Source organism: Mangrovibacter sp. MFB070 (genome assembly GCF_000705335.1).
In the GTDB taxonomy this organism is placed as follows: domain Bacteria; phylum Pseudomonadota; class Gammaproteobacteria; order Enterobacterales; family Enterobacteriaceae; genus Mangrovibacter; species Mangrovibacter plantisponsor.
On record NZ_JJMI01000025.1, the window covers coordinates 113533 to 171203 of the forward strand.

The window sequence follows — 57671 nt, forward strand, 5'->3', positions numbered from 1 at the left end:
ACCGATAGCCCATGGCTGGCGACCATATTCAGCAACGAACCAGCCAGCTTCTACAGCAATCCAGGGTAATGGGAGACCATAGAACGCGGCACGCAGCAGCCATTTTTTCTGACCGATACGATTACGAATCACTGACCAGAACGACAGGCCGATAATCAGAAGCAGCAAGACACCACACGCTACCATGATGCGGAAAGCAAAATAGAGTGGCGCCACTTCCGGTATAGAGTCTTTGGTGGCTTTCTGAATTTGTGCTTCAGTTGCATCCGTGACATTTGGTGTATAACGTTTTAACAACAGGCCATAGCCAAGGTCTTTCTTCACATTGTTAAACTCGTTACGCACTGCCTGGTCGGTTGAACCCGCACGCAATTCTTCCAGCAACTTATAAGCCTTCATCCCATTACGGATGCGCTCTTCATGCTGGGCCATCAGATCTTTAAGACCAAGCACTGGCGTATCAACAGAACGTGTGGCAATAAGCCCCAGCAGATACGGGATCTGAACCGAGTAGTGGTTCTTCTGTTCAGCCTGGTCAGGAATACCAAACAAGGTGAATGATGCAGGAGCGGGTTGCGTTTCCCATTCAGCTTCAATGGCAGCCAGTTTGGTTTTCTGTACGTCACCCATTTCGTAACCAGATTCATCACCCAGCACAATAACGGAAAGCACAGCAGCCATACCGAAGCTGGCAGCAACCGCAAAGGAGCGTTTTGCAAATGCGAGGTCACGGCCTTTGAGCATGTACCATGCGCTGATGCTGAGAATGAACATCGCGCCGGTTACATAGCCTGCAGCAACCGTGTGAACGAATTTAACCTGTGCGACCGGGTTCAGGACCAGCTCGGAGAAGCTGACCATTTCCATACGCATGGTTTCATAGTTGAACTCAGAAGCGATTGGGTTTTGCATCCAGCCGTTTGCGACCAGAATCCACAACGCAGAAAGGTTTGAGCCCAGAGCAACTAACCAGGTAACAGCCATATGCTGTACTTTGGTCAACCGGTCCCAACCGAAGAAGAAGAGCCCAACGAAAGTCGACTCAAGGAAGAAGGCCATTAAACCTTCAATAGCGAGCGGCGCACCAAAAATATCGCCCACATAATGCGAATAATATGACCAGTTAGTACCGAACTGGAATTCCATGGTTAAACCAGTGGCAACCCCAAGAGCAAAGTTGATACCAAACAACTTTCCCCAAAACTTAGTCATATCTTTATAGATTTGTTTACCAGACAACACATATATCGTATTCATGATGGCCAGCAAGAACGCCATACCCAGCGTCAGTGGCACAAACAGAAAGTGGTACAGTGCGGTCAAGGCAAACTGCAATCGTGACAGTTCGACTATATCAAACATCTTGACTCCTTGCTCCTCGCATGAAGACGCCGAATAGAAGAATACCTGGCTACGGCATTCCCCTACACTTGCCCCAATACAAAAAACATTTGCGACCTCTTTCTTTTCCGGCACCACTGAATGTAAAACAAGAAAAGCAAAAAGGTTACAAATACGTTAATTAATACCAAATGAATCCCGCGAATATATTACGCTTCAATAGACTTACAATAAATAGGTTTTTACTGAACGTTTTTTGCGTTTCTCGACGGTGATCAATTTATAGCGAAAAACATCCTCAAGTGCTAGTTTGATCTTCGACAAATTTGGAATTTTTCATTTGGTGACAAGAGGTTATTTTATTGATTTAAATCAATAACGAATATTTTGTGTTAACGAGGTTATTCGGGTGTGCGTCAAGTTAATATAATGTTAATTAAATTAACTTTAATTACATGTATGCTGGATGTTATAAATAATTAAAGCGTAATGTCATTGTCATTTTCACAATGAAACTGTCACTCTGTGCAATATCAATAAGCGTAGTTCCTTCACAATATTAATCAAGTTTTTAACTTTTTATTTTCATTTTCCCTGTTTTTGTGTAGTGCTCGTCACTATACGGGTAAAAAAAAGGCCACCCTGGAGGTGGCCAACCATGTCGAAAAGGGGTTCACGCCTTACCGGCGATCACCATTTTTTTATTGAGGAAGAATAGATTTGAGCGCTTCACCGATATCTGCCAGGCTACGCACAGTTTTCACCCCGGCAGCTTCAAGTGCTGCGAATTTTTCGTCTGCAGTACCTTTACCCCCGGCAATGATGGCGCCAGCATGGCCCATACGTTTACCCTTAGGCGCGGTAACACCCGCAATGTAACCCACCATTGGCTTAGTGACATGTTCCTTAATATAGGCAGCAGCTTCTTCTTCTGCGCTACCACCGATTTCACCAATCATCACGATGGCTTCGGTTTGCGGGTCTTCCTGGAACAGTTTCAGGATGTCGATAAAGTTGGAACCTGGAATTGGGTCACCACCGATACCAACACAAGTCGACTGGCCAAAGCCGTAATCAGTTGTTTGTTTCACCGCTTCATAGGTCAGCGTACCCGAGCGTGAAACAATACCGACTTTACCCGGCTGGTGAATGTGCCCTGGCATGATACCGATTTTGCAAGCACCCGGAGTGATAACGCCCGGGCAGTTAGGCCCAATCATGCGCACACCGGCTTCGTCCAGTTTCACTTTCACAGTCAGCATATCCAGAGTGGGAATACCTTCAGTAATAGTGATAATCAGTTTGATACCAGCATCGATTGCTTCAAGAATCGAGTCTTTACAGAACGGGGCCGGTACATAAATAACTGATGCAGTCGCTCCTGTGGCCTCTACCGCTTCACGAACGGTATTAAACACGGGTAAACCCAGGTGCGTTGTACCGCCCTTACCCGGTGTAACGCCACCGACCATTTGGGTACCGTAAGCAATGGCCTGCTCGGAATGGAATGTCCCCTGGCTACCAGTAAAACCCTGGCAGATAACTTTGGTGTTTTTATCGATTAAAATGGACATTATTTCCCCTCCACTGCAGCAACAACCTGCTGCGCGGCGTCGGTCAGACTGGTCGCCGCAATAATATTCAGGCCACTTTCAGCAAGCTTCTTCGCACCCAGTTCTGCATTGTTACCTTCAAGGCGCACAACAACTGGCACATTTACACCGACTTCGGAAACGGCACCAATGATGCCATCGGCAATCAAGTCGCAACGTACAATCCCGCCGAAGATGTTAACCAGTACCGCTTTAACCGCATCGTCAGACAGAATAATTTTAAACGCTTCAGTAACACGTTCTTTCGTTGCACCACCGCCCACATCAAGGAAGTTAGCCGGCGCACCACCGTGCAGTTTCACAATATCCATGGTGCCCATAGCCAGACCTGCGCCATTTACCATGCAACCGATATTGCCTTCCAGAGCCACATAGTTCAGTTCCCATTGCGCAGCATGGGCTTCGCGCGGGTCTTCCTGGCTCTTGTCATGCATTTCACGCAGTTCTGGTTGGCGGAACAGCGCATTACCATCAACACCCAGTTTGCCATCAAGGCAAATCAGGTCGTCCTGAGTAGTAATGACTAAGGGGTTGATTTCCACCAGCGCCAGGTCACGCTCCAGGAACATAGTGGCCAGCCCCATGAAAATCTTGCTGAACTGCTGAATTTGTTTGCCCTGCAGACCCAGTTTGAATGCCAGTTCACGCCCCTGATACGGCATCGGGCCAGTCAGTGGATCAATGGCTGTTTTGTGAATAAGATGCGGCGTTTCTGCAGCAACTTTTTCTATTTCCACGCCACCTTCAGTGGATGCCATGAACACTACGCGACGACTGCTACGGTCTACAACTGCGCCAAGATACAGTTCTTTAGCGATATCAGTCGCATTTTCAACCAGGATCTGGTTTACCGGCTGACCGTTGGCATCTGTTTGGTAGGTTACCAGGCGTTTGCCTAACCATTGTTCAGCAAAAGCACGGATATCTTCTTTATTTTTTACGACTTTCACACCGCCAGCTTTACCGCGGCCGCCTGCGTGTACCTGGCATTTTACTACCCAAGGACCGGCACCAATTTTAGACGCCGCTTCTTCCGCTTCGCGCGGTGTGGTACAGGCATAACCCACCGGTGCCGGCAAGCCATACCGGGCAAACAATTGTTTCGCCTGATATTCGTGTAAGTTCATGAGTTCTATCCATTCAAATCAGATGAAGAGCATCTAGGCTCGGGGTACTCTGCGCCACAGCGTTTGCTGTGGCCGGGTAATCGGTGTGTGGGGCACAAGCCCCACACAACTACACATCCAGCAGCAGGCGAGTCGGGTCTTCCAGCATCTCTTTAATTGCGACCAGGAAACCAACGGACTCACGCCCGTCTATCAGACGGTGATCGTAAGAAAGTGCCAAATACATCATTGGCAGAATTTCTACTTTACCGTCTACCGCCATGGGGCGGTCTTTGATGGCATGCATGCCCAGAATGGCGCTTTGCGGTGGATTGATAATCGGAGTGGACATCAAGGAACCAAATACGCCGCCGTTAGTGATAGTGAAATTACCACCGGTCAAATCTTCAACGGTGAGCTTACCGTCACGGCCTTTCACAGCCAGCTCTTTGATACGTTTTTCGACATCGGCCATGCCCAGTGTATCCACGTCACGCAATACCGGCGTAACCAGACCACGCGGTGTGGACACTGCCATGCTGACATCGAAATAGTTGTGGTAAACCACGTCATCACCATCAATGGAAGCGTTCACTTCCGGGTAACGTTTCAGTGCTTCAACCACAGCTTTAACATAGAAAGACATAAAGCCCAGACGGATACCATGACGTTTTTCAAACGCCTCACCGTACTGTTTACGCAAATCCATAATCGGCTTCATGTTAACTTCGTTGAACGTAGTCAGCATTGCTGTTGAGTTTTTTGCTTCCAGCAAACGTTCCGCAACACGTTTACGTAAACGCGTCATCGGGACACGTTTTTCACTGCGGTTACCCGCAACAGGCTCTACCGCCGGAGCTGCCGCCGCCGCAGGGGCTTTAGCCAGATGTTTTTCAACATCTTCGCGAGTGATGCGGCCACCAACACCGGTGCCTTTAATTGCACTGGCGTCAAGATCATGCTCACTCAACAGGCGGCGAATTGCCGGGCTTAAAGCGTCATTGGTTTGCTCTTCAAGATCAGCAGTGTGGCGTTGTGCTGGTGTTGATTCCTTTTCATCTGCCTTGGCAGAGGTTTCTTTACCAGAACTGTTACCTTCACGCAGCCGCCCAAGGATCTGGCGAGAAGTCACTGTTGTGCCTTCAGCTTCCAGCACAGCATCCAGTACACCATCAGCGGCTGCCGGTACTTCCAGTACCACTTTGTCAGTCTCGATTTCAACCAGAACTTCGTCGCGGGTTACCGCGTCACCCGGTTTTTTATGCCAGGTTGCCACGGTGGCGTCGGCAACGGATTCAGGCAGGTCGGGAACAAGAATATCTACGCTACTCATTATTTATCCTTTAACTATTCGACATTCAGCGCGTCATTAACCAGATCTTGCTGCTGTTTAAGGTGAACGGACATATACCCGACGGCAGGTGATGCCGACGCCGGACGCCCTGCGTAACGCAGTGCGGAGCCAAAAGGTATCACTTCGCGCAAGTGGTGCTGGCTGCAATACCATGCGCCCTGGTTCAGAGGCTCTTCCTGACACCAGACAAAGTCATGAACATGGGAGAACCGTTTAAGCACTTCCTGCACGCTTTGTACCGGGAAAGGATACAACTGCTCAATACGGATAATCGCCACATTGTGTTGATCGTTTTTACGGCGTTGTTCCAACAAATCGTAGTACACCTTGCCAGAACACATCACCACACGTTTCACAGCTTGCGGATCGATATCATCAATTTCACCGATGGCAGGCTGGAAAGTGCCATTCGCCAGTTCATCCAGGCTGGAAATAGCCAGAGGATGGCGCAGCAGGGATTTGGGTGACATCACCACCAGCGGGCGGCGCATACCACGCAATGCCTGACGGCGTAGCATATGGTAAACCTGTGCCGGTGTTGATGGTACGCACACTTGCATGTTTTGCTCAGCACACAGTTGCAGGTAGCGTTCCAGGCGTGCGGAAGAGTGCTCTGGCCCCTGCCCTTCATAACCATGAGGCAGTAACATCACCAGCCCACACATCCGGCCCCATTTTTGTTCACCAGAACTGATGAACTGGTCGATAACCACCTGAGCACCATTTGCGAAGTCACCAAATTGTGCTTCCCAAATAGTAAGAGTGCGTGGCTCTGCTGTCGCGTAACCATACTCGAAGGCCAGCACGGCTTCTTCAGACAGAACAGAATCCCAGACACGGAAAGTACCCTGTGCATTGTGTACATGGCACAGCGGCGTGTAAGTCGAGCCGTTGGTCTGGTTATGAATGACAGCATGGCGGTGGAAGAATGTCCCACGGCCTGCATCTTCACCAGAAATGCGTACCGGAATACCTTCGTCAACCATGGTGGCGTAAGCCAGGTTTTCTGCAGCACCCCAGTCGAGCGGTTTATTACCGGCGGCCATTTCCTGGCGGTCGCCGTAAATTTTCGCTACACGAGACTGCATTTCGACAGCGTCCGGAACCGTACTGATGCGTTTTGCCAGTTCCTGCAAACGCTTCATGTCAACTTTGTTCGGGTAGCTTTCATCCCAGTCATGGTTCAGGTAAGGCGACCAGGTGAATGAGTGCATATTCATTGGGCGCCACTCTTTTACCACGCAGTCACCGGCATCCAGCGCATCGCGGTACAGATTCACCAGTTCAGTGGCATCTTCCAGCGTGGCAATCTGGTTCTGTTCCAGTTTGTCTGCATAGAGTTTGCGAGGCGTGGGGTGTTTTTTAATTTTCTGGTACATCAGCGGCTGGGTTGCACTGGGTTCATCGGCCTCGTTATGGCCATGACGGCGGTAACACACCAGGTCAACAAACACATCACGCTGGAAGGTGTTGCGGTAATCCAGTGCCAGACGGGTAACAAACGCCACTGCTTCCGGGTCATCTGCATTGACGTGGAAAATCGGGGCCTGCACCATTTTCCCAATATCAGTACAATAAGGTGTGGAGCGGGCATCCAGTGGGTTCGACGTAGTAAAACCAATCTGGTTATTAATAACGATACGAACAGTACCACCCACATCATAACCACGAGCCTTGGACATGTTCAGGGTTTCCTGAACTACACCCTGGCCTGCAACAGCAGCATCGCCATGAATAGTGATAGGCAGAACCTTGTTGCTGCCAGGTTCATCCAGCCGGTCAAGGCGCGCACGCACAGAACCAATAACAACCGGGCTGACAATTTCCAGATGCGAAGGGTTAAACGCCAGCGCCAGGTGGACCAGACCACCTTCAGTTTCGATGTCTGACGAGAAGCCCATGTGATATTTCACATCACCGGTTCCCAGATGCTCTTTATGCTTCCCGGAGAATTCGTCAAACAAATCCTGCGGTTTTTTACCCAGAACGTTGAGCAGCACGTTAAGACGACCACGGTGCGCCATGCCCAGTACCACTTCACGGGTACCGCTTTTGCCTGCATGGCGAATCAGTTCTTTGAGCATGGGGATAAGCGCGTCACCACCTTCCAGAGAGAAGCGTTTTGCACCCGGGAATTTGGCACCGAGATAGCGCTCCATACCTTCAGCCGCTGTTAACTCACTGAGAAAGCGCTTTTTCTCTTCTGTTGAGAAGGAAGGCTGACCAACCACAGATTCAATACGGTGCTGAATCCAGCGCTTTTCTTCTGTGTTGGTGATATGCATATATTCCGCACCGATAGAACCACAATAGGTTTGCTTCAGTGCAGTGATTAAGTCGCCCAGCTTCATGGTGTCTTTGCCAATTGCAAAAGACCCCACGTTAAAGCTCTCCTGGAAATCAGCTTCCGTCAGGTGATGAAATGCAGGAGAGAGATCAGGTACCGACTCTTGTTGCCACAACCCGAGTGGGTCGAGATTAGCCTGCTGGTGACCGCGGAAGCGGTATGCGTTGATGAGCTGCAGGACTTTTACCTGCTTGGCATCGGTGTCAGGGTCGGTAATTGAGGAAGTGTAACGTGAGGCATCCTTCGCCAGACGACGAAAATAATCACGTGTTTTGGAATGGAATTGATCCGGTCTTACCCCTGTTCCTGGCAACTGCTGGAACATGGAGCGCCAGTGTGCGTCCACTGAGTCAGGATCGGTTAAGAAGTCTTCATAGAGCTGTTCTATCCATGTCTGGTTAGAACCAGACAGGTAAGAAGAGTCCAGCCAGGCTTTCATTGCGCCGTTCTGCATCGTGATCCCTTAAGCCTTACAGGCTTACTTTCGCCGTAAAAACTACATCGTACACCCTTATGGGGCACGTACCAGGGTTCACTTTCAGCGAGCTTTTATAATGGAATCGCCCGCGAAGGAACCTTTAAAAACTGTCTTCACGCAATTGCACCTTTTGAGTATGACACCCGGTGCAAGGTGCTACCGGCAGTTTTTAAAGATTTCCTGAAAAGCCGGGAAATGACTTCCCGGCCCTTCATATTATGCACTACGTTTCAACAACATCGACTTAATATGGCCAATTGCGCGAGTTGGGTTCAAACCTTTTGGGCAAACACTGACACAGTTCATAATACTGTGGCAGCGGAACACACTGAAAGCATCACTCAACCCTTCAAGGCGTTCGTCGGTTTCTGTATCACGGCTGTCTATCAGGAAACGGTAAGCCGCTAACAAACCAGCCGGTCCAATAAATTTATCCGGGTTCCACCAGAAGGACGGGCAAGATGTTGAACAGCACGCACATAAAATACATTCGTACAGCCCATCGAGTTTTTCCCGTTGTTCCGGGAACTGCAAATGTTCTCTGGCCGGTGGATTTCGCCCGTTATTCAACAGGTAAGGCTTAATCTTCTCATATTGAGTATAGAACTGCCCCATGTCCACAACCAGATCACGCACAACAGGAAGTCCTGGTAATGGGCGAATCACAATTTTTTGATTACCGTTACGCAGGGCTGAAACAGGCGTGATACAGGCCAGGCCATTTTTGCCATTCATATTCATGCCATCAGAGCCACACACCCCTTCACGGCAGGAACGACGAAAAGCAAGTGTCGGATCTTTTTCTTTCAACTGGATTAACGCATCCAGCAGCATCATGTCTCGCCCTTCGTCAGCTTCCAGCGTGTAATCCTGCATACGCGGAGCATCGTCTACATCCGGGTTATAACGATAAACTGAAAATTCGAGTTTCATCACCTTGTCTCCGCAATCAGTAAGTACGTACCTTCGGCGGGAACGCCGGGCGCAATTTAGGCTCCATATTCACCTTACGGCGTACCATGGATTCACTTTCTGGCAAGTACAAGGAGTGGCACAACCAGTTCTCATCATCACGTTCAGGGAAGTCGAAGCGGCTGTGCGCGCCACGGCTTTCAGTACGGAAGTTTGCCGACATCGCGGTGGCATACGCCGTTTCCATGAGGTTATCCAGTTCAAGGCATTCCACTCGCTGGGTATTAAACTCACTCGACGTATCATCAAGACGCGCGTTTTGCAGGCGCTCGCGAATTCCTTTGAGGTCTTCAAGGCCTTTGGCCATTGCATCGCCTTCGCGGAATACGGAGAAATTGTGCTGCATGCATTCCTGCAATGCTTTGCGGATAACCACCGGGTCTTCACCTGTGCGGTTATTGTTCCAGCGGTTCATGCGCTCAAGGGAGGCTTCCACATCAGATTCACTTGCATCACGCAGCGCACCCTGTTCATTAATGGACTCTTGCAGATGCATACCTGCCGCACGCCCAAATACCACCAGGTCCAGCAACGAGTTACCACCCAGACGGTTGGCACCATGAACAGACACACAGGCAATCTCACCAACAGCAAACAGGCCCGGAATCACAACATCCTCGCCTTTTTCGTTCACGGTCAGCGCCTGGCCTGTTACTTTGGTGGGGATCCCACCCATCATGTAGTGGCAGGTAGGAATAACAGGAATAGGTTCTTTTACCGGGTCGACGTGTGCAAAGGTGCGTGACAGTTCAAGAATACCTGGCAGGCGGGATTCCAGAACATCTTTACCCAGGTGATCAAGCTTCAGTTTGGCATGGGGGCCCCATGGGCCATCGCAACCGCGGCCTTCACGGATTTCAATCATGATTGAGCGGGCAACGACATCACGACCGGCAAGGTCTTTGGCATTTGGCGCATAACGCTCCATGAAGCGTTCGCCATGTTTATTCAGCAAATAACCGCCTTCACCACGGCAGCCTTCCGTGACCAGAACACCAGCCCCGGCAATACCCGTTGGGTGGAACTGCCACATTTCCATATCCTGAACAGGCACACCCGCACGCATTGCCATGCCAACGCCATCGCCAGTATTAATGTGCGCATTGGTGGTTGACTGGTAAATGCGCCCTGCACCGCCGGTCGCCAGCACTGTAGCGCGGGCTTTAAAATACACGACTTCACCGGTTTCGATGCACAGTGCAGTACAACCCACCACTGAGCCGTCCTGGTTTTTTACCAGATCCAGTGCATACCACTCGGAAAAAATGGTGGTGTGGTTTTTCAAATTTTGTTGATACAGCGTATGCAGCAAAGCATGCCCGGTACGGTCTGCCGCCGCCGCAGTACGCGCAGCCTGCTCACCGCCAAAATTCTTCGACTGCCCGCCAAACGGGCGCTGATAAATACGCCCGTCATCCAGACGTGAGAATGGCAGCCCCATATGTTCCAGCTCAAGAATCGCTTCCGGGCCGGTTTTACACATATATTCAATTGCGTCCTGATCACCAATGTAATCAGAACCTTTCACGGTATCGTACATATGCCATTCCCAGTTATCTTCATGGGAATTGCCTAATGCGACAGTAATGCCCCCTTGCGCAGATACCGTGTGGGAGCGAGTAGGAAATACTTTGGACAGCAGAGCACAAGTTTGCCCTGACTGGGAAATTTGCAGTGCGGCACGCATACCTGCGCCACCTGCACCGATAACCACTGCATCAAACTCTCTGACTGGCAATTTCATTACACACCCCACACCACAACGAACCCATAAATGACGTAAACCAGCAGCGCTGCAACAATGGCAAGTTGCAGGACAAGGCGTATAGCCAGTGGTTTAACGTAGTCGGTTAACACCTGCCACATGCCAATCCAGGCATGAACCAGCACAGAAAACAGCGCCAGCAAGGTGAATACTTTTGTGAAAGCGGAGGCGAAGAAACCCGTCCAGATTTGCCAGGTCAGTTCACCGCTGGTTGCAAAGAAGCCAACCATATAAACGATATACAGCGCGATGATAATCGCAGTAGCACGCACCAGAATATAGTCGTGCACACCATTACGACCAAGCGCAGAGGCGTTGCTTACCATACGAGAACTCCTGCAAGAATAGAAAGCACGACAGTAATACCGAAACCAATGTTGGCAGTACGCTTCCCTGCCTCTAAGGTTTCTTCCAGATAACCAAAGTCCATCAGCATATGACGGATTCCACCGACAACATGGTAAGCCAGTGCGGTAAGAATGCCCCACAGGATGAATTTAACGATAAAGCTGTCCATAATTGATGAAGCAACCAGGAAGCCTTCGGGTGAGGAAAGGGATAGCCCCAGCAACCAGAGCAGAATGCCGACCGCCACGAAGGTGATCACGCCGGAAACGCGGTGGAGGATGGAAGCAATTGCGGTGACGGGAAATCGGATCGTAGCAAGATCCAGATTAACAGGTCTTTGTTTTTTCACATTTTTCATTATGAATAGCGCCCACATGCTGTTTTTATTATTCCTTCCTCCGGTCTGCAGGCGGTCAGACAGCGTGGTTTTCTATAACTCTGCGTCATGTAAAACAACTGCTTCCAGGTGTTAAAATGACGAGTACTACGCTGGGTGGCTCGCGGGAGCAGTATGTTCCGGAGACCTGGCGGCAGTATAGGATGTTCACAATATCATTACAATTAACCTACAAATAGTTTGTGTGTTTTTGGCTGGAACAGTGAACACGATCACGATAACAACAATTTTTTAATTTTTAATTATCTGATTTGACAAAAATTAAACATTATTGTTACATCCATCACCGAAAACGCCGTATAATTCGCAAAAGTTATAGGGTCACTCTTTCACCTGAGAATAAGTTATGTAACAGTGTGTCGGTATTGACCGCAGTAGTCAGGACAGTTATTAGTGATATAAAGATTTTATGATACTGACTGCTAACACCCTGATTTGCTGTTGTTTCACCACGGTCTGAATGGTTACCTGCAAGCGCCCATCGCTCTGTACCCTGGTCATATCCTCTAAAAACAGAGACGAGAGCTGATATAACAAACTGGTAAACTTCAACCTGGCCATGAAAGCAAACTGGTAAAGCCGCAGTCTTACGCAATAAGGCGCTAAGGAGACCGTAAATGGCTGATAAAAAAGCAAACCTAACCCTCGAAGGGGGCTCTGTCGCTGAGCTGGACGTGCTACAAGGCACCCTGGGCCAGGATGTTATCGATATCCGTAGCCTTGGTTCAAAAGGGGTTTTTACTTTTGACCCTGGATTCACCTCAACCGCATCCTGTGAATCTAAAATAACCTTTATTGATGGTGATGAAGGTATTTTGCTCCACCGCGGTTTCCCCATCGACCAGTTGGCAACTAACTCCAACTATCTCGAAGTCTGTTATATCCTGCTGTATGGTGAAAAACCCACCCAGGAACAATATGATGAGTTCAAAACGATTGTAACGCGTCATACCATGATCCATGAGCAGATTACTCGCCTGTTCCATGGTTTCCGCCGTGACTCCCACCCGATGGCCGTCATGTGCGGGGTAACAGGTGCGCTGGCTGCGTTTTACCATGACTCACTGGATGTGAATATTCCTCGTCACCGTGAAATCGCTGCGTTCCGCCTGTTGTCCAAAATGCCAACCGTGGCGGCGATGTGTTACAAGTACTCCATTGGGCAGCCTTTCGTTTACCCACGAAATGACCTCTCCTATGCCGGTAACTTCCTGCATATGATGTTCGCAACACCGTGTGAAACTTATGAAGTTAACCCGGTGCTGGAACGCGCAATGGACCGTATTCTGATTCTGCATGCGGACCATGAGCAGAACGCCTCGACGTCAACCGTACGTACTGCAGGCTCTTCTGGTGCCAACCCCTTCGCCTGTATTGCAGCGGGTATCGCCTCACTTTGGGGGCCTGCTCACGGTGGTGCGAACGAAGCCTGCCTGAAGATGCTTGAAGAAATTAGCGCGAAAGAACACATTCCGGAATTTGTGCGCCGTGCGAAAGATAAGAATGACTCTTTCCGCCTGATGGGCTTTGGGCATCGTGTTTATAAAAACTACGATCCGCGCGCCACTGTAATGCGTGAAACCTGCCATGAAGTGCTTAAAGAGCTGGGTATGAAAGATGACCTGCTGGAAGTGGCAATGGAACTGGAACACATCGCGTTGAACGACCCGTACTTCATTGAACGTAAGCTGTACCCGAACGTTGACTTCTATTCGGGCATTATCCTCAAAGCAATGGGGATTCCGTCTTCAATGTTTACGGTAATTTTCGCAATGGCACGTACCGTTGGCTGGATTGCTCACTGGAGTGAAATGCACGCAGAAGGGTTAAAAATTGCCCGTCCGCGCCAGCTGTATACCGGCTACACCAAGCGTGATTTTACGTCAGATTTGTCATCCCACTAAGTTGTTGGCAACAAAAACAAAGCCCCGGTACAGGGGCTTTGTTTTTTGTATAACCGGTTGTTAAGGTTATTGCCTGTCACTACAACCTCACTCCGTTATTGTTTCCCACTTGTTCCGGTAACCGGGCTTCCCAGGTGCATGTTTATCAGGCTATAGCGGTAAAGCAGTTGCCTGATATGCAGTTCGGTCTGTAACTGCAAAGCACCATGCTGGGTGACGGGACTTAAGGCCCCTGAGCATCAGGCAGGCGGTGTCATCATCAGGCTCATCAACTTTCACCATTTGGAAACGGCGCTCCAGCGCAGCGTCACGTTCGAAATAGCATTTATATTCGCTCCAGGTCGTAGCAGCGATAGTACGCAACTCTCCTCTTGCCAGAGCAGGCTTAAGCAGATTAGCGGCATCTGCACCACCAGCCTGGTTCCCTGCGCCAATAATTGTGTGAGCTTCATCGATAAACAGCAGTACGGGTTCTGATGATTGTTGTACCGCATCAATAATATTTTTCAGCCGTTGTTCAAATTCCCCTTTCACCCCGGCACCGGCCTGTAACAGGCCAAGATCCAGAGTGCGCAGGGTGACAGGCTTAAGGGATTCAGGGACATTCCCCTGTGCAATGCGCAGGGCCAACCCTTCAACTAACGCTGTTTTCCCGACACCAGGCTCACCGACCAGGATAGGGTTGTTTTTACGCCGCCTCGAAAGAATATCTATCATTTGGCGAATTTCAGTATCGCGCCCAAATACCGGGTCGATATCCCCTTTGCGGGCTTTGGCAGTCACATCAACGGTAAATTTTTCCAGTGTATTTTGTAATGTGTTGCTCAGTGTTGCCGTATTGTCTTGCTGGCTTTCCGAACGGCCCACCAGGGTGACATTATCAAGCAGTGAATGGGACAGTTCGTCATTCTGCTGGGCATCAAGCCGTTCGTCAGATTGTGTGTCCAGGAGTGAACGCAGGCGGTCTAACTGAATTTGTCTCAAGGTCATCAACGGCCACAAACCATCACATGACACCAGACGAGGTTTGCTAACCAGAGCCATCAGCAAGTGAACGCTGCGAATTTGCTCTTCCCCAGCCAGTGAGGCTCGCAACCAGGCTTCCTGCAACAACGCCAGAAGCTCATCTGATAACCCTGGCCGGATATGGACCTTACGGGGTAACGCATCCAGCCAGTTCATTAAGTCCTGCCACAGCGCGTCCATATCCCACTCGTAACGGCGCCCCAGTACCGTCAGATCCCCCTCGCCTTGTTCAAATAGCTTTAATAGCCAGTGTTCAGGATGAATTTTTGCGTGAGCCCGGGTTTGGCACAGAGAGGCGGCACTTTCCAGTGCACGAGCACAGTAAGGGTTAAGACGACGTAACAGGTTCGCTGAATTTTCCATATTCTTTCACTCGCTGTCAGAGACCTTCAGGCACGCTACCGCCCATCGCTTTTCCTTGCTATCAGGAACCTAAGCGCATCAGGTCTGGTTTGGGGTTTTTGGTATTTTTTGCTGAACACCCGCTTAACGGACGCTCAGCGAAAAGAAAAGCGGGCAGCCGAAACTGCCCGCCCAGGTAACTTATGCTGTGGCGCGCTCATTCCATGAGTCGGAATGAATGATGTTGCCGTCTTTGTAAGTCCAGGTGATCTTTTCGTAACGCAGTTCAATGCGTTCCAGGTGGTTGTGTTTCTCGAAAGATGGGTCTTTGATGTCATGCATGACCGGGTTTACCTTCACCACTTTCACGTTCTCAAGTTTGGTGTTGAAGTACTCCACTTCCTGGCCCGCATCGTTGATTTTGTACCACTTGAATTCAGCTGACTGCAGCGTCTGGCCAGTGGTCACCGCTTTGTATAAATACGGGCTGGCGGAATCAATTTCTTTGGTGAACAAAAAAGGCGTGTGGATACGGGTGCCAGTCAGCTTCCCGGTGTTGTTATCGGTCGGGATATACAGGTTGTGCTCCTGCGCCACCACTTCAATGCTACCCTCGCGGTCCTGAACATCTACCGAACCTTTGATATCAGCACCGCCATCGTCTTTCAGCCAAAGATAAACAGGAATTGCCATTTGTTACTCCATTTCGTTTCGTGATACGCCACCATCCTGTGATGGCGCAGAGGATAAACCTGCTACCAGACAGGCATTCGCCTGTGGAACCAGGTTGATTTCGACACGGCGGTTAAGCGCACGGCCTTCCGCTGTATCGTTAGTTGCGACAGGGCGGCTTGCACCATGCCCCAGAACCGCAAAACAGTTTTCCGGTATTTCGCCGGTATCGCGCATCCAGTCACGAACCGACTCAGCCCGTTTCAGTGACAATGCCTGGTTGAGTGGCGTGCTCCCGGTGTTATCGGTGTGCCCGGTTATGCGAATCAGCCACCCCGGACGGGCTTTAACCCCCACCAGCGCATTCACCAGAACTTTTGTGGAGCCTGGTTTCAGTTCAGATTTCCCGGCATCAAACAAGGACATGCTATCGAGGTGAATAATATTGGGTTGGCGTGTTTCCGGCGTTGTGGAAACAACAGGTTGCACCGGTGCAACATAAGACTGGATAGCGGCCATAACCGGAGCACGCAAATGCTCCCCCCGGTACAACCCCAGGCTCAGGTGCAGTGGGCTACCGTTACGGGCCCAACTATTCAGTTGGGTTGCGTGCAGGCGCAGCACATTGACCGCTTGCGCCTTCTGCCCGCTATCTGCCGGGCCAATATGGTGGTAATGCTGTAAATCGAAACTGATGCGTTGCAGTAATTGCTGGTTGTTCCAGGCACTGCTGGCTAAAGCCACGCCGATGCTCAACGTGAACAGCACAAAACCGTTGCGCAACATACGCTGTGCAGGCGTTACGCCTTCCCCCTCAGGCAACAGCGGTAAAATAAAATCGGGCAACAGTGGCATAACTGTGTTGTCAGCCGCGACAGGATGCCAACCAGCGACGCTATTTAATGCGGTATGCCGGTGTAACCATTCCCTCCAGACTGAATGGGATAAACTTCCCGCCAGAACCGGGCTTATTCCCCAAGCCACTGCTGTGGGTTTAATGGGCGGCATATCTGGTTTTGTATCTATAAACACGGCCTGGACATAGTGGCTGAACCAGTTTGCCAGGCTGCTCATCAACACCGTGGGCTCAACCGACGCGGGTTCCTGCGTATTAAGCCTGAGCCAGTCGGTCACTGTTTCCGGTACAGATGGACTATTCCATACACGGATAAGCCCCTCCGGTGTTGCAGATTGCCAGTGCATATCCTTCACCATTGCACTGCCCACCAGGCTACTGAGCAATAACGGCACCGCCTGCCCGGTAATACGGTGTAACTGGCTTATTTGCCAACGCAAGGCGAGCAACCGGCTGGTGAGCGTTTCCTGGTCCCCATGCTGTTGTGGGCAAACGCAGACCATTACCGAAAGCTGCCGGCCCCAGCCGGGGCGTTGAGACAACAGTTCGCGGGTAACTACTGCCAGGTCATGAGGGTTGTCGACTCTTATCCAACAGCCCTGGCTCACAGTGAGAACGGGTGATGTATCTGGCCAGTTGCCTGGCAAATCACCACAAACCAACACGACAGGCTGGCGGTATGCCACGCCGGGCAAGTCAGAAAACCAGGCAAAAGCGCCTGTGTTTTCCCGGCGGCTTAGCACCCCCACCCATACCGCGGCACTTCCCCAAATAACAACCACCGCCAATACAGCAGTAAAACGCGAGACAGGCAGTAACCCGAGGCAGAGCACACTGATTAATAGTGCGGCCCATAACACCAGCAGTCGCTGTTGTGTGGGTGTCATTGAGCCACCTCAGGCAGCCGGGTTGCCAGAACCAGGTCCAGCCACAGGTCCAGCCCCAGCCACAACACAACCAGCATGAAAACAGCCAGGCCGATGCGAGCAGGCCATGAGGAAAAACAACGCATTACCCCCACGTCATTGAACCTTTCGTCCAAAACGGGTTGCGCGGTTGAGCAGGTGATACCGCCAACTCTGTCATTAAGCGCATTGACCAGTTTGTTACGCTCCGGGTCATCCAGTGAACGATAACTGCCCAAAAAACCTAACATCAAAACCCGGTGGAAGCAGACCAAAACCACCGGGTCCGGCGCAGGCTCACGCAACACTGCGCGCATGCGGTCGCAAAGGGTATCCCCCGCATTCATCGTGCCCAAAAAATGCCCTTCAAGAGGAATGCTGTACCACTGCACGCAGGCATCATCCTGAACACCACGGCTTTTAACCGTTTCATCCAGTAACGCGCATTGTGCAGTGAGAATGTGCTGGCAGCTCAGTTCATCCAGTTGTGTTGCTTTCAGCGCCTGTTGCGCCCCGGCAATATTCTCGACACAGCGCTCCCACAATATCGCCCCTTCGCCGGACTTAAATTCAGGGCTGTGGCGTAAGCTGATAACCTGCAGCCAGGTACTATGCAAAAGTGCATCTATATCAACAGGTTTGGTAACTTCGAATATTTGTTCACTCATGTTCTCAGTACCGCGTAAAGTTCAAGTTCAGGTTCGCCCAGCATGCCCGGGGTGTAGAACATGCAACTGCCGCTTTCCAGAATTTCTTTTGCTGCCGGATGAGACAAATCAAGGGAGAAGTACTGGTTTTCCAGGCGCAAGGGGATAGCCGCCGGGACATGGTGCAACGGCTTGAGTGGAATACCCTGACGAGACGCATTCACCAGGCTGGTGACAAAGTCCGGGCTACCAACGCGGCATTGCAGAGGAAATTGCTCCTGCAACCGCGCTGCAGGTATAGGCGAGCGTACCGAAAGGTAGTAGTCGGCCCCGTCGCGCAACCGGGGGTCGTGCAGCCGCGCCGACCACAGGCGCAGGCGTGTGTCACACGTCAGTTCAATAGACACGACCCGTGATGGCAGGCTGGCCTCTAATAGATCACTCACCAAATTAAATAATGGTGGGAAGACGTCGTTCAGTGCGTCATGGCGGTAGTGAGGAATGGCAGTAACCTGGTGCTCCAGAGAAAATGTCAGCAAACTACCGGCAAGCCGGGCAAGCTCAGGATACAGGCGTTCCACGGGTGACTGTGGGTGGTACTGGAATTGCCCGAGTACCGGTTCCGCACTGTTAAGTGCATTAAGTAACCAGAACAAAGACACATCTGCGACAGCAAAATCTGCCATACGCTCATTGCTTTCACGCCGCATGGCCATCAGCCGGGCAAGCCGCGCACGTAATTGGGTCATCAGTTGTTCCAGGTGAACCACCAGCCATGGGCTGCTGTGCACACTGAGTAACGGCGGAAGGAAAGTCTCGTCCACTCGCCATACTCCCTGTGAATCCTGAATCAGGCGGGCCACAGGGCAGGTAAGGAAATCGCCATTTTCCTGGTGAGCAAAGCGCAGGCTCAGCTCTGGCTGGAGTATGGCAATCTGACGGTCATCGTCCCCATAGTGATTACGTACATCACTCCAGGCCTGGCGAAAGCGTATTGGGCGAGCGGCGACTTCTTCTGGTTTGAGGCAATTGCCACCATTGGCACGCATCCGTGGTAATGCGAGAAGCACTGTCGTTTCATGAGGTTCGCCATCCAGAGGTAACGTGGGTGGCAATGCATCCGCGTTGTTGGTATCTATCAATGTGCCGTCCTGGAAACGGACATGTAAGTGGCGAGCCTGGAGATGGCCCAGTTTCAGTGCATCGGCTTCAAACGAAACCTCAACCACCCCCCACGGGTGGTTGAGCCCCATTCTGGCAATACATTCGGCAGACCAGGCTGCATACGCAGCCTGTTGTTGGAAATGCTGGGGAGAGAGCATAATTCCTCGCCCCCATAACGGTTGTTCCGTTTTCATCGGCTTCCTGCCTTGTTAAGATTTCGCCTTTGGCATCCGGGAAACCAGCGACAGGTTGACATCCATGCCTTCGACCTGGAATTGGGGCACCGCATACAGTTTCACACTGAAGAACCCCGGGTTATCACTGATATCTTCGACAACCACTTTCGCATCACGCAGTGGATGAGAAGCCTGCAACTCATCGCCCGGATCAGTCATTTCTGTTACCAGCCCACTCACCCAGGTATTCAGTTCCAGTTCCAGTAAACGGCGATCTTTCGTGGTACCGATGTTTTCACGCTGAATCAGCTTCAGGTAATGCGCGATGCGCGACAGCAAGAAAATGTAGGGCAACCGCGCATTAATACGGCTATTCGCTGTTGCATCAGCCGTGTCATACAGCGCAGGTTTTTGGGTGGAGTTTGCCGAAAAGAAACACGCGTAATCGCGGTTTTTGTAATACGAAAGTGGAATAAAACCGAGGTTGGCAAATTCGAACTCGCGGGTTTCAGGGATCATCACCTCAGAAGGGATCTTCACCTGGTTGCCCGTCCCCAGATCATACAAATGGATTGGCAGATCCTGGACTGCCCCACCCGCCTGTGGACCACGGATTTGTACACACCAGCCATTATTGATAAAGCTGCGCACCATATTGGCAGCAAAGGCAAATGACGCATTGGTCCACAAATACTTATCGTGATCCGGCCCTTTCACTTCTTCAACATAGTTAAAGCTACGTACTGGTACTGTGTCCGGGCCATAAGGCAGGCGGCCAAGTACTCGTGGCATCACCAGGCCAAGGTAACGGGAATCGTCCGTTTCACGGAAAGATTTCCATTTGATGTATTCCGCACGGTCAAAATAGTTGCCAATATCTTTAATGGCCGCGACTTCTTCCATTGAGTCTTTCAGGAAAAATGCCGGGCCTGCCGAGCCAATGAAAGGCATATGCGCTGCCGCAGACACTTTTGAAATATTGCGCAGCAGTGCAACGTCCTGAGCGGATGCATCAAATTCATACGCAGAAATGAATGCCGCTATCGGCTCACCACCCGGTGTATCGTATTCAGCAACATAAGTCTGCAAATACAGGCCACTCTGAATAATTTCTGGCGCATCTTCAAAATCCTGGCGCAGGTCATCTTTGGATAAATCCAGGAGTTCAATTTTGACGTTCTGGCGGAAGTCTGTTTTATCCACCAGAGATTTAACGCCACGCCACAAGGATTCGACTGACTGGAAGTTTTCGTGGTGCATCACGGCATCCAGTTGGCGGCTGATTTGCCAGTCCAGCTCCGCTATATGGTGATCGATCAGGTGTTTATCCAGTTTTTCCACACGGGCCCCGGCTTTACTCAGGCACTCAAGGAAAACCTGCATGCCCGCAGTCAGGCGTTCATCGGCCGTAGCGTCAGACATCACCTGCGCATCCTGCCAGATATCCAGCGCGCTCAGTTCTGAAACCGGGTTAAGATTAATTTTCTCAAACAACGAGGTATACACACTGCCTGTTTCAGGGCGTTCCAGCACCACACTATCCCCAGTGGTTGCGCTTTCAGTATTTACAGCCATCAGCATTCCTTATTTAGTCCGTTAAAATTGTTACTGGTGTTATGCCTGTTTTGGCGCCAGCGCAGATAACTCGTTACGCAGTTCAGCGCTCAGGGAAGGGTCAAGCAGGATTTTTTCCAGCTCCTTACGAAAAGACTGGTTATCCAGCAGGTTGGCTTTCAGGTCACGGAGCAGGTTCCGCATAGCCAGCATTGCTTTGAGCTGAGGGATTTGCCGGGCAACCTGTTCGGGAGAAAAATCATTCATGTCACGGAAGGTCAGGCTGACATTTTCTTCGCTGCCATCACCCGCCAGCGTATTCTCGACGGCCATACTCACAGAGGGTGAATAGTCAGCGAGCACGCTATTAAAGTTATTTTTATTAATATTAACTTTATTCCGCTCAGATAATGCCAGCGTCTCCTTGCCATTACTAAAATCACCAGCAACTAATAATTTTAAAGGTAATTCTGTTTTCTTCTGTGCTCCTCCGGTGTGCAGATCCAGTTTCAAGTTAATGCGTGCCTTCGGTATTTCCCTTTGGAAGCTATCGCTCATATCCCCTCTCTCATTAGTGAATGTTTTATTGGCGCAAGCCGGGCTTTTGCCCTGACATACAATAATAGACAGGTGAAAATATTTAAATACGTTAATTTTACGAGGTTAAATATAAATATGGTGCATTGTTGTTTTATGCGTATATAAGAGAACACAGATCCAGATGTGGCAGTAGACAAAAGTTAATTTAAAAATCACAAAAATAGGATATAACACTAATAAAATACAAATAACAAGAAATAAATTCTAAAAATAAACGCATTTCCAATTTCAAAAACCACAACACAGAGCGTAACAGGTAGAAAATTCAGAGTGATAGCTGAGATAAAAACGAATAAAAACCACCATTCATCAGTAAAAGCAGACGAATTAAATAAAAGCAGTAATGGGGTAAACACAAGTACCAATAGACAAAACCTTTGTATAAATAAAAACACTTCACTTACCTGCACTACCGATTAAAAAATAACAATGGCCAGTATCGGGGTATAAAACGCCCGAACAATATAAGAATCACACTCAAAGAATAAATAAGAACGTAAAAATAAAAAAAAGAAACAACGTCTAATAGCCACAGGGTTTATTTTTCAGGAAACATTCACCACCATTCAGAAATATTAAAAACCGACTTTCCAAAAGAAATACCCATACGCCACCCCCACACATCCAGTACAACAGCCGCCTTCAGGAATAAAAAAGCCGCCCGGCAATAAGCTCAGGCGGCCATGTAACTCTATCTGTATGAGTTAGAGAGTCTCTTGTTCCAGATACCTTGCCAGTTGCTCAAAGTAGCGCTCTTGCTCAACCCAGGCACGGTGGGCTTCTTCATGAGTACACTGCATAAAATGCAGGGGTTCGCCAAGGCGTAACTGCGCCAGGTGATACCTGTCTGCTTCAATCACACAGGCGATACGCGGGTAACCCCCTGTGGTTTGGGCGTCAGCCATCAGCACAATTGGCTGCCCATTTGGTGGCACCTGCACCACTCCTGGAATCAACCCGTGAGAGAGCAATTCCTGGTCAGATTCACGCTCCAGGCTGTTTCCCACCAGCCGGTACCCCATGCGGTTACTTTGTGCCGAGAGTTGCCAGCCATTACGCCAAAAATCCTGCCTGGCCGCCAGGGTAAAATCCGTATATTCAGGGCCAGGCAATGCCCGTACCCGATTATTCCACAGCAGTTGTTTAACGCCACGGGAACGCGTCACGACGCGTTCTGGCTCACCTGCCAGTAAGTTGTCTCCATCACGAACCAGCCGCCCGTCAAGCCCACCAAAACCGCCTTTAAGGTCGGTACTACGGGAACCCATAACATCAGGAACAGCAATGCCGCCACTGACGGCAAGATAACTGCGCATACCTCTCCTGGGCTGGCGTAACTGAAGCTGCTCACCAGGCTTTACTGGAAAACACCACCCCGTCCACATTGGTTTTCCCGCAAGCGTTGCTTCACACCCGGCTCCGGTCAGCGCTATCCAGCCAGGGGCGGTAAACTCAGCCACAAAATTGCCCAGAGTCACCTCCAGGCCAGCAGCGTATTGATCATTGCCAACCAGTAAGTTAGCTGTACGTAATGCAGGAAGATCCAGTGCACCGCACAGGCTCACGCCCAGTTGCCGGAAGCCAGAGCGGCCGCCATCCTGAACAGAGGTATGTATCCCGGCATGGTGTATTTTCAACATACACCCTCCTTTTGCGGAATAAAACGCACGCGGTCACCCGGCATCAGTAACGCAGGTGGCTCGCGATGCGGGTCAAAGAGTACCAGAGACGTTCGGCCAATCAGGTTCCAGCCGCCAGGGGTTTCAAGAGGGTAAATCCCAGTATGTTCACCACCGATTCCTACTGTGCCTGCAGGCACATTCAGCCGGGGCTCAGCTCTTCTCGGGATTGCCAGTTCATGAGGCAGTTCACCCAGGTAAGCAAACCCCGGCTGAAACCCCATAAAATACACCACATATTCCACGCTACTATGGCGCTCCACTACTTGTGAGGGAGTCATGCCACAATGGCGGGCGACTTCGCCGAGATCTGGCCCCTGTTGCCCACCATACACGACCGGGAAATCCACGCGCCTGGATTCAGGAGTCCAGGCTTCACTCTCTTCCCACCAGCGTTGTAACCGTTCAATAGCATCCAGCGCATTGCTGTTGGCAACACGCAGAATCACCGTGATATTGTTCATACCTGCTATCGCTTCCAGAACCTCTGGCATTCCTTGCAGGCGCTGCATCAGTCCCCATATCCGTTGCTGGCTTTCCAGGCTTACTGGTGGCTCCAGAGATAAAACTACGCAATTCTCACCCAGTAAATAACACCGCGCTCGCTGCACTCCCGCCTCCTGTGGTACTGCTGACCCATGTATCAGAGAGAACTCATGCCGGGTTGTCTATATCCACAAACATCACATCCAGCCCATACTGCGCAGCTAACCATTCACCCAACGCTTTTATCCCATAACGTTCAGTTGCATGGTGCCCTGCGGCAAAGAAATGGATACCCTGTTCGCGGGCCGAGTGAATCGTCTGTTCAGACACTTCACCTGTAATAAATGCATCCACACCAAACTGGGCAGCACTATCAATGAAGCCTTGCCCACCACCTGTACACCAGGCGACACGCGTAATTTTTTCCGGGCCATTGTCACCACACCAAAGCGGTTTGCGGCCTAAGCGTGCTTCCAGCCAGGATGCGTACTCCGCCCCGGAAACCGGGATTGCGACTTCCCCCCAGGGCACCAGCGGTTCAATCACACCTTTTACAGTAATCCCCAGCAATTGAGCTAACTGGCTGTTATTTCCCAGCGCTTCATGAGCATCAAGGGGTAAATGCCAGCCATAAAGATTAATGTCATTAACCAGCAAGGTTTTCAATCGTTTCTGCTTCATACCGCGAATAACGGGCGATTCACCTTTCCAGAAATAACCATGATGAACAATCACCGCGTCAGCTCCCAGCCTTACTGCTTCGTCGAGTAGCGCCTGGCTTGCGGTAACCCCTGTGACAATCTTTTGCACTTCTGGCTGGCCTTCAACCTGTAATCCATTAGGGGCATAGTCATTAAAAGTTGCGGCATTCAACTTCTGATTAATTACTTGTTCCAGTTCAATATTATTCATTGTTCATCCTTCATTTTTTCTCTTGCGGCTTCCCAGGCAGCCAGCGTATGTAAACGTGCCGTTTTATGGTCCACAACCGGGCGGGGGTAATCAAGAGCAACACCCTGCTTATCTGCCCATTTCCACGGGTTATGAATTGCACTGGCAGGAACCAGACTGAGTTCCGGCAGCCACTGGCGAATGAAAGCCCCCTGAACATCAAAACGGGTACTTTGGGTTTCAGGGTTAAAAATACGAAAATACGGGGCTGCATCTGTTCCCGTGGAGGCGGCCCACTGCCAGCCACCGTTGTTGGCAGCAAAATCGCCATCCAGAAGCTGCTCCATAAACCAGCGTTCGCCCTCCCGCCAGTCAATCAGCAAATCTTTGGTGAGGAAGCTGGCGGTAATCATCCGTAACCGGTTATGCATCCAGCCAGTCGTGTTTAACTGCCGCATTGCGGCATCCACAATGGGGTAGCCGGTTTTTCCCTGCTGCCACGCAGCAAGTAATGCTTTGTCATGTGACCAGGTGACGTTATCCGTCCAGCCAATAAATGGCCGGTGCCGGCACAACGCAGGCCAGGCAACCAGTAAGTGGCGATAGAACTCACGCCAGATAAGCTCATTCAGCCACACAGCTGCGCCACCTTCGAGCTCCATGGCATGCGGGTGCTCCGCCAGCAATCGCTGAAAACACTGGCGTGGTGATAATGCACCTGTTGCCAGCCAGGGGGAAAGCATGCTGGTTCCATCCTGTGCCGGAAAATCACGCTGTTGCTGGTAATCCTGAACCTGCTGCTGGCAGAACGTACGCAGCTTTTGTAATGCCGCTTTTTCGCCAGGGGGAAATTTTGCTGTATCCACTGGTTGCAGTGGGTAATCAAACTCGACAGGTGTGTCATCACTGATTGCCGGACCACGCGCCCGAGGTGCAGGAACACACTGCGGTGGCATTTCACGCAGGCGGCGCAAGAATGCTTTGCTGAATGGCGTAAAGACACGAAACATCTCGTTATTGCCTGTCAGCACACTGCCTGGTGGTAGTAAAACGCTGTCATCAAACCCCTGGCATGTGACCTTACCAGACAGAAGCTGTTCAGCCTGCCCATCGCGGCGCCTTTCATTCAGTTCATATTGATAGTTATAAAACAAGTGCGACACACTTTGTGCTTCGCAGAAGGCCGCCAGTTTACTGACCGAATCAGCAAAATCAGCCGCACTAAGGTAATACAAAGGGATCCCTTTTTCTCCCAGGGAACGGCGCAGCAAGACTACCTGCTCACGAATAAACCACGCCTGGCGTGCAGCCATACTATGGCTGCGCCATTGCACAGGGGTGGCGATAAACAGGGCGATAACCTTAGCATCATCCTTGTTGCATGCAGCAGCCAAAGCCAGATTGTCGGTAATACGTAAGTCCTGGCGAAACCAGACTAAATGGACAGTTTGTTGAGTGGGCATCATGAAGACACTTTGCCCCCAACAGTAAAGAACAGGCATGCCAGCAAAGGCCGCTGTTGCTCAAAATGCAAAGCGGGTACCGGCCGTAAGTGATGACTTAACCACAAGTGTCTGACTGGGGCTGGGCCTTTTTTTTCTCGCATATCCACTCCTTATCACTTTTACCTGTAAGTTTAGCCAGGTATTTTGGCACTGGGAATGGATATAAAAATGCCATGGAGAAAAACGCCATGGCAGGAAATATTAAAAGAATAATGAAGCGCGGTGGAATAAAACTCAGTAAAAGTCACCTGCTGCTGATTCTGCATGGGCCAGCCACACAGGTTTGTCGCTGGTTTTCATCCATACGCGGTGCAGATAACTATAGAAACGTGCCCGGTCTTTCCAGAACAACATCACCGGTAATGCTAACGTACCGATGATAATGACACCGGCCCTGCGCAGGAGAATGCGGTGCAGAGGCCAGGATTGGTATAGCGACATAATGTTCTCCCCCTTTTGGACCAGCTCAATGTGCTGGTAAGCAAAATAATGTTCTCTGCTGTAAATCATACCGGGCATGATGAAATTTTACCACTCATCCGACCACATAAATGATGATTTTTTCACCTGAAATAGAGAATGCCCGTAATTTAGTTACACGAACGTTAATTTAATACTAAACATTAGTTAATTTATGGGTATATTTTTATACTTTTTTTACACCCTCACTGTTTTTTTTTGCGAAATTTTTCCAGCCATTTGCTTACCGTAAGCCCCAATAACCTCATAACCGGAGTGAACGTGATGGGCTTTTCCCTGGTTGCCGGCATGGTGCTGGTCTTTCTGCTACTCGGCTATCTGATCTACGCCTTATTACATGCGGAGAAATTCTGATGAGTAATGGGACTCTGCTCATCGCCAGCTATCTGCTGGTGCTGATATTACTTGCCCGCCCACTGGGGCACGGCCTGCGTTATCTTATTGAAGGCACTCTGCCACACTGGATGCAACGCCCGGAACAGGGTATCTGGTTGATTACCGGGATAACGCAAAAAGAGATGGGATGGCGTGAATATTTAAGTGCCATTCTGATATTTAATCTGACGGGGATTGCCCTGTTATTTACTCTGCTCGTATTACAAAACTATTTGCCACTCAACCCACAGCATATCGCTGGAATGACATGGGACCTGGCACTCAATACTGCTATCAGTTTTGTCACCAATACCAACTGGCAGGCATACAGTGGCGAAACGTCGCTGAGTTATTTCAGCCAAATGGCGGGGTTAGGTGTACAAAACTTTTTGTCTGCCGCCACCGGTATTGCCGTTGCGTTCGCACTGATCCGCGGACTCACACGGCAGAACGCGCAAACACTGGGAAATGCCTGGGTCGACATCACCCGAATTACCCTGTGGGTACTACTGCCAATAGCACTGGTGATGGCACTCTTTTTTATCCAACAGGGCGTACTGCAAAATTTTGCGCCGGCACAACCCTTTATCACCCTTGAAGGGCAACATCACCTGTTACCTGGGGGGCCAGTTGCTTCTCAGGAAGCGATTAAAATGCTGGGTACAAACGGCGGCGGGTTCTTTAATGCCAACTCGGCTCACCCCTTCGAAAACCCCACAGTCCTGACTAATTTCATACAAATGCTGGCTATTTTTTTACTGCCCGCCGCACTGTGTTTTGCATTTGGTGAAGTCGCACGAGATAACCGCCAGGGCCACACATTGTTGTGGGCGATGGGGCTTATTTTTGTCTTGTGTGCGGCTGTTGTTATGTGGGCCGAAACCCAGGGGAACCCACACCTTGCTGCACTTGGCGCCAACAGCACCGCCAATATGGAAGGCAAAGAAAGCCGCTTTGGCATTTTAGCCACCAGCCTGTTTGCCGTGATTACAACCGCAGCCTCTTGCGGCGCTGTCAATGGCATGCACGACTCATTTACGGCACTGGGTGGCATGGTTCCTATGTGGTTAATCCAGTTGGGTGAAGTGGTTTTCGGCGGTGTCGGCTCAGGCCTGTACGGCATGATTTTGTTTGTGATCCTGGCGGTTTTTATTGCCGGTTTAATGATTGGGCGCACACCAGAATACTTAGGCAAGCGTATTACTCTTGCTGAAATGAAGTGGACAGCACTGGCTATTCTGGTGACGCCGGCACTGGTTTTACTGGGTACGGCACTGGCAACCCTTACCCCCTACGGACACGAGGCCATTCTGAACCCTGGCGCTCACGGTTTCAGCGAGGTGTTGTATGCCGTGTCTTCCGCTGCAAATAACAACGGCAGCGCCTTCGCGGGGTTAAATGCCAGCACGCCATTCTGGAATCTGCTGCTGGCATTTTGCATGTTTATTGGCCGCTTTGCCGTCATTGCCGCAGTCATGGGTATCGCAGGCTCTCTGGCCAGTAAACCTGCCCAAACAGCACAAAACGGCACGCTCTCCACCTGTGGACCTCTGTTTGTCGGTCTGCTGGTCGGCACGGTCATCCTGGTCGGTGCCCTTACGTTCGTTCCAGCACTGGCTCTTGGGCCGGTGGTGGACAGCTTAAACCCATTGTCTCATTAACGGAGCGCATAATGACACGTAAAACACAGGCTCTGTTCGACCCAACACTGGGCCGCCAGGCAATCATTGATTCCATACTCAAACTTAATCCTGCCAGGTTGTGGTACAACCCGGTGATGTTTGTGGTATGGGTCGGCAGTGTCCTGACGACATTGCTGGGCCTTGCCATGCTGGCAGGGATCACTCACGGAGAAACCGGTTTTACTCTTGCTATCAGTGTCTGGCTGTGGATAACGCTGCTGTTCGCGAATTTTGCGGAAGCCCTGGCTGAAGGCAGAAGTAAAGCGCAGGCAAGTGCCCTCAGAGGTGTCAAAAAGACCAGCCAGGCAAAACGCCTGCCTGAGCCACATTATGGTAGCCATCCAGAAACTGTTCCGGCAGAAACACTACGTAAAGGCGACATTGTACTGGTTGAGGCGGGTGACATTATTCCGTGTGATGGCGAAGTCGTGGAAGGTGGCGCCTCGGTAGATGAAAGCGCCATTACCGGTGAGTCTGCGCCAGTCATTCGTGAATCTGGTGGGGATTTTGCTTCAGTCACGGGCGGTACGCGTATCCTGTCTGACTGGCTGGTCATTCGCTGCAGCGTCAACCCTGGCGAAACATTTCTCGACCGAATGATAGCCATGGTAGAAAACGCCAGTCGCCAGAAGACCCCGAATGAGATAGCCCTTTCCGTGTTGCTCTCTGCTCTGACGATTATCTTTCTGTTGGCAACAGCCACACTCTGGCCTTTTACCGCCTGGCTGGGTCATGCTGTCAGCATTCCGGTACTGGTGGCACTACTGGTTTGCCTGATTCCCACCACTATAGGCGGCTTGCTATCAGCGATTGGTGTGGCAGGAATGAGCCGCATGCTCAGCGCCAATGTTATCGCCACCAGTGGCCGGGCGGTTGAAGCCGCAGGTGATGTTGATGTTTTACTGCTGGATAAAACCGGTACGATTACATTGGGTAATCGCCAGGCTGCCCGTTTTATGCCTGCACCAGGGGTTGACGAGCAACGCCTGGCCGATGCAGCTCAACTGGCATCACTGGCCGACGAAACACCGGAAGGCCGCAGCATCGTGGTGTTAGCGAAAAAACGCTTTAATTTACGCGAGCGGGATGTCAGCCAACTCAACGCGACTTTTGTGCCGTTCACCGCTCAGACCCGCATGAGCGGTATTAACCTGGAAAACCGCATTATACGTAAGGGTTCCGTTGACGCCGTTCGCCGCCATATTGAGGCAAACAAAGGCCGTTTCCCGTCACAGACAGATAAACAAGTTGAAGAAGTCGCACGGTCAGGCGGTACACCACTGGTTGTCGCGGAAGGTGCTCAGGTATTAGGTGTTATTGAGCTGAAGGATATTGTGAAAGGCGGTATCAAGGCCCGTTTTGCTCAATTGCGCCAGATGGGAATTAAAACCGTGATGATAACCGGTGATAACCGGCTAACCGCTGCGGCAATTGCAGCTGAAGCGGGCGTGGACGATTTCCTGGCAGAAGCCACACCTGAAGCTAAACTGGCTCTGATCCGCCAGTATCAATCAGAAGGACGACTGGTTGCGATGACAGGTGATGGGACTAACGATGCCCCGGCGCTCGCCCAGGCGGATGTTGCAGTGGCAATGAATACCGGAACCCAGGCAGCAAAAGAAGCAGGCAACATGGTGGATCTGGATTCCAGCCCAACCAAACTGATAGAAGTTGTGCATATTGGCAAACAAATGCTGATGACCCGGGGTTCTCTCACCACTTTCAGTATTTCCAATGATGTTGCGAAATATTTTGCCATTATTCCGGCCGCGTTCGCGGCGAACTGGCCACAACTGAACGCGCTGAATATCATGCACCTGCACTCACCCAATTCAGCCATTCTCAGTGCGGTTATCTTCAATGCGTTAATCATTGTTTTCCTTATCCCGCTGGCCTTGCGTGGCACGCATTATAAACCCCTTGGCGCATCTGCCATGTTACGCCGTAATTTACTGATTTATGGACTGGGCGGGTTAATCGTACCCTTTATTGGTATCAAGCTTATCGACCTGCTGCTCAGTGCCACAGGCTTGTTTTGAGGTGAATATGTCTGCGTTACGTTCTGCTATTTCGCTGTTCCTTGTACTGACAGTACTGACTGGCGGTGCCTACCCACTCATTACCACAGTGCTTGGGCAATGGTGGTTTCCATGGCAGGCCATGGGTTCACGTATTGAAGTACAAGGGCAGGTTCGGGGCTCTGCACTGATAGGGCAGGAATTTACTCAGGCCGGGTATTTTCACGGGCGGCCTTCTGCTACTGCGGAGTTTCCTTATAACCCGATGGCCTCCGGCGGGAGTAATCTTGCAGTCGGTAACCCAATGTTAACACAAGAGTTAACCAGGCGAGCACAGTCACTCAGGCGCGATAACCCGCAATCCACAGGCCCTATTCCCGTCGCTTTACTGACCGCGTCGGGCAGCGGCCTTGACGGGCAACTTCCTCCTGAGGCTGCTTTGTGGCAAATTCCACGTATTGCTGCTGTGCGCCATATTCCGAAAAGTGTATTAACTACTCTGGTGGAACAGGCAACGCACTATCCAGTACCCGGTTTTATTGGTGAGCCTGTTGTGAATGTGTTATCGCTGAACCTGGCTCTGGCAAGTTACCCGGCGTCAAATTAATTAAGGAATATCCATGCACCAGGAACCACTGCGCCCTGACCCGGACCGCTTAATTGCCCAAGTTAGTCTCCCAGAACGGGGCAAACTACGCATTTTCTTCGGCGCCTGTGCAGGCGTAGGTAAAACCTGGGCAATGTTGCAGGAAGCGCGCCGGTTGTATGAACAAGGGCTGGATGTGATTGTTGGTGTTGTGGAAACCCACGGGCGCGAAGAAACAGCCAGGCTCACAGAAGGCCTGGTTTTTCTGCCGCCCAGGCGGCATGGGCACAGAGGACGTGTGCTGGAAGAATTCGACCTGGACGGTGCACTGGCGCGCCACCCGGCCCTGGTACTGGTTGATGAGCTTGCCCACAGTAATGCGCCAGGCTCACGCCACCCCCGGCGCTGGCAGGATGTCGAAGAATTGCTGGATGCCGGTATTGATGTCTTCACTACACTGAATGTACAGCACCTGGAAAGCCTGAATGACATAGTTGGTGCAGTAACGGGTATTCAGGTGAGAGAAACCGTCCCCGACCCTATTTTTGATAATGCCAGTGATGTGGTTTTGGTTGATCTCCCGGCAGAAGATTTACGCCAGCGTTTACGTGAGGGCAAAGTTTATATTCCAGGCCAGGCGGAGCGCGCCATTGAGCATTTTTTCCGTACTGGTAACCTGATAGCGCTTCGGGAACTGGCTTTACGCCGTACCGCCGACCGGGTAGATGGGCAAATGCAGGACTGGCGAGGGAGCCAGCAGCCAGGCAAAGTCTGGCACACCCGTGATGCTATTTTACTGTGTATTGGCACCCGTAGTGGTAATGAAAAACTGGTACGAACTGCTGCCAGAATGGCTGCCAGGATGGGGTGCTCCTGGCATGCGGTGTATGTCGAAACGCCACGCTTACACCGGCTGAATGAATCCAGGCGTAGAGCCATTCTCTCTGCACTGAGCCTGGCGCAAGAATTAGGCGCAACCACGGCAACACTGTCTGCCCCTCAGGAAATCAATGCCATAGTGCGTTATGCCCGGGAGCATAATCTGGGCAAGGTTGTCACTGGCCGCCGCCAGGGTAAACGCCTCTGGCCTGCACGTTCCTTTGCCGACAAACTGGCGCAGCATGGCCCTGACCTGGATCTTATTGTGGTCGCCATGGATGACCGCCCTGACCCCACCGGCAACATGCCCGATACACGCCGATTTTTTGAAAAATGGCGAGTGCAGTTGCTGGGGTGTGTTGTCGCGGCGCTATTTTGTTTTGTGATTACGCTCTTTGCCAGCCAGTGGTTACTGGGCCTGGACGCCGCCAACATGGTAATGATCTACCTGTTTGGTGTCGTCGTGGTCGCATTGTTATACGGGCGCGGCCCTTCAGTGTTCGCCACCGTAATCAACGTGGCCTGTTTTGACCTGTTTTTCATTGAGCCCCGAGGCACCCTTGCAGTATCCGATGTCCAGTACCTGCTCACTTTCTCTGTCATGATGGCCGTCGGGTTATTAATTGGCACCCTGACAGCAGGGGTGCGCTACCAGGCTCGTGTGGCACGCCACCGGGAGCAGCGCACTCATTATCTGTATGAAATCTCGCGCGCCCTTGCAGTAACCCGTAACACGCAAGAAATAGCACTCACCAGCCAGCAGTTTATCCGCCAGAGTTTCCAGGCCGATGCACAATTATTACTCCCTGACAGCCAGGGGCAACTGCGGCCAGTCAGTGATAAAGCCGCACCTGTATGGTGGGATGACGCGATTGCTCGCTGGAGCTTTGATAACGGGCACCCTGCCGGTGCCGGTACCGACACCCTGCCAGGCGTACTCTGGCAAATTCACCCGCTTCGCACGCAAGGGAAAACATTGGGGCTGATGGTTATCATGCCTGATAATTTGCGCCAGCTAATGATCCCCGAACAAAAGCGTTTACTCGAAACAGCACTGCTGTTGGTTACCTCGGCGCTGGATCACCTGAATCTGATGGTCAGTGAAGAACAGGCGCGGGTTACCGGTGAACGGGAGCGCATTCGTAACACGCTACTGGCAGCACTTTCCCATGATTTGCGTACACCGTTAACCGTGCTGTTTGGCCAGGCAGAAATTTTAACTCTCGACCTGGCTTCTGAAGATTCGCAACATGCTCCGCAGGCGAATGAAATTCGCCAGCAAGTGCTTAACACCACCCGGTTGGTGAATAACTTGCTGGATATGGCGCGGATCCAGTCTGGTGGGTTTAATTTGCACCGTGCCTGGATCCCTGTTGAAGAGTTAATTGGCGGAGCACTTCAGCAACTGGATCCAATAACAGGTGGGCGCGAAATCCACCTTAACCTGCCCGACCCTTTACTGTTAATTCATATAGACGGAACATTGTTCGAACGTGTGCTGATTAATCTGCTGGAAAATGCTGTGAAATACGCAGGGCATCAGGCACAGGTTGGGATTGCTGTTCGCAGTGATGAATCCATCATTGACCTGGAAGTTTGGGATACCGGCCCCGGTATTCCTCCCGGCCAGGAGAGAACGATTTTTGAAAAATTTGCCCGCGGGGCCAAAGAATCAGCCATTCCTGGTGTCGGGTTGGGTCTGGCAATCTGCCAGGCGATTGTTGATGTCCATGGCGGTGAGATTTATGCTGAAAACCGTGCTGAAGGTGGTGCCAGTTTTCATATCCGCCTGCCCTACCTTCCCCCTCCGGGGCTCGATGAAACAGATGAGGTAATGTGACTACTATTGTTGTTGTCGAAGATGAACAGGCAATTCGCCGTTTTCTGCGCAATGCGCTGGAAGAAGATAGTGTGCGTATTTTCGAAGCGGAAACATTGCAACGCGGGCTCATTGAAACGGCGACACGTAAGCCTGACCTGGTTATTCTCGATCTTGGCTTGCCAGATGGCGACGGGCTGGATTTTATTCGCGATGTACGCCAGTGGAGCCAAATCCCCATTATTGTGCTTTCCGCACGCAGTGATGAGCAGGATAAAATCGCCGCGCTGGATGCCGGAGCAGATGACTACCTGAGTAAACCCTTTGGCATTGGTGAACTCCAGGCTCGTTTACGGGTAGCTCTGCGCCGCACCTCTGGAAATGAAGAGAACGTCAGCCTGTACACCTTTGGCGATATCCAGGTTGATCTCGCAGCACGGCGTATTTGCCGGAATGAAGCTGATATTCACCTGACACCGATTGAATTTCGCCTGCTGGCTGTATTATTGCGCCATCATGGAAAAGTACTGACGCAACGCCAGTTACTTAACCAGGTGTGGGGACCAAATGCTGTCGAGCACAGCCACTACCTGCGTATTTATATGGGGCATTTGCGCCAAAAACTGGAAACTGACCCCGCACGCCCACGCCATCTGTTAACTGAAACCGGTATTGGTTACCGTTTTATGCTGAATTAACCCAATACTGAACCAGCCATAAAAAAAGAGCGCCACTGGCGCTCTTTAAGTCTGATGACAAACCTCATGTCCGCACAGAACAAGAGGGTGTGCCACCCAATAAAAAACCAGGAAAATCAATTCATTGATTTTCGGCTGCTAACTAAAAAGAAGGAAAAACCACGTTTTTTCCTTCTTTTTCATCAATCTGAGCGCCACTGGCGCTCTTTTTGACTCATTCAGGAAACAGCAACCGGCTGTTTCTCTTTCTTCCTGGCATTATTTAGCACTGCTCAGTACTGCACTCACAATTTCCACGGCTTCGGTTTCTATCTGTTTACGGTGCTCCGCGCCCAGGAAACTTTCACAGTAAATTTTATAAGCATCTTCCGTACCAGACGGACGCGCGGCAAACCAACCGTTTTTGGTCATGACTTTCAGGCCGCCAATAGCTGCGCCATTGCCGGGAGCTGTAGTCACACGGGCGGTGATTTCATCTCCGGCAAGGGTACTGGCGCTGACCATTTCCGGTGACAAACGAGACAACGCCGCTTTTTGTGCAGAAGTTGCAGACGCCTGCAGGCGGTTATAGCTCGGTGCGCCGAAACGTGCAGCCAGCTCATCATAATGTTGCTGCGGGTTTTTACCGGTCACAGCTGTAATTTCCGCGGCCAGCAGGCACATGATGATCCCGTCTTTATCAGTTGACCATGGCGTACCATCAAAACGCAGGAACGATGCCCCGGCACTCTCTTCCCCACCAAAGCCAAAACTGCCATCAAACAGGCCATCAACAAACCATTTGAACCCAACCGGCACTTCCACCAGCTTACGGCCCAGGGCATCCACTACCCGGTCAATCATGGCTGAAGAAACCAGGGTTTTACCCACAGCAACATCACTGCCCCATTGCGGGCGATGCTGGAATAAATAATTAATGGCGACAGCAAGATAATGGTTTGGATTCATTAACCCAACCGGGGTAACAATACCGTGACGGTCATAATCCGGGTCATTCGCAAATGCCAGGTCAAATTTATCACGCAGAGCCAGCAGACCTGCCATGGCGCATTCAGAAGAACAGTCCATGCGGATCACACCGTCTTTATCCAGGTGCATAAAGCGGAACGTTTGATCAACCTGGTCATTAACCAGCGTCAGATCCAGCTTGTAATGATCTGCAATGCGCTTCCAGTATTCAATACCGGAACCGCCGAGCGGATCCACACCCAGTTTCAGCCCCGCTTTTTGAATGGCAGCCATATCAATGATATCGGCCAGGCCTTCAATGTACGCCTGAACAAGGTCGACTTCCTGAACATGCCCACCAGCCAGCGCGTCATCAAGCGACACACGCTTAATACCCGCAAGGCCGGCTGCCATTAACGCATTGGCACGTTCTTCAATAACTTTTGTTACACCGGTGTCTGCCGGGCCACCATTAGGCGGATTATATTTGATACCACCATCTTCTGGTGGGTTATGCGATGGCGTAATAACAATACCATCAGCCAGCGGACCACCCTGCTTGTTATGAACCAGAATCGCATTGGAAACAGCAGGCGTCGGCGTGAAACCGTTATCCTGCTGAACAATCACATCCACACCATTGGCAGCCAGCACTTCCAGAACAGAAATAAATGCCGGCTCAGAAAGCGCATGGGTATCTTTACCGACATAACATGGCCCGGTAATACCATTCTGGGCACGGTTCTCGGCAATCGCCTGAGCGATGGCAAGAATATGGCTTTCATTGAAACTATGGCGACCGGCACTACCCCGGTGGCCTGACGTACCAAACTTCACCGCGTGCTCTGGATTACCTGACTCAGGTTTCAGTACATAATACTGAGCGGTCAGTTGAGCGACATTAATCAAATCACTCTGCTGCGCAGGTTGCCCTGCTCGAGGATGGTTAGCCATTGCTGGTCCTTTTTGTCACAAGCGTTAAATGGTGCCGCAAACCTTTTCAATCAACTCTGCCGGGAACTGCATCGACTGCATAATATGCTCGACCATGCTACGTTTGCGGCCCGTATTGGTATTCGTGATCACCCAATATGGGGTATCGGGAACTTGCTTAGGTTTAGTCTGATTACCATTCTTCAATAAGGTTTGCTCATTAATAGCGAAATACACCCGGGTGCGCCCGTGTAAGGACTCCGTAGCCTGAGCAAATGTGGAAGAATCCAGGGAGTAGAGCGTTGAAAGCACCAGCATAAAGCGGTTAACCGCTTTCTTTTGCTCTGCATATTCATCTGACAGGAGTAATTCACGCATTGCCCGTACTTTATCTTTCGGTTTTTCTGGCGCTTTTTCAGTACGGGGAACAGGAACACTGCTGTTTGTTGAAACTGTAGAAGAGGACAGCGCAACAGATTGCTGACCAGAAGAGAGTTTCAGCATACGCCGCAAAATGTCTGACGCGCTTTCACCAATATGCAGTGTGTGGCTCGCGATGTAGCGATACAGCTCGTCATCAACTTCAATCGTTTTCATTTTAATCCAGTTACATATCTTTTCTGAATACAAATCATTGGGATTATAGAGTCAAAACCCAATGGCGAATAGCATCAACCCGGGATGGTGTCAAAAGTCAGAATTAACTGTAACCCTTGCAGCCGGATGGCAGAATAGCCAACATAATACCCTATTCCTGAGACAGCGAAAAAAAGAAGTTTTCTATGAAATTACACGCTCGCCTGCAATCTGCTCAACAAATGACTAACAATCCACCGGTTGTGCTCATCCATGGATTATTCGGTACGCTGGATAATTTAGGCGTTCTGGCAAGGGACCTGGTTAAGGACCACGACGTACTGCAAATAGACTTACGCAACCACGGCCTGTCTGCACGCAGTGACACTATGACCTGGCCTGCCATGGCGCAGGATGTACTGGACACGCTGGACGAACAGCACATAGACCGGGCGATATTCATCGGCCATTCAATGGGTGGCAAAACCGCAATGGCGGTGACACAACAGGCACCGGGACGGGTTGAAAAACTGGTCGCTATTGATATTGCCCCCGTCGATTATCACGTTCGCCGCCATGATACTATTTTTGCCGCTATAGACGCCGTTAATGCAGCCGGTGTAACTACCCGGCAGGATGCAGCGGCAATCATGCGCAACATCCTCGATGAAGAAGGGGTTATTCAGTTTTTGCTGAAATCCTTTGTTAATGGCGAGTGGCGTTTTAATGTCCCGGTACTCAAAGCGCAATACAGCAATATTGTTGGATGGGAAACCGTCACACCATGGCCGCATCCGGCACTCTTTATCAGCGGCGGGCTGTCGCCTTATATTCAGGAACAGTATCGTGAAACACTGCTTGCTCAATTCCCCTGTGCCAAAGCCTGGGTCGTTGCAGGTGCAGGTCATTGGGTTCATGCAGAAAAACCAGAGGCAGTCATTCGCGCGATTCGCCGTTTTCTTAGCCCTTCGGACGAAAACTGATTAAAAAGCCGCCGACTGGCTGGCAAATGTGGCTTTCGCGTTGGCGCGTCATGTAGCCTGATGTATCATGGCGCGCTGTAATGCGCCCGAGCACGTTGCTCAAGCCACCTGTTTTCCTCACTATTCTAATCATGGCAAAAGAACAAACGGACCGTACGACATTAGATCTGTTCGCGGATGAACGCCGTCCGGGTCGCCCGAAAACAAATCCACTGTCACGTCACGAACAATTGCGTATTAACAAACGCAACCAGCTTAAACGCGATAAGGTTCGTGGGCTTAAGCGTGTGGAATTAAAACTGAATGCCGATGCGGTAGATGCGCTGAATGAGCTGGCGCAGGTGCGAAACATGAGCCGTAGCGAACTTATTGAAGAGATGCTGATGGCTCAGTTAGATAACACAAAACCAGGTCATATATAATCCACGCATTCCCGGCAGTTTTTCCTTTTCATGTAGCAGTGTGTGCACCCGGTAATGATAGCTGTTTCCGCACTGGAAGCTGTTCTGCTATCATTGCCTTATCTGTGGACAAACTCACGCCACCATAACATTAAGTTTCAAGAGGTTATTAAACTCATGGCGATCGTAGGCATTTTTTTCGGCAGCGACACCGGCAACACTGAAAACATTGCAAAAATCATTCAAAAACAGCTTGGTAAAGATGTTGCTGAAGTGCACGACATAGCCAAGAGCAGCAAAGAAGACATTGAAGCCTTCGATATTCTGCTGCTTGGTATCCCAACCTGGTATTACGGTGAAGCACAGTGTGACTGGGATGATTTTTTCCCTACACTGGAAGAAATTGATTTTACGGGTAAATTGGTAGCCCTGTTCGGTTGTGGTGATCAGGAAGATTACGCCGAATATTTTTGTGACGCACTCGGCACAATGCGCGACATCGTCGAACCACGTGGTGCGGTTATCGTCGGTCACTGGCCAACTGCCGGGTATCATTTTGAAGCGTCGAAAGGTTTGGCGGATGACGACCATTTTGTCGGCCTGGCTATCGATGAAGACCGTCAGCCTGAGCTGACAGCTGAACGTGTTGAAAAATGGGTTAAGCAAGTTTCCGAAGAAATGCAGCTCGATAGCATTATTAATGCCTGATAGTTCACCGGCGCAATTATATTGCGCCGGATTGATAGGTAAAACCGATAAAAATAATTGCTACATTTTTTTAACTTTTTCGCGTTAGCGCTGTACAATGATCCAGTTGACAGCATGTATTTTTGGTAAATTTGCCAGTGCTGTCAGATTATTATTTTTCAATTTTGCTGGAGACTTGCGGTTTTCTTTAGGGAGTGTCAAACCTATAATGAGACGCATTAACTTTAGCGTATTACGTCGTACGCCCATTCACGGGCACTTTGCAAGCAACAGGACATATTCCGCATGACTGACAACAACACCGCATTAAAGAAGGCAGGCCTGAAAGTCACGCTTCCCCGGTTAAAAATCCTGGAAGTGTTGCAGGAGCCGGACAATCACCATGTCAGCGCGGAAGATTTATACAAGCGACTGATTGACATGGGAGAGGAGATTGGTCTTGCTACCGTGTATCGCGTGCTCAACCAATTTGATGACGCCGGAATCGTTACACGCCATAACTTCGAAGGTGGTAAATCCGTTTTCGAACTCACGCAGCAGCACCATCATGACCACCTGATTTGCCTTGACTGCGGTAAAGTTATCGAGTTCAGCGATGATTCGATTGAAGCTCGCCAGCGTGAAATTGCTTCCAGCCATGGTATCCGCCTGACAAACCACAGCCTGTACCTTTATGGTCATTGTGCTGAAGGCGATTGCCGTGATGATGAAAATGCGCACGAAGGCACCAAATAATCGGGTGTACCCGTAAGCCGGTGCAATGTGACCCCAAAAAAAAGCCAGGTTTAGAACCTGGCTTTTTTTTATCTGTTTTGGCCTTATGCCGCGCCGCTTGCAGGGCACTCCTGCCCCGCAAGCAAACCCGTGTCACTCAACAATCACCACCCTGCTGGTTCGGTTGCCATCCGGGCTCACAGCACGCACCTGTACGTTACCACTGACAACCGGCCGGGCGTCATCCCGCCAAACCTGCCACTGCTCCCCGCCATCAACGGAGTATTCAACCCTGAGCCCTGGCAGGCTGACATTAGTGGCCAGTTTCCCGTCAACAATCCGGGCACCAGGTACCGGAACACGCCAGGCAATACCGGCGGCATCCAGTTTCGCCAACTCACGCTGGCCTAACACATTGGCAAACCGCTGCCAGTCTTTTGCCAAAGCAGCCGTATCGACATAGTGGGTTTCTCCGCCTTTATACTCCCGCCCGGGCTGCCAGTCCTGTTCCCAGGAAGCCTTGTGCCAGGCACGCTCCGCTACTGAAATAATACGCGGGAATAAACGGTATTCCATTTCTTCGTCAGTGCGAACAACTTCACTCCAGACTTGCGCCGACAAACCATGAGCCCCGGGCCATAACTTCGCCGAACCGGCACTGAACGCATTGCCATCACGGTCTACCGAAGTTTCTGCATTTTGCGGCAAGTTATCTGGTGCGAAGCTAAACACTTTACGTTCATCGGTAAACCGGGTTCCCCAGTAATAGCCCGGCTCCATTGGGTCTACTTCATACGGGAAGTCAAAGTAAACATAATCCGGGTTGGAAATCGTGACTTCATAGCCTTTATTGGCCCAGTCACTCACCGCATCTGAACCACCCCAGTACAGGGTATCCCAGGAGTTAATCCCGGTGCGTTTAGTTGCAAAGGCCGACGCGCCTGACGCATCTCTCAGGCCATCTTGCCAGGCCTGCATTTTCTCAATGCCATGGGCATCAACCAGTTTACTCACTTCTACCGCAAACCAGCTTGGCAAATGCGCCATATCTTCAACTGCGCCAGATGCCACCAGCGCCTGGCACACTTCGGATTTCGCCCAGGGTTTATCTTGCTGGCTCATATCCACCTGCCCTTTTCCTGCCTCCGGGCTGGCTTTATCCGTGTACCCGGCCCCCAGGTAGATATTTTTCGCTTCATCTGCGCCAAAATGCCAGGTTGCCAGCGGCAAACCGGCTTCTTTATGCATCTGGAGAATTTCACTCATTACTTTATCAACAAAGCGGCGAGATGAATCCAGGCACGGGTTCAGATAACTGGCCTTGTCATAGAACTGAACCGTCGTGGTACGCGATGTATCGGTCGGGTCGAGCAAACGGTATTCATTCGCTGCATCAGGCTTACCCTCTTTCATCAGCCTGTCATAACGTGCTTCCATTGACACTACAGCAGCCCGGGCATGCGCTGGCATATCAATTTCCGGAATCACCTCAATATGGCGGGCTTTAGCGTATTTGAGTATTTCAATGTAATCCGCCCGAGTAAAATAACCGCTGCCATTATTGTTACTGTCCGGGCCTGATCCTAATTGTGGTAACAAACACTGTCTTTCAGTTAAATCATGGCAACGCTTCCCGCCCACTTCAGTCAGTTCCGGCAAGCCGGGGATTTCAATACGCCAGCCCTCATCATCGCTCAGATGAAAGTGGAATTTATTCAGCTTATAAGCTGCCATTTGATCAAGCGCGCGTAAAATAGCAGCTTTAGAGTGGAAATTACGCCCAACATCAATGAACATGCCGCGGTAATCAAAGCGCGGTGCATCACTGGCATCCAGAGTTGCAATCGTTTTCGCACCACTTACCGGCACCAGCGATAAAATTGACTGTAATCCATAAAAGACCCCAGTTTGATCAAACCCGGTGACCACCGCTTCACCTTCTTTAATAGTAAGCCGGTAGGCACCGCTACGGGCATCGTCGCCAGTAAAGGTTTTCGGTGCAATCGATGTGCGCACCGGGTAACCACTGCCGGTTTTGATACCCAACTGCTTAAAGCGCGCCTCAATCACCTCAGCAGATGGCCGCAACAAAACAGCCAGGTCGAGTGCCACGCCATTACTCAGAACAGCATCTTTCTTATGCACTTTAATCTGTTTGGGGGTTGGAATAATGGCACCACGCAGAGACTGTGCAGCAAGCCGTGATACATCACTGTTTTTTTCAAAACGGGTATCAGCCGTCATTAAAATGTTGTTGTCATCCGGTGTGCGTTTCCAGTTGTCACCAATTGGTGCCACGAACTGAGTTAAATCCTCGGTATCGGTACTGGCGATAACCTGAGGTTGTGCGCCGGGAGCGGTGACATACCAACGCGGGATGACATCGGTCATAAATAACTGCCAGTATTCATTCACAATGGGAATATCAACAGATTGCCCGGCGGCAAAACCAGTAAATTTCTCTGTTGGTTCAAGCTTATGCAGGTCGCCAGTAACATGTGTGATAGTGAATGCCGGGTTATCCGTACGCAGGATCTGGCGAATGCTGGGGAAATATATGGCCCAGTCATGTGATGTCACGGCCCGGTGACTGTGGTTGGTCAGTGTAATAACCGCTTTGTTGCAGGATGCCCAGTCAGCCCCCAGCGCAGCGCAATCCACACCATTTAATGCCGCATGGTTGTCCAGAACCTGGTATTTGACGCCAAACTCACTTAATTGCCCGACCGTTTTCTGGTCGGCACCCGCCTGGCCTGACAGCATTCCGAATACCAGAGCAGCCAGGGCAGATTTATTTAAACGTTTCATTTTTCATCCTCTGAGTTGCGCCTGCTGGCTTCGCGAATCCCCAGCAGTGCCAAAAATTACCCGACGGAAACCTGAACAGCCTCAGGTTGCTTTAGAAAACAGTGAAAGGGGCAATCACCATAAATTTCACATCCCGCTCATCCTGGAAAATATTGCCGTACCCGCCGCCATAGCTCGGGATATCAGAGTGGTTGTCGTATTGGGTGAAATGAAGTTTGAACAGCGTACCTTGTGCCCGCCCGCTCTGAATGGTATATGCAGCATCCAGGCTATAAGCAGACTCTTTCAGGCGATAACCAGCATCGTAGTAGCCATCTGTTGTGGGTAAGCTGGAAGGTTTGGCATCCCAGGCATAAACATAAGACGCCCCAATGGACCAGCCGGGTAAATTCCAGTTCACCAGGTCGTACATTGCCCCAACAAATACTGCCTTCTCGCCATTGGCGTTAAAATCGGAGCGGTTATCCCACCAAATATCAAGGCGACCGTTGGAGGAAGCATAGGTTGGTGTCATACGTTGCAGGAAATAGCCCTGCTGCCCTTCCGCTTTGACCCAGGTGCCTTCCAGGCGCAAATCTACCTTGCCCACCTGGTAGCCAAAAGTTAATGCCTGCAACCATGCCATGCCGTCATAAATATCATTGACGCCACCGCCGGAAACCTTGTCGCGCGTACCATAGAATTGATAGCTGGTGGATAGCGGGCTGCCAGCCACATCAAATTTGTAACTGGTTTTACCGAAGTACTGGTCAACATACCCCTGGGCCTGGCCGAAAGCCGCTTCGAGCACCAAATTATTTTTGAAATCAAATTTCGCGCCAACGGAGTGAAGGTAGTCAACACGGGTTCGCCGGTCATTCTGGTAGAATTTATCCATCTCGATATGCCATGGCGATTTATACTCATTGCTCCACATATATGAGAAGCTGAGTGCCCCGGCATCTGCGAAATCGAATTGAGCCCCAGCCTCTGCACCCTGATAAGTACCCGGCATAAAGCTCCAGTGTGGAGCAAGCAAGGTTTGCCCGGTTGGCTGGAGATACCCGGCGCGCGCCCACACCGGCCCGTGTTTAAACTTTGCTGCCGCTTTATACAGGCTGATGCCGCTCTTATCGCCCCGCCAGTCTTCCTGGTAAGCTTTATTGCTTGATGAAAAAGCGATTTCATTGGGGTGCCCACTTTCATGGGACTCCGCCATTTCAATTGCGGTAAAAACCGCAAGATCCAGGCCAAACATATCGGCAAAATAACCAGACTGAAAATCAAGGTTTGCGTTCCACGTTGCGTGTGACAGATTGGTTTTATACTCGTCTGCCACAACATCTTTGCGGTCACGCTCTCGTTGCCAGTAATAAATCCCTCCAGCCAGGGTGGAGTCATCGATAAACCCCGCAGCATGGGCAGTGAAACTCCCTCCCCAACCAGAAAAAGCCGTAGCGCAGGCGATTGCCAGCGCCACTGTACTGCGTTTGCCCACAGACTTACGCATAGTTATTCCTCTTTGACGTAAAAACCCGAAAACGGGAAAAATAAAATGACTAATCAACAGGGTGCGGTACTCAGGCACTGCTTCAGGTTATTTTTCGCGATGCGAATTATCAATGCGATTTACACAAAAAATCATGTAATTATGACCACGAGCACATATTTAATTATATTTTGTTACAATAGGAAAAGAGCACAACAGTGCTCAATTTACGACCGGGTTTATTTTAAATATAGATATAAAACAATGTATTAATAAAAATACAAAAAGAAAAAACCTGAAGAGAAACACGAGCTGAATCGAAGAAAGCAAATTTTCATGCGCTTTGATGATGGTAGTTATTTTCTTTCGAAAATTTACTAAATACAGCCAGAAAAAGGAAAACAATCGGGCGGGTTAATTGAGGTTTTTTACCGAGTCGCGAATGACCAATTCACCGGGTAAACTCACACAAGTTTTATCGGTATGCGGGGAGATACCTAACAAACGTTCAACAGCCAGTTTGACCATGTCAACCAGGGGGATCTTAATGGTGGTAAGCGCCGGAGAAACAAAACCGCCAATGCGCGAATCATCAAACCCGGCAACTGAAATATCGCCAGGTACCGCAATTCCCGCCTCTTGCAGCGCTTTCATAGCACCTAATGCCATATCATCATTACCCGCGAGGATCATGCTGAAGGGTATTGCCTGCTCAATCAGTTGCCGGGCAGCGGCATAACCACTTTCCATACTCCAGTCACCGGGCACTGCCAGTGCAGGAACAGGAGTAAGACCTTGTGCAGATAACTCATCTAAATACGCCTGATAACGCATGTTATTGGTAGGAGACCCATTTCTGCCGCTTATCCAGGCGATGTTGCGGTGCCCCATATCCAGAATGAATGCCATCATCATTCGGGCACACTGATAGTGCAGAACGCTGATAGCACACTCTGGGTGGCGTGCTAATGTGCGGTTGAGAACAATAACAGGAACCGGGCTGGTATCAATAATCGCATCCAGTTCATCAGGAGTGAGGTACTGCGGGTAAACCATAATACCGGCACATTTCATGCGTACCAGGTAATCAATCGCCGCCGTTTCATCTTCTGCAGAGTGCTTACCATCAGCAAAAATAAGCTGATGCTGATATTGTTCGCTCCAGGTTGCAGCACCATAAATCAGCGTTGAGAAGTAAGGGCCATTGTACAAAGCATTGGTCATTACAAAACCCACTAAACGTGTTTTCTGCGTTGCCAGTTGCTGGGCCAACAAATTAGGCCGGTAACCCGTTTCTTCAATGGCTTTAAACACCAGGCGTTTAATTTCATCACTGACGATGTCTTTACCATTCAGCACCCGGGACACGGTAGATTTAGATACCCCCGCAGCTTTAGCGACATCCAGCATTTTTACCATTGAAAAACGACTCCCCGAATTATCTACGGCCTGAAAGGCAGATTAGCCTGCACTCTGAACCCCAACAGATATATTCAGAGCTACACGACTGTAATGGGTTTCGCGTGCCGTTTCAATTTTGAGGCAACAAGATCGGGGCCAGTAATGCTGGCCCCCGAGTATTTAAGCAACAGAAAATAAAGGGTTGCCGCTATCAACCTTTCCCGATTGCTGGTGAAAAATCAAAGCATGCTCATCGCTGTTCACCACCAGTACCGGCGTCGTAATGTCATAGCCTGCTTCAATAACCTTTTCTTTATCGAACTGAATCAACGGGGTACCGGCAGTCACGTAATCCCCAGTTTTAACCAGCGTGGTGAAATGTGCCCCCTGGAGCTTCACTGTATCAAGGCCCACATGAATGAGCAGTTCGGCACCATTTGCGCACAGCATCCCGACTGCATGTTGTGAGTCAATTACCGAAGCCACTTCCCCATCGCAGGGAGCAATAATAACGCCGTTGTCAGGTAAAATAGCGATACCATCGCCCAGCAGTTTGCTGGCAAAGGTTTCATCGTTAACCTCGCTCAGAGAAACCAGTTTCCCTGAAACCGGGCTATTTAACACCAGTTCAGTAGGCATATTCTCTTTAGCGCGCGGTTCTGGTGTATTTTGTTTGTTTTCCGGCATTTCCGGCTCCGTAAAGCCCACCATAAACACCAGAGCAAAAGTCACCGCCACAGTCACACCAAGCCCCACCACTTCACCAATAAACGACTGGGGGTTTTCCGGGCTGATAGCATTCATAATCGTCAGCAACCCCGGGAGCCCGGCATAAGCATAGTAGTAGCTGCCAAAGAAACTGGCGACGCATGCCCCTGTAGCCCCACCGATACAACCGCAAATAAACGGTTTTTTCAGGCGCAGAGTGACACCATAAATAGCAGGTTCAGTAATCCCAAACACCCCGGTCAGCCCGGCAGACCATGCAACCGGCCGGAATGCGGCCTGGCGGGTTTTCATCGCACAGGCAAAGGCTGCAGCCATTTGCGCCACAACGGCCATCGTCTGGAATGCCTGAAAAGAGTCACGGCCATACATATCAAAGTTAGCCATAATGACAGGGGTAATCCCCCAATGAACGCCAAAAATGACAATAACCTGCCATACACCGCCGATAACCGCAGCAGCCAGCGGTGGAGCCGCATTGAACAGCCAGTTATAACCATGAGCAATACCGTTCGCCAGCCCGGCCGTTACCGGGCCAATCACCACCAGCGTTACAGGAACCATCACAACAACACAAATGAGTGGTGTGAATAAAGGCGCTACTACATCAGGCAAAACACGTAATACCAGGCGTTCCAGGTGTGCCAGCCCCCAAACCAGAAATAACGGCGGCAGCACCGATGAGGTATAAACCGTCTTCGCTAACGGAATACCGAGAAAAGTAAAGCCTTCGCCACTGGCAATTTTCCCGGCAATCACTGCCCAGTCCGGGTTGATTAATGCACAACAGCACAACACGGCTATATAGGTATTGCACTTAAAATGTTTTGCTGCCGTTATGGCAATGAAAACCGGCAGAAATGCAAACGGTGTCCAGGAGATAAAATTGAGTACCCCAAAGGTACCTGTCGTATGAAAGGATACAGAGAAATAATTGATGATGATAAGCAACCCCTGCAGCAACCCGGCAGCGGCCAGCACGTAAATAACAGGTGCAAAAACCGCCGACATCGTTGCCACAACAGCATCCAGTGGGCGTTTTTTCTCAGCTGTAGCATTGGTTAGCGTGTCACTATCAACCAGCGCGGAAAAAGCCTGATACACATCGGCGACATGTGTACCAATAACCACCTGAAACTGGCCCCCGCTCAGGACGACAGTAATAACACCAGTCAGGTTTTTTACCCGCTCAACAGCCGATTCAGGAACTTCCTTTAACACCAAACGTAACCGAGTTGCGCAACGGGAGAAGCTCACCAGGTTCGCTTCACCACCAACTTCAGTGAGAATATTGTTTGCCAGCGCGCTGTAATCTCTGATAGTGCCCATAGCTGATCCTTTGTTTGTTTGCTCTCTGCAACCGGTTTCAGACTGACTGAACATGCACTTCCTCTGCAACCGGTTTCAGAAAGAATTGCGGCAATTCTCACAGAATCAGGCTATGGATAAATCCGTTGCTTTTATGGTGTTAATCGCTGCGTGGAATAACATGTACTGGCGGGAGCTACCAGGAATGGCGCAAAAAATGGCTGTTGCAGGCAAAAAAAACCGTAGCCGTGAACCACGACTACGGTTAGTCTTCACCCGGTAATGCCCCGGGGATTCAATCAATTAACCGGCGATTTTCGCCCAGGTATCACGCAACCCAACAGTACGGTTGAATACCAGTTTCTCGGTTGTGCTGTAGCGGTCATCCAGGCAGAAGTAACCTTCACGCTCAAATTGCAGCGCTTTACCAGGCTGGGCTGATTTCAGGTTCATCTCTGCCACACCTTGTTTAATCACCAGGGATTCCGGGTTGACTGTTGACAGGAAATCATCAGCCCCACCAGGGTTCGCCACACTGAACAGGCGGTCATATAAACGGATTTCAACAGGTAATGCGTGTGCGGCACTTACCCAGTGAATAACACCTTTCACTTTGCGCCCGTCTGCCGGGTCTTTACTCAGGGTTTCTGCGTCATAGCTGCAGAAAATCGTGGTGATATTCCCCTCGTCGTCTTTTTCGATACGCTCAGCTTTAATCACATATGCATTACGCAAACGCACTTCTTTACCCAGCACCAGGCGTTTGTATTGCTTGTTCGCTTCTTCGCGGAAATCTGCGCGGTCGATAAAGACTTCGCCACTGAATGCCACTTCACGGCTTCCCATATCCGGGTTATTTGGATGGTTAGCCATGGTTATCATTTCGCTCTGCCCTTGCGGGTAGTTTTCAATGACCACTTTAACGGGATCAATCACAGCCATCGCCCGTGGTGCGTGTTCGTTCAGGTCTTCACGGATACAGGCTTCGAGCGCTGCCATCTCAACTGTATTATCCTGTTTGGTAATACCGATGCGCTTACAAAACTCTCTTACTGATGCAGGGGTATAACCACGGCGACGCAGGCCTGAGATGGTCGGCATACGTGGGTCATCCCAACCTTCAACAATTTTCTCAGTGACCAGTAAATTCAGTTTACGCTTGGACATAACAGCATATTCAAGGTTCAGGCGTGAAAATTCATACTGGCGCGGGTGAGCCGGAATCGTAATGTTATCCAGCACCCAGTCGTACAAACGGCGGTTATCCTGGAATTCCAGAGTACACAAAGAATGCGTAATGCCTTCCAGCGCATCAGAGATGCAGTGGGTGAAATCGTACATCGGGTAAATGCACCATTTGTTCCCGGTCTGGTGGTGTTCTGCGAACTTAATACGGTAAATCACCGGATCACGCATTACCATAAATGGCGAAGCCATATCGATTTTGGCGCGCAGACAGGCAGTGCCTTCCTGGAACCCACCAGCACGCATTTTTTCGAATAACGCCAGGTTTTCTTCAACACCGCGTGAGCGGTAGGGGCTATTTTTCCCGGGCGCAGTCAGCGTACCGCGATATTCACGGATTTGTTCCGGAGTCAGCTCATCAACATAGGCCAGGCCTTTGTTAATTAATTCCAGCGCGTACTGGTACAACTGATCAAAGTAATCAGATGAGTAGTGCACGTCACCTGCCCACTGGAAACCTAACCACTGCACATCGTGTTTAATTGATTCAACGTATTCGATGTCTTCTTTAACCGGGTTGGTATCGTCAAAACGCAGATTACATTGCCCCTGGTAATCACGCGCAATACCGAAATTCAGGCAAATCGACTTGGCATGGCCGATATGCAAATAACCGTTGGGTTCCGGCGGAAAACGGGTGCAAATATGGTCATGCTTACCAGCAGCCAGATCTTCATCGATGATCTGGCGGATAAAATTCGTTGGGCGGGCTTCAGCCTCACTCATCACAGAGTCCTCAAAGCGTAAACATCATTTAACGGAGAATGATCTAATAAGCGGCGCGTGGAAACAACCTTTATGTTGCAATAATTCTGGATTTATTGCTCTGCGTAGTTACTGCGGGCGTAAAAAACGGCTGAAGAAAACCTTCAGCCGTTGATTTACGTATCAGGCGGGATTAATTACTTTTTAATGTCGAACAAAATAGTCTGCCCGGCAATAACCTGGCCTTCTGCTTTTAACTCCAGGCCCGCAAAGTCGTCAATATTACTGCAGACAACCGGACTAATCATGGAGCGGGCATTGGCATTCAGGTAATCGAGATCTAACTGCAGTACCGGTTGCCCGGCAGTCACAGTTTCACCTTCTTCAACAAGGCGCGTGAACCCTTTACCGTTCAGGGCGACAGTATCAATCCCCATATGCACCACCAACTCTGCACCTTCTTCCGTTTCCAGGCAGAATGCGTGGTTGGTATTGAAGATTTTCACAATAGTCCCGGTTGCTGGTGCAACCACCATGCTGTCGGTCGGTTTAATCGCCACGCCATCGCCAACGGCTTTGCTGGCAAAGGCTTCATCAGGCACCTGATCCAAAGCAACAACCGCACCGGTAACCGGTGATACCAGTGAAACCACGGTTACCGCCGTAGAAGTGGGAACAGCCTGCAATTTGGCACCACTTTGTACTGGTGCCGGAGCAGGCGCTGCTTCAACGTGCCCGGTAGTTTTCATTGCGTTAGCAATTTTCTCTGCAACAAAGCCAACAATAACCTGCACACTGGTTTTATTCAGGCGAATTACACCGGTTGCGCCCAGCCGTTTCGCCATTGCTTCATTGACCAGAGAAGAGTCTTTCACATTCAGGCGTAACCGTGTAATACAGGCATCAATGGCAGTCAGGTTGTCAGAGCCCCCCACCGCAGCAATATACTGACGGGCAAGCAGAGTTGCATCCTGCTCCTTCGCAGCACCACCATTGCTGACATTCATATCTTCGCCATCGGCTTCGCTTCCGGCAACAGCCAGTTCACGTCCCGGTGTCATCAGGTTGAATTTAGTGATAGTGAAACGGAACACCACATAATAAATAACGAAGAATACCAGCCCCTGAGGTATCAGCATGTACCAGTGGGTAGCCAGCGGGTTACGCGAGGAAAGCAGCATATCAACAAAGCCAGCACTAAAGCCAAAACCGGCAATCCAGTGCATAGTGGCAGCGATATATACAGAAATCCCGGTAAGGACTGCGTGAATCACATACAGCACAGGTGCAACGAACATGAAGGAAAATTCTAACGGTTCAGTTATCCCCGTGAAGAAGGCAGCAAACGCCCCCGCCATCATGATCCCTAACACTTTTGCTTTGTTTTCCGGGCGGGCGCAATGGTAAATAGCCAGAGCCGCGCCAGGCAAACCGAACATCATAATCGGGAAGAAACCAGCCTGGTAACGGCCAGTAATACCCGGAATCGCCTTGCCCGCTTCAATAGACTGAGCGCCACCAAGGAAATTAGGAATATCGTTGATACCCGCCACATCGAACCAGAACACAGAGTTCAGCGCATGATGCAAACCAACCGGAATCAACAAACGGTTAAAGAAGGCGTAGATCCCGGCACCCGCTGAGCCCAGTTTCTGGACATGCTCACCGAAATTAACCAGGCCACCAAAAATAATGGGCCATGTGTACATCATGACGAAAGCCACAGCAATCATCACGAAAGACGTCAGGATGGGAACCAGGCGGCGTCCGCTAAAGAAAGAGAGCGCTTTAGGCAGTTCAACACCGCTGAAGCGGTTATAGAGCTCAGCAGAAATCACCCCAACCAGGATACCAACAAACTGGTTCTCGATTTTACCGAAAGCCGCCGGAACCTTATCGACAGGAATATTTTGAATCATGGACACCGCAGCCGGTGAACATAACGTGGTCAGCACCAGAAAACCGACAAAGCCAGTCAGTGCCGCTGCACCATCTTTGTCTTTAGACATACCGTAAGCCACACCAATAGCAAACAGTACTGACATATGGTCAATGATGGCAGAACCAGATTTGATGAAGAATGCCGCCAGCGCACTTTGACTGCCCCAACCAACCGGGTCAATCCAGTAGCCAACCCCCATCAGTATTGCCGCGGCAGGCAAGGTCGCGACAGGCACCATGAGCGCGCGACCAACGCGTTGTAAATAACCTAATACACTCACATATTCCCCCTTGTAAGACCCGATAAGTCTTAGCTAACTGTCTGTTTTTATTTTGACTGAAACTGAAATACCCGCACAGCTTTAAATATTACATGCGGAGTGTGTGAAAAAATAATTCGCATCGCAAATTAATTACACTTATTTGTGATAAAAATCACCAAAAGCTTCTTATTACATCCCTTTTAACTGGCCTGAAACCAAAACTTATTTTATCATTCGAAAAATCAAGACGGATTGACCCTGTTCGCTCTTCGACTGACGGAGCATTACACTTTAGAGCAACTCAATTCGGCTTTTCTGTTTCTTTCTATCTTTATGAGGTGAACAATGAGACTGATTCCCCTGGCTACACCACAGCAAGTTGGCAAGTGGGCAGCGCGCCATATCGTTAACCGCATCAATGCATTTAAACCTACAGCTGAGCGCCCTTTTGTCCTCGGTCTGCCCACCGGAGGCACACCGCTTGAAGCCTATAAGGCACTTGTTGACATGCACAAAGCAGGCCAGGTTAGTTTTAAACATGTTGTCACATTCAATATGGACGAATATGTCGGTTTACCCAAAGAACACCCGGAAAGCTACCACAGCTTTATGTACCATAATTTCTTTGAACACGTTGATATTCCCGAAGAAAATATCAACCTGTTGAATGGTAACGCGCCTGATATTGATGCAGAATGCCGTCAATATGAAGAAAAAATTCGCGCATATGGAAAAATCCACCTTTTCATGGGCGGTGTGGGCAACGATGGGCACATTGCCTTTAATGAGCCGGCATCTTCTCTGGCGTCACGGACCAGAATCAAAACACTGACTCACGAAACTCGTGTTGCCAATTCACGTTTCTTTGGTGGTGATGTCAGCCTGGTGCCAAAATACGCACTCACTGTTGGTGTGGGTACCCTGCTTGATGCCGAAGAAGTGATGATTCTTGTGCAAGGCCAGGTCAAAGCTCAGGCTTTGCAGGCGGCCGTTGAAGGCAATGTCAATCACATGTGGACAATCAGTTGCCTGCAACTCCATCCTAAAGCCGTTATCGTTTGTGACGAGCCGTCAACGATGGAACTGAAAGTGAAAACACTGAAATATTTCAATGAATTAGAAGCTGAAAACATTAAAGATCTTTAAGCTCGAGCTATTAACCGGGGGAAATTATGTACGCTTTAACCCAGGGCCGGATTTATACCGGCCGAGAAGTTCTCGATGGCCATGCTGTGGTCATTGCCAATGGTCTGATTGACCGTATCTGTCCTGAGTCCGAGTTGCCCGACACACTTGCCCGGCACGCGGTGAACGGCGCCATTATTTCCCCTGGTTTTATTGATGTGCAGCTCAATGGTTGTGGTGGCGTACAGTTCAACGACACAGCAGAAGCAGTCAGCGTTAAGACGCTGGAAATCATGCAGGCAGCCAACGAAAAATCCGGTTGTACCAGCTTCCTGCCTACGCTTATCACTTGCAGCGACACCCTGATGATGCAGGGGGTTAATGTGATGCGTGATTATCTGAATAAACACCAGAACCAGGCGCTTGGACTGCATCTCGAAGGCCCCTGGTTAAATATCAAGAAAAAAGGCACACATAACCCGGACTACATTCGGTTACCGGAAAGCCAACTGGTTGATTTTCTGTGCCAGAATGCCGATGTCATTGCCAAAATTACGCTCGCTCCGGAAAAAGTACCGGCAGCAGTAATTAAGCAATTAGTCAGTGCAGGTATTGTGGTTTCCGCCGGGCATTCCAATGCCACGTTGCGTGAAGCCAAAGCTGGGTTCCGTGCTGGTATCTCCTTTGCTACGCATTTATTTAACGCCATGCCATATATCACTGGGCGTGAGCCTGGCCTGGCAGGCGCAATTTTTGATGAAGAAGATGTGTGGTGTGGTGTTATTGCCGACGGCATGCATGTCGATTTTGCGAACATCCGCACGGCGAAAAAAGTGAAAAAAGACAAGTTATGTCTGGTGACTGATGCAACCGCTCCGGCAGGTGCAAACATCGACCAGTTCATTTTTGCTGGTAAAACAATATACTATCGTGACGGGCTTTGCGTAGATGAAAACGGCACACTGAGTGGTTCATCACTGACTATGATTGAGGGAGTACGCAATCTGGTTGAGCACGTTAACATTGCGCTGGATGAATCACTGCGGATGGCGACACTCTATCCGGCGCGAGCTATAGGCATGGATAAACATCTTGGGACAATTGAGCCGGGCAAAGTGGCCAATTTAACCGTGTTTACCCGTGATTATCATATTATCAAGACCATCGTTAATGGTAACGAGGTCGTTACAGAGTAAGTAAGGCATGACAACTGGCGGACAAGCGCAAATTGGCAATGTGGATTTGGTTAAACAACTGAATAGTGCGGCGGTCTACCGTCTGATTGATCAGGCAGGCCCCATCTCACGTATTCAGATAGCCGAACTCAGCCATCTGGCACCCGCCAGTGTCACCAAAATTACCCGCCAGTTACTTGAGCGCGGGTTAATTAAAGAGGTCGATCAGCAGGCATCAACCGGCGGGCGGCGTGCTATTTCTATTATTACTGAAACACGTCTGTTCCAGGCTATCGGAGTGCGGCTTGGCCGCCATGATGCCACACTGACTTTGTTTGATTTAAGTGCCCGGTCATTGGCTGAAGAGCACTTTCCTCTTCCTGAACGCACTCAGGAAACGCTGCAGGATGCGCTGCTGAATACTCTCGCCACGTTTATCAACAATAACCAGCGTAAAATCCGTGAGTTAATTGCTATTTCAGTGATACTCCCAGGGCTTGTTGAGCCAGATACAGGTGTGGTTCGCTATATGCCTCACCTCCCGGTCAACGAGTGGCCGCTGGTGTCAGTACTGGAAAAAAAATTCAATATCACCTGTTTTGTCGGCCACGATATTCGTAGCCTGGCACTCGCCGAGCACTATTTTGGCGCAACCCGCGACTGCGATGACGCTATTTTGGTGCGTGTGCACCGGGGAACTGGGGCTGGCATTATCTCTAACGGGCAGATATTTATTGGCCGTAATGGCAACGTAGGTGAAATTGGCCATATTCAGGTCGATCCGCTTGGTGAACGTTGCCATTGCGGAAACTTTGGTTGCCTGGAAACCATTGCCGCCAACGCCGCTATTGAAAACCGGGTGCGCCAGCGCCTGGAGCAAGGCTACCCCAGCCGTTTATCCCTTGATGACTGCGATATTGCCAGTATCTGTAAAGCTGCCAACAAAGGCGACACTTTGGCGACAGAAGTGATTGAACATGTTGGGCGCCAACTGGGGAAAGCGATAGCTATTGCCATCAACCTGTTTAACCCACAAAAAGTCGTCATCGCTGGCGAGTTGGTAGAAGCAGAAAAAATACTGATGCCAACCATTCAGGCCTGTATCAACACCCAGGCATTGAATGCATTCCGGACAAAACTCCCTGTTGTTCGTTCTCAACTGAATGACCGCTCAGCGATTGGTGCGTTTGCGCTGGTTAAACGCGCCATGCTGAATGGCGCACTGCTCCAGCGTTTGTTGGAAAATTAACAGGATTTTCATCTGTTCCAGGCTATAGTTAGCCCCTTGAGAATGCTAATAAAGAGTATCGAATGACCATCCAGAACGTGATTTGCGATATTGATGGTGTGCTAATGCACGACAATGTCGCCGTGCCTGGCGCCAGTGAATTTCTGGCGCGCATAATGAATAAAGGTTTGCCGCTGGTTTTACTGACCAACTACCCTTCGCAAACAGGCCAGGATCTGGCTAACCGGTTCTCTGCAGCCGGCATTGAAGTGCCAGACTCCGTGTTTTACACCTCGGCCATGGCCACTGCAGATTTTCTGCGCCGCCAGGAAGGCAAAAAAGCCTATGTCGTGGGTGAAGGCGCATTGATTCACGAACTCTATAAAGCAGGGTTTACCATTACAGACATCAACCCGGACTTCGTCATTGTGGGTGAAACCCGGTCTTATAACTGGGAAATGATGCATAAAGCAGCCTATTTTGTGGCAAACGGCGCCCGGTTCATTGCCACTAACCCGGACACCCATGGCCGGGGGTTTTACCCTGCCTGCGGTGCACTGTGTGCTGGTATTGAGAAAATATCCGGGCGTAAACCGTTTTATGTTGGCAAACCCAGCCCGTGGATAATCCGCTCGGCGCTGAACAAAATGCAGGCGCATTCTGAGCACACGGTTATTGTCGGCGACAACCTGCGCACTGATATTCTGGCAGGCTTCCAGGCCGGGCTGGAAACCATTCTGGTCTTGTCCGGCGTTTCCAGTATGGACGACATAGATAATGTGCCTTTCCGCCCAACCTGGATTTACCCTTCCGTTGCTGAAATAGACATTCTCTGATTCTCGCCCACCACGACTTCTGACGGCGCACATGCGCCGTTTTTGTTATCTGCGCACCAAAACAGCACAATTATTGTTTATCTAACAAAACAGAGGAAATAGTGGAGATTCGTCAATACCAGAATCAATAAACATACAGAAAATCACTTTTCCGCAGCAGCAGGTTAACTTTTATTTTTTGAACCCTGAAAAGGCTTGCACCGTTATGCACATTGGGGCATTTTCTTACTTACGGAATGCGGCAAACAGGGTTTGCTGCACAATATATATAAGACAACATCACCGCCCAGTTCGGTTAAACGGAGAAGTGTATGTGTTCGATTTTTGGTGTGCTGGATATTAAAACCGACCCGGCTGAATTACGAAAAAAAGCACTGGAGTTATCCCGCCTGATGCGTCACCGTGGCCCGGACTGGTCCGGTGTTTACGCCAGTGACAAAGCCATTCTTGCCCATGAACGCCTGTCTATTGTGGACGTGAACGCTGGTGCCCAGCCACTGTATAACCCGGAACACACCCATGCTCTGGCAGTCAATGGTGAAATTTACAACCACCAGGCTCTGCGCGCTGAATACGCTGACCGCTATGCATTCCAGACGGGTTCAGACTGTGAAGTTATTCTGGCGCTGTATAAAGAAAAAGGCCCGGAATTCCTTGATGACCTGCAGGGTATGTTCGCCTTCGCTTTATACGACAGCGAACAGGATGCGTACCTGATTGGTCGCGACCATATTGGTATCATCCCGTTGTATATGGGCCATGACGAACACGGCAACTTCTATGTCGCATCAGAAATGAAAGCCCTGGTACCAGTTTGCCGCACCATCAGCGAATTCCCTCCGGGAAGCTACCTGTGGAGTAAAGACGGTGAAATTCGCCAGTACTACCAGCGTGACTGGTTTGAGTTCGATGCCGTTAAAGACAACGTGACGGACAAAAACGAATTGCGCCAGGCTCTGGAAGATTCTGTAAAAAGCCATTTGATGTCCGATGTACCCTATGGCGTGCTGTTGTCTGGTGGCCTGGATTCATCTGTTATTTCTGCTATCACCAAAAAATTTGCCGCTCGCCGCGTAGAAGATCAGGAACGCAGCGAAGCCTGGTGGCCGCAACTGCACTCATTCGCAGTTGGTCTGGAAGGTTCACCTGACTTGAAAGCAGCGCAGGAAGTTGCTGACCACCTGGGTACCGTGCACCATGAAATCCACTTCACCGTGCAGGAAGGCCTGGATGCCATTCGTGATGTTATTTATCACATTGAAACTTATGACGTCACCACCATCCGCGCCTCCACGCCGATGTACCTGATGTCACGTAAAATCAAAGCAATGGGCATCAAAATGGTGCTGTCCGGTGAAGGCTCAGATGAAGTATTTGGCGGCTACCTCTATTTCCATAAAGCGCCCAATGCCAAAGAGCTCCATGAAGAAACTGTGCGTAAATTGCAGGCACTGCATATGTTTGACTGCGCCCGTGCGAACAAAGCCATGTCTGCATGGGGTGTTGAAGCGCGT

The 57671-nt window shown here is 50.3% G+C and carries 45 protein-coding genes and 1 pseudogene (2 of these 46 only partly in view); 17 read left to right on the forward strand and 29 right to left on the reverse strand.

Annotation, left to right across the window (positions count from 1 at the left end):
* The 9 genes from cydA to sdhC all read right to left on the reverse strand — a co-directional run.
* Nucleotides 1-1362: the 5' portion of a cytochrome ubiquinol oxidase subunit I gene (gene cydA, locus DT73_RS12735; protein ID WP_036109303.1), read on the reverse strand. 207 nt of this gene lie to the left of the window's left edge; only the first 1362 of its 1569 coding nucleotides appear in the window; it begins with the start codon at nucleotides 1360-1362; the stop codon falls past the left edge of the window.
* Nucleotides 1363-2042: 680 nt separating this feature from the next.
* Nucleotides 2043-2915: a succinate--CoA ligase subunit alpha gene (sucD, locus tag DT73_RS12740; protein WP_036109307.1), complete on the reverse strand. Its 873-nt coding sequence runs from the start codon at nucleotides 2913-2915 to the stop codon at nucleotides 2043-2045.
* Nucleotides 2915-4081 (reverse strand): ADP-forming succinate--CoA ligase subunit beta, encoded by a 1167-nt coding sequence (sucC, locus tag DT73_RS12745; RefSeq protein WP_036109319.1) that lies wholly within the window; start codon nucleotides 4079-4081, stop codon nucleotides 2915-2917. The genes sucD and sucC overlap by 1 nt, the downstream gene beginning before the upstream one ends.
* Nucleotides 4082-4190: 109 nt before the next feature.
* Nucleotides 4191-5393: a 2-oxoglutarate dehydrogenase complex dihydrolipoyllysine-residue succinyltransferase gene (gene odhB, locus DT73_RS12750; RefSeq protein WP_036109327.1), complete on the reverse strand. Its 1203-nt coding sequence runs from the start codon at nucleotides 5391-5393 to the stop codon at nucleotides 4191-4193.
* Between the two features lie 14 nt (nucleotides 5394-5407).
* Nucleotides 5408-8215: a 2-oxoglutarate dehydrogenase E1 component gene (sucA, locus tag DT73_RS12755; protein WP_036109330.1), complete on the reverse strand. Its 2808-nt coding sequence runs from the start codon at nucleotides 8213-8215 to the stop codon at nucleotides 5408-5410.
* 240 nt (nucleotides 8216-8455) lie between these two features.
* A complete protein-coding gene (locus DT73_RS12760) occupies nucleotides 8456-9172 on the reverse strand; it encodes a succinate dehydrogenase iron-sulfur subunit (protein WP_036109335.1) in 717 nt (238 codons plus the stop codon).
* Between the two features lie 16 nt (nucleotides 9173-9188).
* Nucleotides 9189-10955: a succinate dehydrogenase flavoprotein subunit gene (gene sdhA, locus DT73_RS12765; RefSeq protein WP_036109346.1), complete on the reverse strand. Its 1767-nt coding sequence runs from the start codon at nucleotides 10953-10955 to the stop codon at nucleotides 9189-9191.
* Entirely contained in the window at nucleotides 10955-11302 is a 348-nt protein-coding gene (sdhD, locus tag DT73_RS12770; protein WP_036109349.1) for a succinate dehydrogenase membrane anchor subunit, read from the reverse strand. The genes sdhA and sdhD overlap by 1 nt, the downstream gene beginning before the upstream one ends.
* Nucleotides 11296-11700 carry a succinate dehydrogenase cytochrome b556 subunit gene (gene sdhC, locus DT73_RS12775; RefSeq protein ID WP_036109355.1) on the reverse strand — a complete coding sequence of 135 codons (405 nt, stop codon included), beginning with the start codon at nucleotides 11698-11700 and terminating at the stop codon, nucleotides 11296-11298. The genes sdhD and sdhC overlap by 7 nt, the downstream gene beginning before the upstream one ends.
* Nucleotides 11701-12338: 638 nt before the next feature.
* On the opposite strand from sdhC, the gene DT73_RS12780 reads away from it, so the two are divergent.
* The gene (locus DT73_RS12780; RefSeq protein ID WP_036109362.1) at nucleotides 12339-13625 is read left to right on the forward strand and encodes a citrate synthase; all 1287 of its coding nucleotides are present in this window, start codon (nucleotides 12339-12341) and stop codon (nucleotides 13623-13625) included.
* A 213-nt stretch (nucleotides 13626-13838) separates the two neighbouring features.
* On the opposite strand, the pseudogene DT73_RS12785 reads toward DT73_RS12780, so the two are convergent.
* The 12 genes and pseudogenes from DT73_RS12785 to DT73_RS12845 all read right to left on the reverse strand — a co-directional run.
* Nucleotides 13839-15014 (reverse strand): annotated as a pseudogene (locus tag DT73_RS12785) (AAA family ATPase); the annotation flags it as partial.
* Nucleotides 15015-15194: 180 nt separating this feature from the next.
* On the reverse strand, nucleotides 15195-15686 hold the full coding sequence (gene hcp / locus DT73_RS12790; RefSeq protein ID WP_036109367.1) for a type VI secretion system effector Hcp: 492 nt from the start codon (nucleotides 15684-15686) through the stop codon (nucleotides 15195-15197).
* A 3-nt stretch (nucleotides 15687-15689) separates the two neighbouring features.
* Complete coding sequence (locus tag DT73_RS12795) at nucleotides 15690-17408, reverse strand: OmpA family protein (protein ID WP_036109370.1); 1719 nt, start codon at nucleotides 17406-17408, stop codon at nucleotides 15690-15692.
* Nucleotides 17405-18094 carry a type VI secretion system protein TssL, short form gene (gene tssL / locus DT73_RS12800; protein ID WP_036109373.1) on the reverse strand — a complete coding sequence of 230 codons (690 nt, stop codon included), beginning with the start codon at nucleotides 18092-18094 and terminating at the stop codon, nucleotides 17405-17407. Before tssL ends, DT73_RS12795 begins: the two co-directional genes overlap by 4 nt.
* A complete protein-coding gene (gene tssK, locus DT73_RS12805; protein WP_036109376.1) occupies nucleotides 18091-19431 on the reverse strand; it encodes a type VI secretion system baseplate subunit TssK in 1341 nt (446 codons plus the stop codon). Before tssK ends, tssL begins: the two co-directional genes overlap by 4 nt.
* 15 nt (nucleotides 19432-19446) lie before the next feature.
* The gene (gene tssC / locus DT73_RS12810) at nucleotides 19447-20994 is read right to left on the reverse strand and encodes a type VI secretion system contractile sheath large subunit (RefSeq protein ID WP_036109378.1); all 1548 of its coding nucleotides are present in this window, start codon (nucleotides 20992-20994) and stop codon (nucleotides 19447-19449) included.
* A 33-nt stretch (nucleotides 20995-21027) separates the two neighbouring features.
* Nucleotides 21028-21525, reverse strand: a complete 498-nt coding sequence (gene tssB / locus DT73_RS12815) for a type VI secretion system contractile sheath small subunit (RefSeq protein ID WP_036109381.1) — start codon at nucleotides 21523-21525, stop codon at nucleotides 21028-21030.
* Nucleotides 21526-22271: 746 nt separating this feature from the next.
* Entirely contained in the window at nucleotides 22272-23207 is a 936-nt protein-coding gene (gene pxpC, locus DT73_RS12825) for a 5-oxoprolinase subunit PxpC (RefSeq protein ID WP_036109387.1), read from the reverse strand.
* Nucleotides 23201-23857, reverse strand: a complete 657-nt coding sequence (pxpB, locus tag DT73_RS12830; protein ID WP_036109390.1) for a 5-oxoprolinase subunit PxpB — start codon at nucleotides 23855-23857, stop codon at nucleotides 23201-23203. The genes pxpC and pxpB overlap by 7 nt, the downstream gene beginning before the upstream one ends.
* A 43-nt stretch (nucleotides 23858-23900) precedes the next feature.
* A complete protein-coding gene (locus DT73_RS12835; RefSeq protein WP_036109393.1) occupies nucleotides 23901-24644 on the reverse strand; it encodes a type 2 GTP cyclohydrolase I in 744 nt (247 codons plus the stop codon).
* Nucleotides 24641-26086 carry a deoxyribodipyrimidine photo-lyase gene (gene phrB / locus DT73_RS12840; protein ID WP_036110689.1) on the reverse strand — a complete coding sequence of 482 codons (1446 nt, stop codon included), beginning with the start codon at nucleotides 26084-26086 and terminating at the stop codon, nucleotides 24641-24643. Before phrB ends, DT73_RS12835 begins: the two co-directional genes overlap by 4 nt.
* 276 nt (nucleotides 26087-26362) lie before the next feature.
* Nucleotides 26363-26569 (reverse strand): YbfA family protein, encoded by a 207-nt coding sequence (locus DT73_RS12845; protein ID WP_036110692.1) that lies wholly within the window; start codon nucleotides 26567-26569, stop codon nucleotides 26363-26365.
* A 327-nt stretch (nucleotides 26570-26896) separates the two neighbouring features.
* Between DT73_RS12845 and kdpF the strand changes: the two genes are divergently transcribed.
* From kdpF to kdpE, 6 genes are read left to right on the forward strand one after another with little or no spacing between them, the layout of a single operon-like run.
* Nucleotides 26897-26962 (forward strand): K(+)-transporting ATPase subunit F, encoded by a 66-nt coding sequence (gene kdpF / locus DT73_RS27080; RefSeq protein WP_369792620.1) that lies wholly within the window; start codon nucleotides 26897-26899, stop codon nucleotides 26960-26962.
* Nucleotides 26962-28644 carry a potassium-transporting ATPase subunit KdpA gene (kdpA, locus tag DT73_RS12850; protein ID WP_072006959.1) on the forward strand — a complete coding sequence of 561 codons (1683 nt, stop codon included), beginning with the start codon at nucleotides 26962-26964 and terminating at the stop codon, nucleotides 28642-28644. Before kdpF ends, kdpA begins: the two co-directional genes overlap by 1 nt.
* A gap of 11 nt (nucleotides 28645-28655) precedes the next feature.
* Nucleotides 28656-30704 (forward strand): potassium-transporting ATPase subunit KdpB, encoded by a 2049-nt coding sequence (gene kdpB, locus DT73_RS12855; RefSeq protein WP_036109398.1) that lies wholly within the window; start codon nucleotides 28656-28658, stop codon nucleotides 30702-30704.
* A 7-nt stretch (nucleotides 30705-30711) separates the two neighbouring features.
* The gene (kdpC, locus tag DT73_RS12860) at nucleotides 30712-31290 is read left to right on the forward strand and encodes a potassium-transporting ATPase subunit KdpC (RefSeq protein ID WP_036110695.1); all 579 of its coding nucleotides are present in this window, start codon (nucleotides 30712-30714) and stop codon (nucleotides 31288-31290) included.
* 13 nt (nucleotides 31291-31303) lie between these two features.
* Complete coding sequence (gene kdpD / locus DT73_RS12865) at nucleotides 31304-33988, forward strand: two-component system sensor histidine kinase KdpD (RefSeq protein ID WP_036109400.1); 2685 nt, start codon at nucleotides 31304-31306, stop codon at nucleotides 33986-33988.
* Entirely contained in the window at nucleotides 33985-34665 is a 681-nt protein-coding gene (gene kdpE, locus DT73_RS12870; RefSeq protein ID WP_036109402.1) for a two-component system response regulator KdpE, read from the forward strand. The genes kdpD and kdpE overlap by 4 nt, the downstream gene beginning before the upstream one ends.
* A 258-nt stretch (nucleotides 34666-34923) precedes the next feature.
* On the opposite strand, the gene pgm is transcribed toward kdpE, so the two are convergent.
* On the reverse strand, nucleotides 34924-36567 hold the full coding sequence (pgm, locus tag DT73_RS12875; protein WP_036109403.1) for a phosphoglucomutase (alpha-D-glucose-1,6-bisphosphate-dependent): 1644 nt from the start codon (nucleotides 36565-36567) through the stop codon (nucleotides 34924-34926).
* A 24-nt stretch (nucleotides 36568-36591) separates the two neighbouring features.
* Nucleotides 36592-37143 (reverse strand): replication initiation negative regulator SeqA, encoded by a 552-nt coding sequence (seqA, locus tag DT73_RS26210; protein WP_036109404.1) that lies wholly within the window; start codon nucleotides 37141-37143, stop codon nucleotides 36592-36594.
* A 185-nt stretch (nucleotides 37144-37328) separates the two neighbouring features.
* Here seqA and ybfF point away from each other — a divergent pair, with 185 nt between their 5' ends.
* The 4 genes from ybfF (at nucleotide 37329) to fur (ending at nucleotide 39949) form a co-directional block, all read left to right on the forward strand.
* Nucleotides 37329-38105 (forward strand): esterase, encoded by a 777-nt coding sequence (gene ybfF / locus DT73_RS12885; protein WP_036109408.1) that lies wholly within the window; start codon nucleotides 37329-37331, stop codon nucleotides 38103-38105.
* 131 nt (nucleotides 38106-38236) lie between these two features.
* Complete coding sequence (gene ybfE / locus DT73_RS12890) at nucleotides 38237-38527, forward strand: LexA regulated protein (protein WP_036110697.1); 291 nt, start codon at nucleotides 38237-38239, stop codon at nucleotides 38525-38527.
* A gap of 156 nt (nucleotides 38528-38683) precedes the next feature.
* Nucleotides 38684-39214, forward strand: coding sequence for a flavodoxin FldA (gene fldA / locus DT73_RS12895; RefSeq protein ID WP_072006970.1), 531 nt, complete (start codon nucleotides 38684-38686; stop codon nucleotides 39212-39214).
* A gap of 285 nt (nucleotides 39215-39499) precedes the next feature.
* Nucleotides 39500-39949: a ferric iron uptake transcriptional regulator gene (gene fur, locus DT73_RS12900; RefSeq protein WP_036109411.1), complete on the forward strand. Its 450-nt coding sequence runs from the start codon at nucleotides 39500-39502 to the stop codon at nucleotides 39947-39949.
* A gap of 132 nt (nucleotides 39950-40081) precedes the next feature.
* Here the strand turns inward: fur and DT73_RS12905 are convergent, their stop codons facing one another.
* From DT73_RS12905 to DT73_RS12920, 4 genes are all read right to left on the reverse strand, one after another.
* Nucleotides 40082-42736 (reverse strand): beta-N-acetylhexosaminidase, encoded by a 2655-nt coding sequence (locus DT73_RS12905; protein ID WP_036109413.1) that lies wholly within the window; start codon nucleotides 42734-42736, stop codon nucleotides 40082-40084.
* Between the two features lie 91 nt (nucleotides 42737-42827).
* Nucleotides 42828-44225 (reverse strand): OprD family outer membrane porin, encoded by a 1398-nt coding sequence (locus tag DT73_RS12910; RefSeq protein WP_036109416.1) that lies wholly within the window; start codon nucleotides 44223-44225, stop codon nucleotides 42828-42830.
* A gap of 393 nt (nucleotides 44226-44618) precedes the next feature.
* Nucleotides 44619-45623: a LacI family DNA-binding transcriptional regulator gene (locus DT73_RS12915; RefSeq protein WP_036109420.1), complete on the reverse strand. Its 1005-nt coding sequence runs from the start codon at nucleotides 45621-45623 to the stop codon at nucleotides 44619-44621.
* A gap of 162 nt (nucleotides 45624-45785) precedes the next feature.
* Nucleotides 45786-47660, reverse strand: coding sequence for a beta-glucoside-specific PTS transporter subunit IIABC (locus tag DT73_RS12920; RefSeq protein ID WP_036109423.1), 1875 nt, complete (start codon nucleotides 47658-47660; stop codon nucleotides 45786-45788).
* 112 nt (nucleotides 47661-47772) lie between these two features.
* On the opposite strand from DT73_RS12920, the gene DT73_RS26465 reads away from it, so the two are divergent.
* On the forward strand, nucleotides 47773-47922 hold the full coding sequence (locus DT73_RS26465) for a hypothetical protein (RefSeq protein WP_160173968.1): 150 nt from the start codon (nucleotides 47773-47775) through the stop codon (nucleotides 47920-47922).
* 20 nt (nucleotides 47923-47942) lie between these two features.
* On the opposite strand, the gene glnS is transcribed toward DT73_RS26465, so the two are convergent.
* The gene (gene glnS / locus DT73_RS12930; RefSeq protein ID WP_036109428.1) at nucleotides 47943-49610 is read right to left on the reverse strand and encodes a glutamine--tRNA ligase; all 1668 of its coding nucleotides are present in this window, start codon (nucleotides 49608-49610) and stop codon (nucleotides 47943-47945) included.
* 176 nt (nucleotides 49611-49786) lie between these two features.
* A complete protein-coding gene (nagE, locus tag DT73_RS12935) occupies nucleotides 49787-51811 on the reverse strand; it encodes an N-acetylglucosamine-specific PTS transporter subunit IIBC (RefSeq protein ID WP_036109429.1) in 2025 nt (674 codons plus the stop codon).
* 327 nt (nucleotides 51812-52138) lie between these two features.
* Between nagE and nagB the strand changes: the two genes are divergently transcribed.
* The 5 genes from nagB to asnB form a co-directional block, all read left to right on the forward strand.
* Nucleotides 52139-52939 carry a glucosamine-6-phosphate deaminase gene (gene nagB, locus DT73_RS12940; protein ID WP_036109430.1) on the forward strand — a complete coding sequence of 267 codons (801 nt, stop codon included), beginning with the start codon at nucleotides 52139-52141 and terminating at the stop codon, nucleotides 52937-52939.
* 26 nt (nucleotides 52940-52965) lie between these two features.
* Complete coding sequence (gene nagA, locus DT73_RS12945; RefSeq protein ID WP_036109431.1) at nucleotides 52966-54114, forward strand: N-acetylglucosamine-6-phosphate deacetylase; 1149 nt, start codon at nucleotides 52966-52968, stop codon at nucleotides 54112-54114.
* Nucleotides 54115-54121: 7 nt separating this feature from the next.
* Nucleotides 54122-55342 (forward strand): N-acetylglucosamine repressor, encoded by a 1221-nt coding sequence (locus tag DT73_RS12950; protein ID WP_036109432.1) that lies wholly within the window; start codon nucleotides 54122-54124, stop codon nucleotides 55340-55342.
* Between the two features lie 62 nt (nucleotides 55343-55404).
* The gene (locus DT73_RS12955; RefSeq protein WP_036109435.1) at nucleotides 55405-56157 is read left to right on the forward strand and encodes an HAD-IIA family hydrolase; all 753 of its coding nucleotides are present in this window, start codon (nucleotides 55405-55407) and stop codon (nucleotides 56155-56157) included.
* A gap of 311 nt (nucleotides 56158-56468) precedes the next feature.
* Nucleotides 56469-57671 carry the 5' portion of an asparagine synthase B gene (asnB, locus tag DT73_RS12960; RefSeq protein ID WP_036109437.1) on the forward strand. 462 nt of this gene lie beyond the right edge of the window, so the window shows 1203 of its 1665 coding nt (coding positions 1-1203); it begins with the start codon at nucleotides 56469-56471; its stop codon lies off the right edge, out of view.

Bases quoted from the DNA above. Each gene is read 5' to 3' on its own strand.
- tssC (WP_036109378.1), bottom strand. From the start codon at position 20,994: ATGCTGATGGCTGTAAATACTGAAAGCGCAACCACTGGGGATAGTGTG.
- fldA (WP_072006970.1), top strand. From the start codon at position 38,684: ATGGCGATCGTAGGCATTTTTTTCGGCAGCGACACCGGCAACACTGAA.
- pxpC (WP_036109387.1), bottom strand. From the start codon at position 23,207: ATGTTGAAAATACACCATGCCGGGATACATACCTCTGTTCAGGATGGC.
- nagB (WP_036109430.1), top strand. From the start codon at position 52,139: ATGAGACTGATTCCCCTGGCTACACCACAGCAAGTTGGCAAGTGGGCA.
- kdpD (WP_036109400.1), top strand. From the start codon at position 31,304: ATGCACCAGGAACCACTGCGCCCTGACCCGGACCGCTTAATTGCCCAA.
- ybfE (WP_036110697.1), top strand. From the start codon at position 38,237: ATGGCAAAAGAACAAACGGACCGTACGACATTAGATCTGTTCGCGGAT.
- ybfF (WP_036109408.1), top strand. From the start codon at position 37,329: ATGAAATTACACGCTCGCCTGCAATCTGCTCAACAAATGACTAACAAT.
- sucA (WP_036109330.1), bottom strand. From the start codon at position 8,215: ATGCAGAACGGCGCAATGAAAGCCTGGCTGGACTCTTCTTACCTGTCT.
- kdpB (WP_036109398.1), top strand. From the start codon at position 28,656: ATGACACGTAAAACACAGGCTCTGTTCGACCCAACACTGGGCCGCCAG.
- sucC (WP_036109319.1), bottom strand. From the start codon at position 4,081: ATGAACTTACACGAATATCAGGCGAAACAATTGTTTGCCCGGTATGGC.
- pgm (WP_036109403.1), bottom strand. From the start codon at position 36,567: ATGGCTAACCATCCTCGAGCAGGGCAACCTGCGCAGCAGAGTGATTTG.
- tssL (WP_036109373.1), bottom strand. From the start codon at position 18,094: ATGAGTGAACAAATATTCGAAGTTACCAAACCTGTTGATATAGATGCA.
- seqA (WP_036109404.1), bottom strand. From the start codon at position 37,143: ATGAAAACGATTGAAGTTGATGACGAGCTGTATCGCTACATCGCGAGC.
- tssB (WP_036109381.1), bottom strand. From the start codon at position 21,525: ATGAGCGATAGCTTCCAAAGGGAAATACCGAAGGCACGCATTAACTTG.
- DT73_RS12910 (WP_036109416.1), bottom strand. From the start codon at position 44,225: ATGCGTAAGTCTGTGGGCAAACGCAGTACAGTGGCGCTGGCAATCGCC.
- sdhA (WP_036109346.1), bottom strand. From the start codon at position 10,955: ATGAAATTGCCAGTCAGAGAGTTTGATGCAGTGGTTATCGGTGCAGGT.
- DT73_RS12845 (WP_036110692.1), bottom strand. From the start codon at position 26,569: ATGTCGCTATACCAATCCTGGCCTCTGCACCGCATTCTCCTGCGCAGG.
- DT73_RS12760 (WP_036109335.1), bottom strand. From the start codon at position 9,172: ATGAAACTCGAATTTTCAGTTTATCGTTATAACCCGGATGTAGACGAT.
- sdhC (WP_036109355.1), bottom strand. From the start codon at position 11,700: ATGTGGGCGCTATTCATAATGAAAAATGTGAAAAAACAAAGACCTGTT.
- DT73_RS12920 (WP_036109423.1), bottom strand. From the start codon at position 47,660: ATGGGCACTATCAGAGATTACAGCGCGCTGGCAAACAATATTCTCACT.
- sdhD (WP_036109349.1), bottom strand. From the start codon at position 11,302: ATGGTAAGCAACGCCTCTGCGCTTGGTCGTAATGGTGTGCACGACTAT.
- glnS (WP_036109428.1), bottom strand. From the start codon at position 49,610: ATGAGTGAGGCTGAAGCCCGCCCAACGAATTTTATCCGCCAGATCATC.
- DT73_RS12950 (WP_036109432.1), top strand. From the start codon at position 54,122: ATGACAACTGGCGGACAAGCGCAAATTGGCAATGTGGATTTGGTTAAA.
- DT73_RS26465 (WP_160173968.1), top strand. From the start codon at position 47,773: ATGGATAAATCCGTTGCTTTTATGGTGTTAATCGCTGCGTGGAATAAC.
- phrB (WP_036110689.1), bottom strand. From the start codon at position 26,086: ATGCCCACTCAACAAACTGTCCATTTAGTCTGGTTTCGCCAGGACTTA.
- DT73_RS12795 (WP_036109370.1), bottom strand. From the start codon at position 17,408: ATGACACCCACACAACAGCGACTGCTGGTGTTATGGGCCGCACTATTA.
- DT73_RS12835 (WP_036109393.1), bottom strand. From the start codon at position 24,644: ATGAATAATATTGAACTGGAACAAGTAATTAATCAGAAGTTGAATGCC.
- fur (WP_036109411.1), top strand. From the start codon at position 39,500: ATGACTGACAACAACACCGCATTAAAGAAGGCAGGCCTGAAAGTCACG.
- odhB (WP_036109327.1), bottom strand. From the start codon at position 5,393: ATGAGTAGCGTAGATATTCTTGTTCCCGACCTGCCTGAATCCGTTGCC.
- hcp (WP_036109367.1), bottom strand. From the start codon at position 15,686: ATGGCAATTCCTGTTTATCTTTGGCTGAAAGACGATGGCGGTGCTGAT.
- DT73_RS12905 (WP_036109413.1), bottom strand. From the start codon at position 42,736: ATGAAACGTTTAAATAAATCTGCCCTGGCTGCTCTGGTATTCGGAATG.
- DT73_RS12915 (WP_036109420.1), bottom strand. From the start codon at position 45,623: ATGGTAAAAATGCTGGATGTCGCTAAAGCTGCGGGGGTATCTAAATCT.
- DT73_RS12780 (WP_036109362.1), top strand. From the start codon at position 12,339: ATGGCTGATAAAAAAGCAAACCTAACCCTCGAAGGGGGCTCTGTCGCT.
- kdpA (WP_072006959.1), top strand. From the start codon at position 26,962: ATGAGTAATGGGACTCTGCTCATCGCCAGCTATCTGCTGGTGCTGATA.
- kdpC (WP_036110695.1), top strand. From the start codon at position 30,712: ATGTCTGCGTTACGTTCTGCTATTTCGCTGTTCCTTGTACTGACAGTA.
- tssK (WP_036109376.1), bottom strand. From the start codon at position 19,431: ATGAAAACGGAACAACCGTTATGGGGGCGAGGAATTATGCTCTCTCCC.
- sucD (WP_036109307.1), bottom strand. From the start codon at position 2,915: ATGTCCATTTTAATCGATAAAAACACCAAAGTTATCTGCCAGGGTTTT.
- nagA (WP_036109431.1), top strand. From the start codon at position 52,966: ATGTACGCTTTAACCCAGGGCCGGATTTATACCGGCCGAGAAGTTCTC.
- DT73_RS12955 (WP_036109435.1), top strand. From the start codon at position 55,405: ATGACCATCCAGAACGTGATTTGCGATATTGATGGTGTGCTAATGCAC.